Source organism: Streptomyces sp. NPDC111744 (assembly GCF_055634995.1).
This window is the reverse complement of sequence record NZ_JBVKCG010000006.1, coordinates 448,856-498,382: the sequence shown is the minus strand read 5'-3', so window position 1 is coordinate 498,382 and position 49,527 is coordinate 448,856. Positions and strand designations below refer to the sequence as shown.

Genomic DNA, 49,527 nt, shown 5'->3' with positions numbered 1-49,527 from the left:
TAATCCCCACCGAAGTGGTTCATCGTTCGACTTGCATGTGTTAAGCACGCCGCCAGCGTTCGTCCTGAGCCAGGATCAAACTCTCCGTGAATGTTTTCCCGACAGTGCTTATTTAAAAGCGCGGGACGACACCACGAGAGCGGAACCACCGGAGGAATAATCCGATGGTTCACAGCGTCCTCGCTGTGTTTTACTTCAAAGGAACCACGTCCCGGCCATGATGACCGGAGACGGGGTATCAACATATCTGGCGTTGACTTTTGGCACGCTGTTGAGTTCTCAAGGAACGGCCGCTTCCTTTGTACTCACCCTCTCGGGCTTTCCTCCGGGCTTCCCTTCGGTGTTCCAAACTCTATCAGTGTTTTTCCGGCCCTCTGACCACCCTCCCGCAGACATGCGGAAGATGATCCCGAGTTAAGGATCTGACAAATTTGGGTGCTGCCGAGCAAGGGCGCTTTGCCGCGCCGCTTGGTCTCAAGCAGGGATACGACTGTACACGGAGCCTCGGAGGCCGCGCAAATCCATTAGGCTGGTGGTCTAGACCACTAGCTGGTAGCTTCCATGCGGAACCGCCACTTCATTTGACATACGCTGCTGCTCAGTGCCGTCCGGAACAGGCAGTGACGGCCCGTAAGCAGCTTCATCTCTGGGAGGCTTCCCATGACCACCGTGACGTCCCCTCTGGCCGGACGTGCCATCGGACTGGCCGCCGTGCCGGATCCGGTCTTCTCCGGGGCCATGGTCGGCCCGGGCACAGCGATCGACCCCGCGCGTGAGCCTTCCGAGGTCGTGGCGCCCGTGGACGGCGTCATCGTCTCCCTGCACCCGCACGCGTTCGTCGTCGTCGACGAGAACGGCCACGGCGTGCTCACCCACCTCGGTATCGACACGGTGCAGCTCAACGGCCAGGGCTTCGAACTGCTCGTCAACAAGGGCGACACCGTGACCCGCGGCCAGGGCGTCATCCGCTGGAACCCGGCCGAGGTCGAGGCCGCCGGCAAGTCCCCGGTCTGCCCCGTCGTGGCCCTGGAGGCCACGGCCGACTCCCTTTCCGACGTCCGTGACGACGGTGACGTGAAGGCCGGCGACAGCCTCTTCGTCTGGAACTGACGACCCGCCGTCCTCTCCGTCGTATGACAGCGAGGACGGTGACCAGGACAACCATCGCGGCGGCGGGACCCGCCGCAGTATCGGAGACGGGTGAGATGGAAACAACGCTGCGAGGCGTCGGCGTGAGCCACGGGGTGGCGATCGGCGAGGTTCGGCACATGGGAACGGCGGTACTGGAGCCGCCTGCCAAGCAGATCCCGGCGGAAGAGGCGGAGCGGGAGCCGGGGCGTGCCCGGCAGGCCGTGGAGGCTGTGGCCGCCGACCTGATGGCGCGCGGCAACCTGGCGGGCGGTGAGGCCCAGGCGGTGCTTGAGGCGCAGGCCATGATGGCCCAGGACCCGGAGCTGATGGCCGACGTGGAGCGCCGGATCGCCGTCGGCAGCACCGCGGAGCGTGCCGTCTACGACGCGTTCGCCGCGTACCGCGAACTGCTGGCCGGAGCCGGCGAGTACCTGGCCGGCCGCGTGGCCGACCTGGACGACGTGCGGAATCGTATCGTCGCCCGGCTGCTGGGGGTTCCGATGCCGGGTGTCCCGGACAGCGACGAGCCGTATGTGCTGGTCGCGAGGGATCTGGCTCCGGCGGACACCGCGCTGCTCGACCCGACTCTGGTGCTCGGTTTCGTGACCGAGGAGGGCGGGCCGACGAGTCACAGCGCGATCCTGGCGCGGGCGCTCGGGGTACCGGCCGTCGTGGCGCTGCCGGGCGCGGGTGAGCTCGTCGAGGGCACGATGATCGCCGTCGACGGCAGCACCGGCGACATCTTCGTGAACCCGAGTGCGGAGAAGAAGGCGGAGCTGGAGGCCGCGGCCGCCGAGCGCAAGGCCGCACTGACCGCCTCGACCGGCCCGGGTGTCACCGCGGACGGGCACAAGGTGCCGCTGTTGGCCAACGTGGGCGGGCCCGCGGATGTGCCGGCGGCCGTGGAGGCCGGTGCGGAGGGTGTTGGTCTGTTCCGTACCGAGTTCCTGTTCCTGGACGACAGCAAGAACGCGCCGTCCGAGGAGAAGCAGGTCGAGGCCTATCGTCAGGTATTGGAGGCGTTCCCGGAGGGCCGGGTCGTCGTGCGGGTACTGGACGCGGGTGCGGACAAGCCGCTGGACTTCCTGACCCCGGCGGATGAGCCCAACCCGGCGCTGGGCGTGCGCGGTCTGCGGACGCTCCTGGACCACCCCGAGGTGCTGCGCACGCAGCTGACCGCGCTGGCGAAGGCGGCCGAGGGACTGCCCGTCTACCTCGAGGTCATGGCGCCCATGGTGGCGGACCGTACCGACGCCAAGGCGTTCGCGGACGCCTGCCGTGCGGCGGGGCTGCGGGCCAAGTTCGGCGCGATGGTGGAGATTCCGTCGGCCGCGCTGCGGGCGCGCTCGATCCTCCAGGAGGTCGAGTTCCTGTCGCTGGGCACGAATGACCTGGCGCAGTACACGTTCGCCGCTGACCGTCAGGTCGGTGCGGTGTCCCGGCTGCAGGACCCGTGGCAGCCCGCGCTGCTCGACCTGGTCGCGCTGTCCGCGGAGGCGGCGAAGGCCGAGGGCAAGAGCTGTGGTGTCTGCGGCGAGGCCGCGTCCGATCCGCTGCTGGCGTGTGTGCTGACGGGTCTGGGTGTCACCTCCCTCTCCATGGGTGCGGCGTCGATCCCCTATGTCCGGTCGACACTGGCCAAGTACACGCTGGCCCAGTGCGAGCGGGCCGCTTCCGCGGCGCGTGCCGCCGACAGCGCGGACGAGGCCCGCGCGGCGGCTCAGGCGGTGCTGTCCGGCGAATAGCCGGGCGAGGCCGTGAGCGGCTGTCCTCCTGGGGCGCTCCACCTGCGGGTGGGGCGCCCCAGGTGCGTTTCAGTGGTGGTGGCCCGGTGGCGTCTCCTGGTCGCCCAGGTCGGGCGGGGCGCAGTAGTCGACGTCGGATTCCGGGGAGATGAGGTCGCCGGACTCGACGTCGGTGCAGTAGGCGTCGAAGACCTCGGCCGCTGTGAGGGGGGCGAGGCTGTCGCCGCGCAGTCGCCAGCCGTAGATGCGGTCGGGGGCGCCGGGGGCGCTGGTGCGCATGACGAGTCCGCCGGGGCTGCGGGTGGCGAGGCCGAGGGCCAGGACGCTGGTGAATTCGAGGACTTCTGCTTCGTCCAGGCGGGTGGTGCCCTCGCTGTCCTGGTCGGCGTGGAGGACGGTGATGAGGGTTTCGGGTGGTCCGGAGACGCTGCATACGAGGTGCCGGTCTCCTGGTGGGGCGGTGTCGAGGATGCGGGTGAGGAGGCGGGATGCGCGGGTGAAGGCGGCACGCCCGATGTCCTCGCCACAGGTGTGGCAGGGGCCGAGGCGGGCCAGGAGGGTGCTGGCGTACTCCCAGGTGGCCTGACGTACCGCTTCGTCGACCAGGTCGGGGACGAGGTCGGTGAGAGGTCGGCCGTCGTAGGGGATGGTGGCGCCGGTGGCCGCGAGTTCGGCGGTGAAGCGGGTGCGGCTGGCGGGGTTGTCCGGGTCGAGTCCGGTGTCCGTGCAGAACTCGGTGTACTCCTCGGGGTCGAAGAGGGCGAGTGTGGTGTGGGTGCCTTCTGCGGCGCGGGTCCTCAGGAGGGCTTCGATCTGCCGCAGGTAGGTGGGGTGGTCCTCGAAGGTGAAGGTGCGGTAGCGCCGCATGGCGCGGAAGTCGTGTTCGTCCGTCAGCAGGCCGATGGTGCCGGCGATTTCGCGGCGCAGGACGCGTCGCATGGTCCGGTGGTCGGTGTGCGCCATGTTTCCCCCTGTGAGCACTCGATCAATGCTCACTCACCGTAACCGGCGCCACTGACAGCGGGGGGTCGGGGAAGCCGGTCACGGACCAGGCGGTGCTGAATTCCGCAGGTCAGGGCGGTGGTGGCGCCGAACGCGGGGCGGCCGAGCGGGCCGGTAGCGATAGCGGCGGTGACGGCGAGTGGGCCGGTGCTGCCCCGGGCGGACTGGGCGCGTCCTTGGACTCCGAGGTAGGTGCCCAGGGCGGTGTCGGGGGCCAGGGCTACGGAGACTTCCCAGGAGATGGTGGCGTTGAGCGCATGGGATGAATCTGTGGGTGCCCGTGCGTGACGAGTCGGTTGTGGCCCTGGGGGGCGGATCTCGGCCGCTGGGCTGAAGCCGGCCGACGCGGTGCGGCCGGCCCCGGACTTCGCCGCTGTGCTGGGCGAGTCCGAGGCCGCCTGTGGGAGGGTCAGGCGCGCTTGCGGGCCAGGTCCTCGTAGAAGCTCAGCAGGTCGAGGTTGTCGATGGAGCCGGGGTTGACGGCCTTCTCCAGGGGCGCCCCTTGGAGGAGGCGCTTGACGGGAACCTCGATGCGCTTGCCGGTGAGGGTGTGCGGGACGCCGGGGACCTCGATGATCTCGTCGGGGACGTGGCGCGGCGAGAGCTGTTCGCGGATGGCCTGCTTGACGCGGTTCAGCAGGGTCTCGTCGAGGACGGCGCCCGGGGCCAGGTGGACGAACAGGGGCATCCAGTAGCCGCCGTCGGGCTGTTCGATGCCGATGACGAGGGATTCCCTGATCTCGGGGAGGCGCTCGACGACCTCGTAGATGTCGGCCGAGCCCATCCGTACGCCCTGGCGGTTGAGTGTGGAGTCGGAGCGGCCGTGGATGATCACCGAGCCGCGGGAGGTGAGGGTGATCCAGTCGCCGTGCCGCCAGACGCCGGGATACATGTCGAAGTAGCTGTTGTGGTAGCGGCTGCCGTCGGGGTCGTTCCAGAAGCGGATCGGCATCGAGGGCATGGGGTTGGCGACGACCAGTTCACCGACCTCGTCGACGACGGGGTTGCCGTTCGGGTCCCAGGCCTGGAGATCGGTCCCGAGGCCGGGTGCCTGCAGTTCGCCGGTGTAGACCGGCAGGGTGGGTACGGCGCCCGCGAAGCAGGAGCACACGTCGGTGCCGCCGCTGACAGAGGCGATCCAGAGGTCGTCGCGGACCTCGTCGTGCAGCCAGCGGAAGCCGTCGGGGGGCAGCGGCGAGCCGGTGGTGGCGACGCACTGCACACGGGAGAGGTCGTAGTCGCTGGAGGGTTGCACGACCGCCTTGCGGCAGGCCATCACATAGGCGGCGGAGGTGCCGTAGAGGGTGGCCCCGGTGCGCTCGGCGACGCGCCACTGGGCGCCGGTGTCGGGGTAGCCGGGGCTGCCGTCGTACAGGACGATCGTGGTGCCCGTCAGGAGGCCGGAGACGAGGAAGTTCCACATCATCCAGCCGGTCGAGGTGTACCAGAAGAAACGGTCCTCGGGGCCCAGGTCGCAGTGGAGGCCGAGCTGTTTGAGATGTTCGACCAGGATGCCGCCCTGGGACTGGACGATGGCCTTGGGCAGGCCCGTGGTGCCGGAGGAGTACAGCACCCACAGGGGATGGCCGAAGGGGACCTGTTCGAATTCTGGCTCGGTGTCGGCGGAGGTCAGCGCCGACCACTCCAGGGCGCCTTCGGGGGCCGGGGTGCCGAGCAGCGGGATGTGGACGACGGCGCGCAGGGTGGGCAGTTCGCGGCGGAGTTCGGCGACGATCTCGCGGCGGTCGTGTTCCTTGCCGCCGTAGCGGTAGCCGTCGACGGTGAACAGGACGACGGGTTCGACCTGCTGGAAGCGGTCCAGGACGCTGCGGGCGCCGAAGTCGGGGGCGCAGGAGGTCCACACGGCGCCCACGGCGGCGGTGGCGAGGAGGGCGACCACGGCCTGCGGGATGTTCGGGAGATAGCCGCTGACGCGGTCGCCGGGGCGGACCCCGAGGGCGCGGAGTTCGGCGGCCAGGGAGCCCACCTGGCGGCGCAGTTCGGCCCAGGTGACCGGGAGGGGTTCGTGGGTCTCGTCGACGTACAGGAGTGCGGGTTCGTCCGCGCGGCCGGCGGCGGCGCGCAGGGCGTGCTCGGCATAGTTCAGCCTCGCGCCGGGGAACCATTCGGCGCCGGGCATCGCGCGGTCGCCGAGCACGCGCGCGTAGGGCGTCGTGAACCGGACGTCGAACCACTCCGTGACGGCTTTCCAGAAGGTGTCCAGCTGGTCGACGGACCAGCGGTGCAGTGCCGGGTATCCACCCTCGGCGGGGGCTCCGTGGTGTTCCGCCGCCCAGGACTGGAACCTGGTGATGCGTGCCTGGGCGATCCGTCGCGGATCGGGTTGCCAGAGCGGCTGGGGGTTCGCGGTCGACATGGGGCGGCTCCCGGGCTTCTGCGCTGGTGTGCGTCGGACGCGCACGGGCTGGGGTGTGCGCGTACGCGGCTGACAGGGACGATGCCATGTGATCGACTTCTGCACCAGGGTGCGCTCCACATAGTCCGTGTCGTGAAGATGTGGTCCCGGCACGGGTGAACGGCAGTTGAACGGCCCGCGCGTGTGGAGCGCTGAGTGGCAGGGTGAGCAGCATGGACGGTCGTGACCTGGTGCGTTCGGTGAGAGTGGTCGGTTCGATGAAGGCGGCTCAGGGGTTGCGTACCGTACGGGCGGCGTGGCGCAGGAGGCGGATCGACGCCGCCGGGTTGCCCGCGCGGGGGGCCGAGCGCGCCCGGGTGCCGGGTCCGGTTCGGGAGGCGGAGCCGGGGCCGGGAGGCGGTGTGATCCGCTTCAGCCGGTCGGAGCTGCGCATCACGGTCGCCGTGAACGGGGCGGTCTTCTGGGGCTGGGACGGGGCCGGTCCCGAGCCGTCGTACGCGCTCGCGGGGCGCTGTCCCGAACCTGATCCGCGGGCGGTCCTCGAACCGGACACGGACGGCGGCTGGCGGGTTGTGGCGGAGCGGGTGACGGTGAGTGTCTCGCGGCACGGCGCGGTGGAGGTGTGCACGCCCGGAGGCATGATGCTTCGGCGGGATCTGCCGCCCCGCTGGTGGGAGCCGGTGGAGGGGGGTCCGGCTCGCTGGGTGCAGCGGTCGGAGGTCGCCGCGGACGCGCGGTTCTTCGGTCTCGGCGGGCGTGCCTCGGGACCGCGGCTGCGCGACGGCACCTACCGGCTGTGGAACACCGACCCCGGCCGTGCCTTCGGGCCCGGTGACGATCCGCTGTACGTCACCATGCCGGTGCAGCTGGTGGTGGCGGACGCGGCCGCGCATCTGGTGTTCCACGACACCTCGTGGGACGGCACGGTGACTCTCCGGGAGGGCGAGGAGGGTGCGGGTTCCGGCCATGACCGGGCCGGGCGGTGCGAGCTGCGGATGGACGGCGGGCCGCTGCGCTGCTGGGTGATGGTGGGCACGCCCGCGCGCGTACTGCACACATGGGCCTCGCTCACGGGCGCGCCCGCGCTGCCGCCGGCGTGGGCGCTGGGTCATCACCACGCGCGCTGGGGGCTCGGCAGCGAGCAGGAGGTTCGGCGGATCGTCGCCGGTTACCAGGAGCGCGGTCTGCCGCTGGACGCCGTCCATCTGGACATCGACCACTACGACGCGCATCAGGTGTTCACCGTCGATCACGAGCACTTCCCGAAGCTGCCGACGCTGGCCGAGGAGCTGCGGCGGGACGGGGTCCGGCTGGTGTCGATCGTGGACCCGGCGGTGAAGGCGGCGCCGGGCAACGCGGTCTACGACAGCGGGACGGGGGTGGACGCCTTTGTGCGGGATCCGTCGGGGCGGTTGGTGGAGGGCGTGGTGTGGCCCGGCGAGGTGGTCTATCCCGACTTCACGCACGCGCGCGTGCGCAAGTGGTGGGGCGGGCTGTACGAGGAGCGGCTCGCGCTGGGCTTCGCCGGGTTCTGGCACGACATGAACGAGCCGACGTCCTTCAACGCCTTCGGTGAGTCCACGCTGCCGCGCGCGTCGCGGCACGCCCTGGAGGGGCGCGGCGGCGACCACCGGGAGGCGCACAACGTCTACGCGCTCTGTATGGCGCGGGCTGCCTACGAGGGGCTGCGCGAACTGGCGCCCAAGGAGCGGCCGTTCCTGTTCTCCCGCTCCGGCTGGGCCGGTATGCAGCGTTACGGGGGCGCGTGGTCCGGTGACGTCGCGACCGGCTGGCCGGGGCTGCGCGCGTCCCTGTCGCTGGTACTGGGTCTCGGGTTGTGCGGGGTGCCGTACTCCGGGCCGGATGTGGGCGGTTTCGACGGGAGCCCGTCGCCGGAGCTGTTTCTGCGCTGGTTCCAGCTGGGCGCCTATCTGCCGCTGTTCCGTACGCACGCGAGCATGCGGGCGGGGCGCAGGGAGCCGTGGGAGTTCGGGGCCGAGGTACTGGAGCACGCGCGCGTGGCGCTCCTCGAACGGCGACGTCTGCTGCCGTACTTCACGACGCTGGCGCACCTGGCCCGGCGGACCGGCGCGCCCTACGTGCGGCCCCTGTGGTGGAGTGCGCCGGAGGACCGTGCCCTGCGCGACTGCGAGGACGCGTTCCTCCTGGGCGACGGTCTGCTGGTGGCTCCGGTGCTGGATCCGGGCGCCGACCGGCGTGCGGTTCAGCTGCCTCGGGGGCGCTGGTACGACACGGTGACGGAGCGGGCTTACGAGGGGCCTGGGCAGGTGCTCATCGACGCCCCGCTGTCACGGATCCCGGTGCTCGCGCGCGCGGGTGCCGTCCTCCCCGTGCGGGACGAGGACGGCGGCGTGCGGCTGGAGGTGTGGGCGCCCGCCCGGGGACGGACCGGGGGCGGGCTGGTGGTGCCGGACGCGGGCGACGGCTGGGACGAGCCCGAGATCGAGCGTTACGTCGCCCGCTGGGAGGGCCGCCGGGTCGTGGTCGGACGGGAGGGGGAGAAAGGCACGAGCGAGCCGTCCCGCCCCGTGCGCGTCAGGGGGCTGGGATGAGCCGGAGGGCTCAGTAGCGGCCCTCGAACCACGCCCGTACGGCCACGCTGTGCAGCGGGAAGGCGAGCTCCTCGGGCCTGCGCAGCAGATGCCAACCCTCCGTCTCGTCCGTCCCACGGGACGGCGGGAGTCCTTCGACCGGGCGTGCCGGGAGGAGTCCGAACAGCAGCAGGTGCCCGTCGGGTGCGCTCATGGCGTCGACGAGCCGTACGTCCCGCGCGGCCGCGTCGATGCCGGTCTCCTCCTTGAGTTCACGCACGACGGCGTGCCGCCAGTCCTCGCGGTCGTCGACGTAGCCGCCGGGCAGCGCCGTTCCTCCGCGCGCGGGGGCGACGGTCCGGGTGATGACGACCAGGGCGGTGCCCTTCGTGTCGTACACGGGCTGGAGGGCGATCGCCACCGGCAGCGGGTTGCGGTAGGCGGTATGGGCGCAGGCCGGGCAGGTGCGCGGCCAGCCGGAGACTCCTGCTCCGTAGGGCGCTCCGCAGCTCGAACAGTGCGAGTCCGGAGCGGAGTTGGCAATAGGGTGCTGATTTTCGGACACGCGCGGACTTTATCCGATCACGAGAGCGACGTCTTACGGTCAAGGGAACGCCTCGTTCCGGAAGTGGACAGACGCCCGCGACCAGGAATCGGACAGCGGGATGCGGCCCGGGCTCGGCCTGCCCAATTGCGGCGACCCGTGGCACACTTCTGACGTTCCGTCAGATACCTTGCTCTGGAGGAGCTATGTCGCGTACACGCACGCCAGCGGTCGAGGGCTGGTTCACCGGCGAGGGGGACGGGTTCCGGCTCCTGGGCACCCGTTGTGCGGCCTGCGCCTCGGTCTTCTTCCCGCGCGAGGACGTCCACTGCCGCAATCCCGGGTGCGCGGGTGGCGATCTGGAAGAGATTCCGCTCTCTCGGCGCGGGCGGATCTGGTCGTACACCGACAGCGGATACCGGCCGCCGTCACCCTATGTGAGCGATCCGGAACTTCCTTGGGAACCGTACGCGTTGCTCGCTGTGGAGCTGGAGTCCGAGCGGATGGTGGTGCTGGGACAGGCGGTTCCCGGGATCACCGTCGCCGATCTGGCGGTGGGCATGGAGGTCGAGGTCATCCCCGGTGTGCTGAGCGAGGACGCGGAGACGGCCTGGACGACCTGGCACTGGAGGCCGACGGGGGTGACGGCATGACGGCGGACGTGGCGGTGCTCGGCGTGGGCATGCACCCCTGGGGCAAGTGGGGGCGCAGCTTCGTCGAGTACGGGACGGTGGCAGCCCGCGCGGCCCTTGACGACGCGGGGCTCCAATGGCGGGACATCGGCTCGGTCGTGGGCGCGGACACGGTGCGTGGCGGGTATCCCGGCTATGTCGCGGGCGCGACCTTCGCCAGGGCGCTGGGCTGGCAGGGGGTGCGCGTGACGAGCGTGTACGCGGCGTGCGCGTCCGGGGCGCAGGCGGTGGCCGCGGCGCGGGCGCAGATCCTGGCGGGGCTCGCAGACGTGGTGCTCGTGGTGGGCGCGGACGCGGCACCCAAGGGCTTCTTCCGGCCCGCCGGAGGAGACCGCCCCGACGATCCCGACTGGCTGCGCTTCCGGCTGCTGGGCGCGACGAATCCCACGTACTTCGGGCTGTACGCGCGCCGGCGGATGGCGGTGTTCGGGGACACTCCGGAGGACTTCGCGCTGGTCAAGGTGAAGAACGCGGCCCTGGGCGCGCTCAATCCGTACGCCCGCTACCGCACGCGGGTCACCGCCGAGCAGGTCGCCGCCTCCCAGACGGTCGCCGACCCGCTGCGGCTGCTGGACATCTGCGCGACCTCCGACGGCGGGGCCGCTCTGGTGCTGTCCAGCCTTCCGTTCGCGCGTCGGCACGGGGTGGCCCGGCCGGTGCGGATCCGCGCGGTGTCCACGGTCACACCGCGCTATCCGAGCACGGTGCTGGACCTGCCGGACATCGCCACGGACTCCGCGGCGGCGGTCGAGCCCCCGGCGGAGCCCTTCCGGGCGTCGATCGCGCGGGCCGCCTACGAGGAGGCGGGCGTCGGCCCCGAGGAGCTCTCCCTCGCGGAGGTGTACGACCTTTCCACCGCGCTGGAGTTGCAGTGGTACGAGGATCTGGGGCTGTGTGCCGAGGGCGAGGCGGCGAAGCTGCTGCGCGAGGGAGCGACGGCTCCGGGCGGCCGGATACCCGTCAACACCAGCGGTGGGCTCGCCTCCTTCGGGGAGGCGGTGCCGGCCCAGGCGATCGCCCAGGTCTGCGAGCTGACCTGGCAGTTGAGAGAGGCTGCGGGCGACCGGCAGGTGGCACGCGCGCGCGTGGGGATCACGGCCAACCAGGGGCTGTTCGGGCACGGCTCGTCCGTGATAGCGGTGCGCTGAGGGGACGGGTGTGACAGCAGGGGCTGCACACCGTGCGTGACCACCCCGGAATGATGCGTGAACGTCTTATGAACTGCCCCTGGGCGTACACCGATGACGTCATCATGCTCCCGTGCGCTCCTGGACGGATGCTCTCCGTTTCGCCTTCCAGCCGGTGGTCAATCTGACGACCGGTGGGATCGCCGCACTGGAGATCCTGGCCCGCCCCGAAACCGGTGACATCCTCGCCGAAGCCCGCCGCAACCCCGAACTCGACGGCAGGCTGGCCGTGTTGGCCCTCCGCGCGGCGGCCCGCCAGGAGGCGCTGCTGCCGCTGCACATCAACGTGTTCGCGGCCACGCTCGCCGACCTGGGCGGCATCGGCCCGCTGCCCGGCGCCATTCGCGAAGCCGGTCGGATGCCCTGGGAGGTGACCCTGGACATCGTGCCGCCGTACACGCACGTGCCGCACCGGGCCCTGCTGGAAGCCGTGGCGACGCTGCGCGGCCAGGGCTTCCGGATCAGCGCCGACGGCATCGGCGACGGGGACGTGCCCCTGCGGCTGCTCACCGACCTCTCCCCCGACCTGATCAAGCTGGACGCCTCGCTGCTCGGCCGGCCTGCCGCGGTTCGGGCGATGCGGACCCTGTGCGAGGAGCTGGGCGCCCTGCTGGCCGTCGAGGGCGTGGAGACCGAACTCCAGTACGGGGCGGCGCTGTCGGCCGGAGCCCAGCTGGCCCAGGGCGAGCTGTTCGCGCCCCCGGCCCGGATCCCGGTGGCGGACGTGTACGTTCCGCCGCGTTCGGCCGCCGCCGTGCCCGCGCCGCGTTCCGGGCCGTTCGTGCGGGACTTCATCCGGCCCGCCGCCCTGCTGCCGGTCACCGCGTCCGCGTTGCAGGTGCGGGCCCTGCTGACCGGCTCCCCGGACGTCTCCGGGGTCCTCCTGGTGGACCAGACGGGCGCCCCGGTCCGCTCGGTGCACCGCTCCCGCTTCCTGCTGTCGATGTCCGGCCGCTACGGACACGCCCTGTACGCCGACCGCCCGGCCTTCAAGCTGGGCGACGCACCGCGCACGGTCGGCGTCGACGCGACCGCCTGGGAGGTGCTGGACGTGGTGGCCGTCGGCGGCCGGGACCGCACCTCGGACGACGTGGCGGTGGTCGACCGGCTCGGGCGCTGCGTGGGCGTCGTTCGCCTCGCCGACCTCGTACGCGCCCTTGCCGAGACCCGCGTCGAGGAGGCGGCCGGGCTCAATCCGCTGACCCGGCTGCCCGGTTCGGACGCGATCACGGGCGAGGCGGACCGGTGGATCGCGGAGGGCCGCGTCTTTGCCCTCAGCTGGCTGGACATCGACCACTTCAAGCAGGTCAACGACGGCGCCGGGTTCGCCGCGGGCGACGAGCTGATCCGTGCGGTGGGACAGGCATTGCAGCAGGCCGTGGCCGGGCACGCGCGCGTGGGGCACATCGGCGGGGACGACTTCCTGGTTCTCGCCGACGAGGAGGGGCTGGACCGGCTGGTGACCGGCGTGCTCGACGCGCCCTGGTCCGCCGGCGGCCGTCCCGTCACGCTGTCCCTGGCCACCGTCGTGTGCGGCCCCGGCAGCGTGGCGGACCACCGGGAGGCGGCCGCGTGTCTCGCGCCGCTCAAGAAGGCGGCCAAGGCGCTGCACGGGGCGAGTTGGGTGCTGGGTCGGGCGGGACTGCCCGGGCACGAGATCCGGCGCGGCTCGGGCGCGTATCCGGCCCAGGCCGGCTACGCGACGGTGGAGCCGTGAAAGCCGTCTCCTGGCGAGTTGCCTGTCATCGTTGCCGTCGGCGACCTTGACGCTCCCTGAGTGCCGGTGAAAACTTCCGGTGTCGGTCGACATCGCCGTACATTCTCGGCGTAATCAGGCGCTGTGCCATGGGTCTCTCCTGTCCTGAGGCCCGCTCTCCCATGGGCGATTCGGCTGCCACGGCACGCTCGTCACTGACGCCGGGCGGGGCGCGGGACCTTCCCTGCCTTCGGCTGACGTCGCCAAGGGAACCGTTCCTGCTCAAGCGCCGGGGTCGATCCTCCGGCCAGCGCCCTAGGAGCCGCCATGAGCAACGGAGACATATTCGTCGGCGAAGTCATCGGCACGGCCATCCTGATCCTGTTCGGCGCAGGCGTCTGCGCCGCGGTCACTCTCAGACACTCCAAGGCGAGAGCGGCGGGGTGGGTGGTGATCGCGTTCGGCTGGGGATTCGGCGTCCTCGCCGGCGCCTACACCGCCGCTCCCCTCTCCGGCGGCCAGCTCAACCCCGCCGTCACCATCGGCATCGCCGTCGACACCGGCGAGTGGGGCAAGGTCTGGGTCTATCTCCTCGGCCAGTTCGTCGGCGCGATCCTCGGCGCCGTTCTGACGTATCTGGTCTACCTGGCCCAGTTCCAGGCCAACGTGGCCGAGGAGGGCACCGGGGAGGAGCCGACACCGACGCTCGGCATCTTCTCCACCATCCCGGAGATCCGGAACCCCGTCGCCAACCTGATCACCGAGATCATCGCGACGATCGCGCTGGTCCTGCCCATCCTCGCGTTCGGACTGACCAAGGGCCTCGGCGAGTCCGGCACCACCGTGCTGATCGTCTCGCTGCTCGTCGTCGGTATCGGACTGTCCCTGGGCGGCCCCACGGGCTATGCCATCAACCCGGCGCGCGACCTCGGCCCCCGGATCGTGCACACCTTCCTGCCGATCCCCAACAAGGGCACCTCCGACTGGGGCTACGCCTGGATCCCGGTCGTCGGCCCCCTGGTCGGAGGAGCGCTCGCGGGCCTCATCTACAACGTGGCCTTCTGAACGCGGCCTTCCGATCCCACGCAGCCTTCCGACCCAGCGACCAAGGGGCAGCCATGCCGGACACCGCCGAGAAGTACGTCGCCGCAATCGACCAGGGCACCACGTCGAGCCGCTGCATCATCTTCGACCACGGCGGCGCCGTCGTCGCCGTCGACCAGCGGGAGCACCGCCAGATCTTCCCCAAGCCGGGCTGGGTGGAGCACGACGCCACCGAGATCTGGTCCAAGGTGCAGGCCGTGGTCGCCGGGGCGCTCGCCAACGCGGGGCTGCGCGCCGACCAGTTGAGCGCGCTCGGCATCACCAACCAGCGCGAGACGACGGTCCTGTGGGACCGCGCCACCGGCAAGCCCGTGCACAACGCGATCGTCTGGCAGGACACCCGCACCGCGGTCCTGTGCAACGAACTCGGCGGCAGCGACGGCCAGGACCGGTTCCGCGAGCAGACCGGACTGCCTCTGGCCAGCTACTTCTCCGGGCCCAAGGCGGCCTGGCTGCTGGACAACGTGCCCGGGCTCCGGGACCGGGCCGAACGCGGTGAGATCGCCTTCGGGACCATCGACTCCTGGCTGATCTGGAACCTCACCGGCGGCATCGACGGCGGCCGGCACGTCACCGACGTCACCAACGCCGGGCGCACCATGCTGATGAACCTGGAGACCCTCCAGTGGGACACCTCCATCCTGTCCGCGATGAACGTCCCCGCGGCGGTCCTGCCCGAGATCCGGTCCTCCGCCGAGGTGTACGGCACCGCCGTCGGCCAGCTCGCCGGTGTGCCGGTGGCCTCCGCGCTGGGCGACCAGCAGGCGGCGGTCTTCGGGCAGGCCTGCTACGACGTCGGGACGGCGAAGAACACCTACGGGACGGGCAGTTTCCTGCTGCTCAACACCGGCGACCGGCCGGTGCCGTCCAAGAGCGGGCTGCTGACGACGATGGGCTACAAGATCGGCGGTGAGGCGCCGGTGTACTGCCTGGAGGGGTCGATCGCCATAACGGGCGCGCTGGTCCAGTGGTTCCGGGACCAGCTCGGCATCATCCGCACCGCCGACGAGATCGAGACACTCGCCGCGAGCGTCGACGACAACGGCGGCGCCTACATCGTGCCCGCCTTCTCCGGCCTGTTCGCGCCCTATTGGCGCTCGGACGCGCGCGGGGTCGTCACCGGGCTCACCCGCTACGTCACGAAGGCACATCTCGCCCGCGCGGTCCTCGAGGCGACCAGCTGGCAGACGCGGGAGGTCGTGGACGCCATGTACCAGGACTCCGGGGTGCAGATCACGACCCTGAAGGTGGACGGCGGCATGACCAAGAACAACCTCCTGATGCAGCACCAGGCCGACGTCCTCGGGGTTCCGGTGATCCGGCCCCGGGTCTCAGAGACGACCTGCCTGGGCGCCGCCTACGCGGCCGGCCTCGCGACCGGCGTGTGGAACGACCTCGACGAACTCAAGTCGCACTGGCAGAAGGACGTGGAGTGGACGCCCGCCATGGAGGCGTCGGTGCGCGACAGGGAGTACGCGAACTGGCGCAAGGCGGTGGAGAAGAGCTTCGGCTGGCTGGAGGACGGCGAGTAGCCGTCCGCCCCGGGACCACGGCCCGTACCCCGGTCGGCGGGGGTACGGGCCGTGCCGGCGCGTCAGGTGGTGACGGTCTGGCGGTGGCCCGCCGCGTATGCCATCGCGTGCTGGACGACGCCGATGAGCACCTCCTTGACCGACTCGCGGTCCCGGGCGTCGCACAGCAGGACCGGTACGTCCGGGTCGAGGTCGAGGGCCTTGCGGATGTCCTCGGCCGGGTAACGGTCCGCGCCCTCGAAGCAGTTGACACCGACGAGGAACGGTATGGAGCGCCGCTCGAAGTAGTCGACGGCGGCGAAGCAGTCCTCCAGCCGGCGCGTGTCGGCGAGCACGACAGCGCCCAGTGCGCCCTCGGACAGCTCGTCCCACATGAACCAGAACCGCTCCTGCCCCGGTGTGCCGAACAGGTACAGCACCAGGTCCTCGCGCAAGGTGATGCGGCCGAAGTCCATGGCGACGGTGGTGGTGTGTTTGCCCTCGACGCCGCTGGTGTCGTCGACCGGTCGCCCGGCCTCGGTAAGCACCTCCTCGGTGCGCAGCGGCCTGATCTCGCTCACCGCGCCGACCAGGGTCGTCTTGCCCACGCCGAAGCCGCCGGCCACGAGGATCTTGAGCGTGACGGGCTCGACCGGGGGCTTGCCACGCTCAGATCGCCCGAAGATCATCGATCTCTTCTCCTGCTTGATGGGTGTCGGGTGACGGCCGTCCGTATCCGCCGCCGCCTGGGGTCTCGATGACTAGTACGTCGTCGGCGCCGACGTCCGCGCTGTCGCTGCCGCCGAGTTCGGTGACCGTGCCGTCGGCCCGCTCCACCCGGTTGACGCCGAGCGCGCCGGGTGCGCCGCCCGCCATGCCGTACGGCGGGACGCGGCGGTGCTGGGACAGGGTGGAGACGGTCATGGGTTCGAGGAAGCGGATGCGGCGCACCGCGCCGTCCCCGCCGTGCCAGCGGCCCGTGCCGCCACTGCCCCGCCGTACGGCGAACTCGTCGAGGCGGACGGGCAGTCGCCACTCCAGGACTTCCGGATCGGTGAGCCGGGAGTTGGTCATATGGGTCTGTACGACGCTCGCGCCGGGGAAGCCGTCGCCGGCTCCGGATCCGGAGGCGACGGTCTCGTAGTACTGGTGACGCTCGTTGCCGAAGGTGACGTTGTTCATGGTGCCTGAGCCCTCGGCCTGCACGCCGAGCGCCGCGTAGAGGGCGCCGGTGATGGACTGGGAGGTCTCGACGTTGCCCGCGACGACGGCGGCCGGCGGCTCGGGGGCGAGCATCGATGCGGGCGGTACGACGATGTCCAGGGGGCGCAGGCAGCCGTCGTTGAGCGGGATGTCGTCGGCGACCAGGGTACGGAAGACGTACAGCACGGCGGCGTTGACCACGGAGAACGGCGCGTTGAAGTTGGTGTCCAGCTGCGCCGAGGTGCCCGTGAAGTCGATGGTCGCGCGCCGGTTGTCGCGGTCCACGCGCACGCGTACGCGGATGACTGCGCCGGAGTCGGTCTCGTAGGCGTACTCGCCGTCGTCCAGGGCGTCGATGACGCGGCGGACCGCTTCCTCCGCGTTGTCCTGGACGTGGCGCATATAGGCCTGGACGACGTCGAGGCCGAACTCCTCGATCATGCGGCCGACTTCGTCGACGCCCTTGCGGTTGGCGGCGATCTGGGCACGCAGGTCGGCGAGGTTGGTGCGGATGTTGCGGGAGGGGTAGCGGGCCTCGGCGAGCAGCCGGCGGGTCTCGGCCTCGCGGAACCGGCCGTTCTCGGCGAGGAGCCAGTTGTCGAAGAGGACGCCCTCCTCGTCGATGGTGCGGCTGTCGGCGGGCATCGAGCCGGGGGCGATGCCACCGATCTCGGCGTGGTGGCCGCGGGAGGCGACGTAGAAGAGGATCCGGTCACCCTGCGTGCCGAAGACCGGGGTGATCACGGTGACGTCGGGCAGATGGGTGCCGCCGTGGTACGGGTCGTTGACGGCGTAGGTGTCGCCGGGGCGCATCGAGGTGCCGCGGCGGCGGATGACCTCTTTGACGCTGGTGCCCATGGAACCGAGGTGGACGGGGATGTGCGGGGCGTTGGCCACCAGGTTCCCGTCCGGGTCGAACAGGGCGCAGGAGAAGTCCAGGCGTTCCTTGATGTTGACGGACTGTGCCGTCGACTCCAGCCGGGCGCCCATCTGTTCGGCGATCGACATGAAGAGGTTGTTGAAGACCTCAAGCAGAACCGGATCGGCTTTCGTGTCGAGTTCGGAACTCTGCGTAATCGTCGCGCGTTCCATGATCAGATGCCCGTGGTCGGTCGCCGCGGCCCGCCAGCCGTCGTCGACGACGGTCGTGGCGCTGGCCTCGGTGATGATCGCCGGGCCGGTGACCGATTCGCCGGGAGGCAGGTCCTCACGGCGGTGGAGGGGTACGTCGCGCCAGGCGCCGCCGGTGTGGAGCCGGACGGTTTCCGGGGCGGCGGGACGGCCTTCGTACGGGGCGAGGGCGGAGAGATCGGGGGGTTGGGTGATGCCGGTGGCTTCCACGGAGAGGGCTTCGACGACGACCGGGCGGTCGAGTGTGAAGGAGTACGTGGCGCGATGACGTTCTTCGAAGGCGTGTTTCATCGCGTCGGGCTCGGTGAGTTCGACGGTGAGGGTGGTGTCGGTGCCGTCGTAGCGGAGCTGGGCGCGGCGGGTGACTTCGATGCGGTCCTCGGGGACGTCCTCGGCGAGGAGTTCGGCGCGGGCCGCGGCTTCCAGGTCGTCGGCGGTCTTGCGGACGCCGGGCATGGCGGCGGGCTCCAGGGGAGCCTCGACGGACTGTTCGCGCATGGCGGTGGTGTCGGCGAGGCCGATGCCGAGCGCGGACAGGACACCCGCCATGGGCGGAACCAGGACGGTCCGGATGCCGAGCGAGTCGGCGACCATGCACGCGTGCTGTCCGCCGGCCCCGCCGAAGGTGGTGAGGGCGTAGCGGGTGACGTCGTGGCCCTTCTGGACGGAGATCCGCTTCACGGCGTTGGCGATGTTGGCCACGGCGATGTTCAGGTAGCCCTCGGCGACCTGTTCCGGGGTGCGGTCGTCGCCGGTCTGTTCGCGGATCTCCCGCGCGAGGCCGGTGAAGCGGTCGCGGACGAGGTCGGCGTCGAGGGGCTGGTCGCCGTCGGGTCCGAACACAGGGGGGAAGTGGGCGGGCTGGATCCGGCCGAGCATGATGTTGGCGTCGGTCACCGCGAGCGGGCCGCCGCCCCGGTAGCAGGCCGGGCCGGGGTCGGCGCCTGCCGAGTCGGGCCCGACGCGGTAGCGGGAGCCGTCGAAGTGCAGCACCGAGCCGCCGCCCGCGGCGACGGTGTGGATGTCCAGCATGGGGGCGCGCAGTCTGACGCCCGCGATCTGGGTGGTGAAGACCCGTTCGTACTCGCCCGCGAAGTGGGAGACGTCGGTGGAGGTGCCGCCCATGTCGAAGCCGATGACCCGGTCGAAGCCGGCGAGCTGCGACATCCGGGCCATGCCGACGATCCCTCCGGCCGGTCCGGAGAGGATGGCGTCCTTGCCGCGGAACTGCCCGGCCTCGGCGAGCCCGCCGTTGGACTGCATGAACATCAGCCGTACGCCTTCGAGTTCGTCGGCGACATGGCGGACGTAGCGCCGCAGTACGGGCGACAGGTAGGCGTCGACGACGGCGGTGTCACCGCGCGGGACGAGCTTCATCAGCGGGCTGACCTCGCTGGACAGCGAGATCTGCGGGAAGCCGGTGGCTGCGGCCAGCTCGCCGATCGCCTGCTCGTGGGCGGGGTGGAGATGGCTGTGCATACAGACGACGGCGACGGCCCGGATCCCGTCGTCGTACGCCTCCTGGAGCGGGCCGGCCAGGGCGTCCAGGTCGGGGGCGCGCAGGACGGTGCCGTCGGCGGCGATGCGCTCGTCGGCCTCGACGACCCGTTCGTACAGCAGCTCGGGCAGCTCGATGCGGCGGGCGAAGATGCGGGGGCGGTTCTGGTAGGCGATGCGCAGGGCGTCGCCGAAGCCGCGCGTGATGACGAGAAGGGTGCGCTCGCCCTTGCGTTCCAGCAGCGCGTTGGTGGCGACCGTGGTGCCCATGCGGACGGCGTCGACCTGGTCGCCGGAGCCGTCGAGCAGCTCGCGCACGCCTGCCACCGCGGCGTCGGTGTATCGCGCGGGGTTGTCGGAGAGCAGTTTGTGGGTGAGCAGCCGGCCGTCCGGGCGCCGAGCGACGACGTCGGTGAACGTACCGCCGCGGTCGACCCAGAACTGCCAGCCTGTCACGTCACTACTCCGCTCCCGCGCCGGTCACAGCGCCCGGAGGCCGTTGATCACGTCGCGCAGAATACTCTCGTCGACCAGCTCGGCCGGGGGGACCGGTCGGTTGACATGGACGAGTTCCCCGTCGACGAGGTCGCCGATGAGGACCCGGACCACTCCGACGGGCAGATCGAGTCCGGAAGCCAGCTCGGCGACCGACTGCGGGGTGTCACGGCAGAGCTCGACGATGTCCACGTGCTCCGGGGACAGCGTCCCGTCGTCCTCCGGGTCGTCCGCGTGGGGCTCCGTGACGACCACCGCGATCAGATCGAGGCGGTGCTGGGCCGCACTGGTGGTGCGGCCCCGCGTCATGGCGTACGGACGGACGACCGGTCCGGCCTCGTCGTCGAACCAGTGACTTCTTCCCTGACCGTCTCCGCTCATGTCATCCCACTACCCGCCCGAGGGCAGATCGGTGCGTGGTGCGGCGGCCAGATGTGCGCCGACCCGCTTGACCAGGAGTGTCATCTCGTAAGCGACCTGGCCGACGTCGGAGTCGGCGTCGGAGAGGACGGCGAGGCAGCTGCCGTCGCCGGCGGCGGTGACGAACAGGAAGGCGTCGTCGAGCTCCACGACGGTCTGCCGGACGCTCCCCGCCTCGAAGTGGCGGCCCACGCCCTTGGCGAGGCTGTGGAAGCCGGAGGCCACGGCCGCCAGGTGCTCGCCGTCCTCTCTGGTGAGGTCCTTGGAGACACCGGTGGCCAGGCCGTCGCCGGAGAGCACGACGGCCTTGCGAATGCTGGCGACCCGGTCCACCAGGTCGTCCAGGAGCCAGTTCAGCTCACCCTTGTTCGTCGCCGTGCGGCCGGTCGCCTTCGGATCGGTCATCGACCGTCCCCCTTAGTCGTTCCTTGTGCTGTGCCGTTTCGGGACCCGTCGCCCGCGGTGTTCTCCGCCCGGCCGCGTTGCCAGCCGCGCTGGAGCGAGGCCATGCGGCTGCGGACCTCGTCGGCGTCGCGCTCGACGGGTTCTGTCTCGTGCCCGGCGGGTGGGGCGGGGTCCTGTCGCAGCTGTGGGGCCAGGTTGGCCTGCCGTACCCGCCTGGGCAGTGGCCGGGTGCCGGATGCGGCCTCCAGGGGTGTGCTGCCGAGGGGCGGGACGGAGTCGTCGGTGCCGCTGCCGGAGGTGATCGCGGAGTGGCGGCTGCGCCGGGGCAGGCCGGGGGGCTCGGAGGGGTCGCCCGGGCCGCCGACCGGGGGCGCCGGGCGTTCCTCGCCGCGGTCGGCCGGGCCGACGGCGCGCTGCGGGGACGGCTCGGTGCGGCGGCGGGAGGGCAGCGGGGCGAGACCACCCGGTTCGGGCCGGCCCGTGCCCGCAGGGTCCCGGTCGTCCGGCTCGGCGCGGCGGGAGCGTTGCTCGGTGACGGGCTTGCCGTGGGAGCTGACCAGCTTGGGCGTACGTCGTCTGGGCAGCGGGAGGGGGCCGTTGGGACGCTCGTCGCGGAAACCGTCCGTGGGGTCGGGGGCCGGCTGATGCAGCTCGCTCACGATGGGCGCGGTGTCGTCGTCGGGGTGGGCGAGGGAGCGGCGGGGTCGGAACAGACCGCCGCGCTCGCTGTCCTCTTCGGCGAGGGCGCCCGGGAAGTCGTCCAGCGCGTCCAGGTCGACGGGTGCCTCCAGCTCGACCGGTCCGCCCAGGAGCGCGGCCGACAGCCCGGGTCGCTGCGCCGGCACCTGGGTCAGGGAGGTGGCGCGGCGCTCCTCGGGTTCGGCCTTCGTGGCGGGCCGGTCGCGGTCGAGGCGGAAACCGATGCCGTTGGTGTCGGGAACGTCGTCGGTCAGCAGTACGTCGGGGATGAAGACGACGGCGGTGGTGCCTCCGTAGGGGGACGGCTGGAGCGAGACGCGGACGTTCTGGCGCTGGGCGAGGCGGCTGACCACGAACAGGCCCAGCCGGTCGGTGTCGGAGAGCTCGAACTCCGGGGTCTCGGCGAGCCGCAGGTTGGCGTCGAGGAGTGCCTCGGCAGCCATGCCGAGGCCCCGGTCGTGGATCTCCAGGGTGAAGCCGTTGGCGACGCGTTCGCCGAGGACCTGGACGGCGGTGTGCGGCGGCGAGAACACCGTGGAGTTCTCGAGGAGTTCGGCCACGAGATGGGTGAGGTCGGCGACGGCGGGGCCGGTGACGGCGACGCGGGGCAGCCGGCGAACCTCGATGCGCTCGTAGTCCTCGACCTCGGCCACGGCGGCACGCACCACGTCCATCAGCTGGACGGGGCGGCGCCACTGCCGCGAGGGGGCGGCACCGGAGAGGATCACCAGGCCCTCGGCGTGCCGGCGCATCCGGGTGGTGAGGTGGTCGAGGCGGAAGAGGTCGGCGAGTTCGTCGGTGTCCTCGGTCCTGCGCTCCATGGTGTCGAGCAGGGTGAGCTGCTTGTGCAGCAGGACCTGGCTGCGGCGGGCGAGGTTGACGAAGACCTCGGAGACACCGGAGCGCAGTTCGGCCTGCTTGACGGCGGCCTCGACGGCGGCGCGCTGCAGGGTGTTGAGGGCCTGGCCGACCTCGCCGATTTCGTTCTTGTCGTACTCCAGGCGCGGTACCTCGGTCTCCACGTCGACCTGTTCGCCCGCGGACAGCCGGCGCATCACGCTCGGCAGCCGGACCCCGGAGGCTTCGTGCGCCTCCTGGCGCAGCAGCCGCAGATCGCGGATGAGGCCTCGGCCGACCCGGACCGACACGACCAGCGAGAAGAGCACGGCGACAAGGCCGAGGACACCGACGACGGTTGCCTGGACGATCACGGTGACGGCGGCGGGCCGGACGCGGGCCTGGTAACGGTCGCCGACCTGGTCGTCGAGGGTGCGCAGTTCGTCGAGCACAGTGCCGGCGGCGGTGTCCCAGCTCTTGGCGCTGACGTCGTTCGGCACACCGGATCCGGCGTCGATCACGGACTGCTCGGCGGTCCGCAGCGGGGCGGTCGTGGCGTTCTTCCACAAGCGGTCGAAGCGGTCGCGTTCCGACGACGGCAGCAGCGGCAGGCTGACGTCGTACAGGAGGGTGCGCTGGGCGGCGAGGCCGGAGATCTCGCGGGTCTCGTCGCGGGAGATCTTCCCGACCACGAGGGCGGAGCCCAGCAGGGCGTCCTCGCGGGAGAGGAGTTCGCGGGCGCGGGCGATGTTGACGAGGGCCTGGGCCTGCTGGTTCAACTCGACGTCGTCGATCCCGTGGAGAGAGGCGAGCAGCGTGTAGCAGGGTTCGACGACGCGGTTGTAGAGGTCGAGGGCCTGGGTGCGGCTGACGGTGCCCTGCTCGACGCTTCGGCGCAGGGCGTCGATGCCCTCGAACGCGTCGAGCACGGCGGTGAGGTGCTCACCGTCGTCGGTGTCCAAGCCGTCGCGGACGCTCTGCCTCCCAGCGTTCTTCCGGAGATCGGCGACGGCGCTGTCGGTGGCGGCGCGTGTGCGGTGCAGGGCGGCGAGCGCGTCCGCGGCGCGCGGGTCGGCGAGATAGACGAGGGTCTGCCGGCGTTCCTGCTGGAGGACCCGGGCGGTGTCCTCGGTGGGGTAGCCGATGTCCTCGACGATGTTCGACACCTGGAACAGCTGGTTGACCTCGCGCCCCGTGAGCACGGCCGCGAAACCCCAGACGGCCGTCAGGGACACCAGCGGCACGAGAAGCAGCGCCACGATCTTCCGGCGGATCGACTTCCCGCGAAAGCGCATGGCCTCCCCCAGCTCGACCCCCGCCGGGCGGGAGTACACAAGTACGTCAACAAACGGCGCGAGCCTACTACCGCCACATGGATAACTCGAAGACGTGTCCGGACGATGAACCTCCGCCTGGGTGCCGAGACATGGGAACGGACGGGGAGAGATGTCCGGCCATTGCGGGAGATTGCCGCCGCGATCACGCCGCCTTCGCACCCGTGAGGGCGGGAACGACACGAAGGATCAGTTGGCCGGAATTTTTCACTGGTTGGGAATCATCGGGCGACTTCGTTCGTCCTTGTTGATGGGCGATGGGTGCGAAACCGGCCACAGGAGCCGCGTCTCGCGTCCGGGCGGCGTAAAACAGCGCAAGCCGGGCAGCCACTGGGGAGCCGGGGTCGTCGGACACCGGTGGGAGGGGGTCTGTCGGCGGTGGGGAGTGACACCTTGATGGGGACGGCTCAGCGGCGCTTGGCGCCCGAGGACGGCACAGCGGCACGCTCGACGGTGCGTCAGGGGCCCGAGGCGCCGGACGGCGGCCTTTCGCCACGCGGCGAAGGAGAGCTCTCCGGTGCGCGGGCGCGCACGCAACAGCAGGCGCAGTACCGGCCGTTGTGGGTCGAGGAGCCCGCCAAGCGGTACCGGATGCCGGATCCGGTGCGTACGTCGGCGGTGCGGGCGCTGATCATCATCTCGGTCACGCTGATCCAGGCCATGGTGGCGTTCTTCTGCACGATGGCGGAGTCCTGGCTGGCGTTCCCGATGGTGATCAGCAGCGTGGCGAGCACGGTGGTGGCCACCTGGAGCGCGGTCGACGTCCTGGTGACCCGCCAGGTGTGGAACCAGCGCAACGGTGTGGTCTCGGAGCCGAGCAGCACGGCACGCTCACTTCGCCGTGAGCGGCGCGCGGCCCGGCGGCGAGGCGGCGGCGCCGGTCAGTTGTCCCACTCCTGAGGCCGCCACGGCCGGTGGAGGACGTGCTTCAGGCTGACGGCCTCCTGAACATGCGGGTCGCCGTGATCTCGCTGTGCCCGGCCTCCTCCGCCTGTGGCTGCTGCGGCAGCCCGGGCCGCAGGTGCTCCTCCACCCTGATGTACTTGAGCCCGGCCCTGAGGTCTGCGTCGTTCCGCAATCGGATGACCAGTGGAAACTCGGCCAGCGCGGTGGTGTCGAACAGTCCGGTCGTGTAGAGCAGTTGCACGCCCAACGCGTCCGACACGGCCCGCTGAAGTTCCAGCAGATAGGTCGCGTTGGCGCGTCCGATGGGGTTGTCGAGGAACAGCGTCCCCGCGTGCCGGTGCTTGTCGCGTCCACGGTCGTTGGACCTGAGCGCGGCCATGGTGCAGTACAGGGCGATGGCCGCCGTGAGCAGCTGCCCACCGGAGAACACATCCCCCATCTGCCCCACGGGCACCCGCTCGGCGCGCAGCACCGCGTCGGGCTTGAGGATCTCGACGGCCACCCCCTTGGGCTGCAGGGCCGCCCCCACTCCCCTCAGCAGCAGGGACATTCCGTCCCGCCGTAGGTCGGAGTTCTTCTTCACAGCGGCCCGGGTCGCCTCGTCGACGACCTCGCCCAGCCGCTCGGTGAGCGTGGCCTGGTCGGGCTCCTCGAAGCGGATGCGGAGGAACTCCTGCCCGGACCACTCGCCGAGCCCCTCGGGCAGCCGGGACAGCCGCTGGGCGGACCGCAGGGTCGCGAGGGCCGACTCCACGAGCCCGCGCAGCCGGTCCACGATCGAATCGCGGTTGCGCTCCAGCTGGGCCAGCTCGTCGGTCAGTACCCGTAGTCGGGGTGCGAAGGCGTCCGCCCACTTCTGGGCGTGCTCGGGCAGTGCGGAGGCGGGCAGTTCACGGATCTGCTGCCGTGCGGGCGTACGCACCGCTTCGTAACGGGTGGAGTTGGCATGCCGTACGAGCACATCGCTCGCCTCGCGTACGGCGGACTCGGCGGTGGAGAGATCGCCGGCGCAGCCGCGCAGCGACCGGCGGGCCTCGGCGGCGGACTGCCGGGCCTCCTCCAGGTTGCCTGGGTAGGGCTCGGGCTCTTCCGGCTCCTCCTCGGCGGAGTGTTCGCGCAGCAGGTCGCGGAGCATTGCGGCGATCTCGTCGAAGCCGCCGGCCGCGTCCTCGGCCGCGCGGTGGGCGTCGAGCAGTTCGGTGTGTGCCTCGCGCGCGTGGGTCAAGGCCTCCGTGCGGGAGGCGAGTTCGGCGGTCGCCGTACGTAGCAGGGCCTGCGCGTGGTCGGCGTCGCGCGGCTGGAGCTCCTCGGGCAGCTCGGTATGCGCCTCGCCGTCCTCGGGGGCATGCCGTTCGGCCTCGCCGCGCAGCCGTCCGAGTTGCTCGCTCGCGGTGGACATCCGGGTCTCCAGGAGCTGCACCAGCTCCTCCGCGCGGGCGGCGGCGGCCTGCCGGGAGGGCCCGTCGGATCCGTCGGGCGACTGCAGGAGCTGCTCCGCGCGGGTGCGGACCTTGTTGGTCAGCCGCTCAAGGTCCGCGAGCGCGGCGCTCTCGTCGCTCTCCGAACGGGCCTGTTCGGCGCGGAGGTCGGCGCCGACGCCGACCTTCTCGTACAGCTGTGAGGCGGCGCGGTAGGCCTCGCGCAGGGCGGGCAGCGAGGACTTGGGGGCGTCCTCGTCGGCTTCCGGTACGTCGTCGGGGGCGCCGGCGATCTCGGCGCGTTCGGCCCGCAGCGCGCGGGCGGTGCGGCGGGCGTCGTCCGCGGCGCGCTGGGCGGCGCGCCGATCCTCGTCGGCGGCGCGGGCGCGCTCCAGACAGGTCTGGGCGCGGGCCTCCGACTCGGTGGCCTCGTCGGCGAGTTCGCGCAGCTTGACCTGCCAGCCGGCCCGCTCGCGCAACCGGAACGCGAGTCCGGCGAGGGCGTCGGCGGCGCGCCGGGCCCTCTGTGCGGCCTCCTGCCGTTCGTCGCGCACCTGTGCGGTCTCGGCGGCGGCCTCCTCGGTCTCGGCCCGCACGATCCGCGCCTCGCCCAGTTCGGCCTCGGACTCCTCGGCGAACGCACGTGCCTCCCATGCGGCCTGCGCCAGCTCCACGAGCCGCCCGGACGGACAGGTGGTGCGCCAGGAGGCGAGCCGCGCGGCCAGCTCGCGGTCCTTGCCGAGCCGGGCGGCGAGGGTGCGGATCTCCTCGTCCCGCTCGGTGGCCCGGGCGCGCAGCGCCTGCCGTTCCTCGTCGGCGGCGTGCTCGTCGTGCATGGCCGGGTTCGGCGGTACGAGGAACACGTCGCCCGGGGTGGCGTCGGCACCGGGGGTCGGCGCCAGCAGGGCGGCTGCCGTGCCGACGGCCACGGCGGAGCGCGGCAGCAGGGCGGCCTCGCCGAGCGTCTCGCGGGCGCGGGCGTGGGTGTCCGGGTCGGTGATGATCACGCCGTCGACGAGTTCGGGGCGGGCGGCGAGCACGCGCGCGTGGTCCGTCGGGTCGACGGCCTGGGCGAGGTAGCGCCAGCCGGGCAGCGCCGGAATGCCGTGCTCGCCGAGGTACTCGACGGTGGCGAGCACATCGGGTCCGGGCGGCAGCAGCCCGCCGTCGCCCAGGGCGCCGAGGATCCGGGAGTCGTCGGCGGCCGCGGTGCGCAACTCGAACAGATGCCGTTCGGCGGAACCGACGGCGTCGTCGAGGAGCTCGCGCAACTCGTCGGCGAACCGGTCGAGTTCCTCGGCGCTGAAGGCCTCCTCAGCCTCCCCCGCGCTCTCGCCCCGGGGCCGGGGAATGGCCGTACGCGAACCGGTGAGGCCCAGCAGCTCGGTGAGCCGCTCCTCCGCCGCCAGGGCCTCTGCCAGGCGTTTCTCGGCGTCGTAGGTCCGCTCGGCGGCCGTCGCCGCGTCTGCCGCGCGGGCGGCCGTGAGCTCCGCGCGGGCCTCGGCGGAGGCCGCCTCGCGCGCGTGCTCGGCCGCCTTGCGGGAGGCCTCGCGGGCGGTGTCCCAGGCGGCGACGGCCGTCTTCTCGGCGTCGCTGGCCGCGAGGGCGGCGCGGGCCGGGTCGGCGTCCGGGGCACTGTCGTCGAGCCAGCCCGCGCGGACGGCCTCGGCGGTCTCCTGCTCGACCTCGCTGAGGCGCTGGCGAAGATGGCCGACCTCGCTGCGGGCGCGCTGTGCCTCGGTGGCGGCGGATGTCGAGTCCCGGTAGGCGGAGTCGCTGACCTCCTGGAGGGCGGCGGACCGCTCCTCCTCCTCGTTGGCGAGGTGCTCCGCGCTCTGGGCGGCCGCGTGCAGGGCCCGTACGAGATCGACGGCGGCCTTGGCGCGGGCGGCGAGCGCGGGGGCCGCGTCCCGTTCTGCCTCCTGGATGGCGGCGGCCACGCGCGCGACGCGGTCGGCGGCGGCGCGGTGGCGCAGCACGGCTTCGGCGGCCTGCCAGGCGGAGTGCAGGGTGCGTGCGTCGGCCAGCTCGCGCTTCTGCGCGGCGGCGGACTTCTCACCGGCGGCCAGTGCCAGCGAGGCGTGCCGGTAGGCGAGTTCGGCGGCGATCAGCGCGCTGCGCTCGCGGGCGCCCTCGGATTGCGTGACGGCGTGGGCGGCGGCCGTGACGCGCTGGGCGAGGTCGGCTGCGCGCACCCGCTCCTGCGCGCCCCGTGCGGACAACCTGCGCGCGAGCGTGCGGGTACGGCGCTCGGCGCCCGCGTGGATGTCACGCGCGCGTGCCCGTGCCTCGGCCGCCTCGACGATCCGCCCCAGCAGATCCACCGACCCGGCGGTGAAGTCCCGTTCGGCGATCAGCTCGGCGCGTCGCCCCAGCTTGTGGCCGAAGCCGCCGACCAGGTCGGCGAGCCCGTCCGTGTCCCGGGTGTCGGTGACGGCCCGCAGCAGCAGGTCGGTGAAGTCGGAGTCCTTCTTGACCGCGAACAGACCGGCGGCCTCACCCTCGTCGGCGTTCATCTCCCGCTGGTAGCGGAAGAGTTCCGGGTCCAGGCCGAGGTCGCCGAGGTGCTCGATCCAGCGGTCGTGGATCTCCTCCCAGTGCACCTCCAGATGCGGATACGCCTTGCCCGCCTCCGTGATGGCGTCCCGGAAGCCCTTCATGGTGCGGCGCCGCCCCTGCGCCCCTGAGGCGCCCTCCACGGGCGGTCGTACGGCGGTGGACTCTGCGACCGGCAGACTGTCCAGGGCGAGCCCGGGCCCCGGCCGGAACGAGTACCAGGCCTCGGCGAACTTCCGCGGGTCGTTGGAGACCTGCCGTCCCCGCCATTCGCTCACCTTGCCCACGACCACGCACTCGCCGGTGAGGGTGTGCTGCCACTCCAGGGCGACATGCCCGCAGTCGTCGGCGAGCAGGAACTTGCGCAGCACGCCCGAGCTGGCGCCGCCGAGGGTGTTGCGGTGGCCCGGCAGCATCACCGAGAAGATCAGCTTGAGCAGCACCGACTTGCCGCCGCCGTTCTCCAGGAAGAGCACACCGGCGGGCGCGGGCCGGCGCGGCGGGCCGACGGGCTCCTCCTCGAAGAACTCCGCCTGGGTGGGGGCCGGGTCGGGCACGGGCTCACCGACGCCCCGCAGGTCCAGCACGGTGTCGGCGTAGCGCGCACCGGCGGGCCCGATGGAGTAGAGGCGGACCCGGGACAGCTCGTACATGGCGGACTCTCGTAAGTCTGGGGAAAAGTGCGGTGGTTCTGGACGGTCAGGAGTGGAACGGCAGTCCGGCGTCGGCGGCCAGGTCGTCGCTGTCGTCGGCGGGCAGCAGGCTGGCCGTGCCGTCGGTGACCGGGACGACGCCGAGTTCCAGCAGCTCGGCCATGGCTGCGCTGCCGGCCATGTCCCGCACCTGGAGCTGGTAGCGGGCCGTCGTGCGGTAGGTGCCGCCCTGGTCGTCGCCGGTGCGCTGGAGGAACCCCGAGTCGGTGAGGAAGACGACCGCCTTGCCGATGATGCCGGTGGTGGAACCGGCCAGCCGGCGGGCGTCCTTGGTGGCGCCGGTCGCGCTGCGTCTGGCCCAGATCCGCCAGGCGGCCTCCAGGCCGGGCGTGTCGGTGGCCGGGTCGGTGTTCTCCCCCAGCGCCTCGGCCCGCTCCTCCAGGCGGCGGCAGGCCTGCCGGACGAAGGCGTCGACGCCGTTGACCGTGATCCGCCCGATGTAGCCGTCGTCGGCCAGGTCCTCGGGACGCGGGAACGCCAGCGCTGCGACGGCGAGATGGGCGAGCCCGTGCAGGAACCGGTCGCTGCCGTCCGCGGACGTACGACGCGCGTAGTCGCCCATGCGAACGGCGAACACCGAGTCCTCGGCAGCGGTCACGGCCATCCCTGCGCGGGCCGACACCTCCAGCACCACCAGGCCGAGCCCGGCGGCCACGGCATCCGCGAGGCGCGCGAACGCCGGGTCCTCCCGGTAGCGCCGCAGCAGCTCGGTGTACTCCTGATCACGCGCGGGCTGCAGCTTGGGTTGCAGCCCGAACGCGACGAGCCGGGCCGCGTCGGCGGCGTCGGCGGGCGTGACGGCAGCGTTGGCCTGCGCGGCAGACGCGTCAGCCTCAACGTACTCGTTCACGGGGACAACTCCTTGATCTTGAAAAAAGGGAGGAGGGACACCCCTCAGGGGCGCACAACGTCACGCCGCCTCCGTCCGGTCCGCCGCCATCCCCACCGCGTCCAACAAAGCAGTCCCCACGATCAGATCCGCCCCGCCGAACTCGGGATCGTCAAGCTCGGTCCCGTCATCCACGGCGAACAACAGCTTCTCCTCGCCCTGTCGATACGCGGTACCGACCGCCGGACTGGCCGCATGCACAGCCAGCAAAGCAACCAGATAAGGCAGCTCGGCATCCCGCTTGCGCGCCTCCGCCAACAACCCGGACAACCTGCGCGGCGCGTCCGCCGGAAGGTCCAGCAGCGCCATCGCCGCGGCCAGCTGCTCCTCGCTGAAACGGCTGTCGTCCGGCGTCGCGATGAGGTCCGGCTCGGGCATCTCGGCGCCCAGATGCTCCCGTTCCACCGGCGGCGTCAGCAGTATGTCGACGAGGTCGCCCACCCGCACCGACACCGGCGTCCGCAGCCCGGTCCCGCGTGCGAAGAACGCCCCCGTGACCCGGCTCGCCTGCTCCAGCGGCAACGGCAGCAGTGGGGCGAGGAGGTGCCCGTACAGGTCTGTCCCCGACGTCGTCATGGGCGTCGCGAACGCCTGCCGGTCCTGCTCCGCGCGGAACAGCGGCCCGGCCTCCAGCAGTCGCGACTGCAACTGCGTGTGGCGTCGGATGCAGTCCTTGACGATGTCGACGAGTTCGGCGGCACGCCGCTTGTTCTCCGGCTCCTCGGTCTCGTCGCGGGCCTTGCGGATGTTGGTGAGGATCGCGTTCTCGTGCCGGTAGCGGTCGGCGACGTGGTCCAGAGCCTCGGCGATCAGGTCGGGGACGGCGTTGAGCCAGTCCACCGCGCGGACGTTGCGCCGGGTGGCATCCAGGGCGCGGCGCAGGGTCTCCGAGTACTGCACGGTCCGGTAGCGGGCCTGCTCGGCGGCGAGCTGGGCGTCGGCGAGGCGGCCGCGGTTGATCAGCACCTCCAGCTTGACCTCGGCGGCGATCTGGGCGCTGGTGACGTCCGTGTCGAGAGCGCCGACCAGGACGTTGACCGCCTCGTCGGTCGTCCGGAGGTACACCGTGCCGCCGGGGCCCGGCACCTCCTCGATCAGCTTGAAGTCGTAGTCCCGGCGGACATACGACCCGTCGGGCGCGAAGGTGCCGTACACCGCGCGGAAGCCGCGGTCGACGCTGCCGACGTTGATCAGGTTCTCCAGGACCCAGCGGGCCACGCGCTCGTGCTCGGCGACCGGACGCCGCGGGGTCTGCGCGGAGATGCGCGGGATCAGCCGGGCGACGATCTGCTCGTGGTCGGCGCCGGTGTCGAAGTCCATGTTCAGTGTGACCAGGTCGATGGCGGCGAGGGCCACCTCGGCCATGCCGTACACCGAGTACTCGCCCGCGAGGTTCGCCTTGCGCATGTCCAGGTCGTGCAGCGGTGCGGTGCAGGCGAGCGCGCGCAGGCGCCGCGCCAGCCCCTCGTCGGCGGCCGGGCCCGGCGCGGGGCGCGGCCCCGCGCTGAGCTGGGGCGGAACGCTGTCCGTCGTCACAGGCGAAGTCACGGTGCACAGACTAGGTCCTAGGTCTGACATCGACCCAAACGCTCCGTCCGGGGCGCCGGGGGCACCGCGGGCTGTCCATGGGCTGGGTGCGGGCTACAGGGGGCCCTCGTCGCCGACCCTGCGCCGGTAGACCTCCACCACTCGTTCCAGTGAGTCCGTGAGGTACGTCTCCAGCAGTCGCTCCGCGCCGCGCCTGTCGCCCCGCTCCAGCGCCTGGAGGAGCTCCCGGTTCCGGGACAGGTAGGGCTCGTGCAGGGTGTGGGGGTCGTCGACCGTGTGGAACGCGAGGCGGAGTTCGGCGAAGACGCTGCGCATCAGTTCGTCGGTGCGTTCGCTGCCGGCCAGGGCGACCAGTTCCCGGTGGAAGTGGATATTGGCCGTACCCACTGCTTTCCAGTCATCTCCGGCCGCCGCCCGCTGCCCTTCCGTGACCGCCGCCGACAGTCCGTCCAGGGCGTAGGGCGGGTCACCGAGGCCGCGTACGACGGCGCACTCGACCAGGGACCGGGTGCGGTAGATGTCCTCGACGTCCTCGACGGTCAGGACCCTGACGAAGACACCGCGGTTGAGTTCGTGGACCAGCAGGCGTTCGTGGGTGAGCAGCCGGAACGCCTCGCGCAGGGTGTTGCGGGAGACGCCGAGCGCACCGCCGATGCCGTCTTCCGACAGGCGGGTGCCTGGCGGGAAATACCCGTCCGCGATACGGCTCCTGAGGATGTCGGAGACCCGTTCGGCGGTGCTGGTGCGCCCGAGGAGGGAACGGTCGTCGGCCAGTCCCGTCAGCTGCTCTGCCATGCCCGGAATTCAACCGCAGACACAGGAACGAAACAACGTGGGTATTGAAGGATCGTTGAACGATCCTCTACGGTGCTCAGCACGCTCACCTTGGCACGGCACCGCACGGCTCAGTCCCCGCACCCTTCGTCCCCTCTTCTGCGAGGTGCCCATGAGCACGACTCCTCCACCGCAGGCCCTTACCTCCGACGCGAACCCGGGCAGGGACGAACGCACCGCCGAAGGCGGCGCGTTCGGCTGGCTGCGCGCCCTCGGTCCGCGCGGCCGGCACGCGTTCGCCGGTGCGTTCGGCGGATACGCCCTGGATTCGTACGACTACTTCACCCTGCCGCTGAGTATGGTCGCGCTCGCGACGTACTTCGGACTGGACAGTGGCCAGACCGGCCTGTTCACCACCGTCACCCTGGTGGTCTCCGCGGTCGGCGGCGCCGCGGCGGGCGTCTTCGCGGACCGGGTCGGCCGGGTCCGCGCCCTGATGATCACGGTCGTCACCTACGCCGTCTTCACGGTGGCCTGCGGCTTCGCGCCCGACTACGAGACGCTGCTGGTGTTCCGAGCCCTCCAGGGCCTGGGCTTCGGCGGCGAGTGGGCGGTCGGCGCGATCCTGGTCGCCGAGTACGCAAGCGCCCGGCACCGCGGCCGCACGCTCGGCGCGGTCCAGAGCGCCTGGGCCGCCGGCTGGGCGCTCGCCGTGATCGTCTACACGCTGGTCTTCTCGTTCGTCGGCGACGACCTGGCCTGGCGGGTCATGTTCTGGACCGGTGCCCTGCCCGCACTGCTCGTGGTGTGGCTGCGCCGCCGGGTGCACGACGCCCCGCAGGCGGTCGCGGTACGTGAACGGAGCCCGCGGCGCGGCTCGTTCGTCGCGATCTTCCGTCCGGGCACGGCCGAGGCGCCGGGTCTGCTGCGCACCACGGTCTTCGCGGGCCTGCTGTCCACGGGTGTCCAGGGCGGCTACTACACGCTGGCGACCTGGATCCCGACGTATCTGAAGTCCGAGCGCGGTCTGTCGGTCGTCGGCACCGGTGGCTATCTGACCTTCCTGATCTCGGGGGCCTTCCTCGGCTATCTGACCGGCGGTTACCTCACCGACCGGCTGGGCCGTCGCCGCAACATCTGGCTGTTCGCGCTCCTCTCGGCGCTCTGTGTGCTGGCGTACGCGAACATCCCGGACGGCGCCAACACCACGCTCCTGGTGCTCGGTTTCCCGCTCGGCTTCTGTATGTCGGCGATCTTCAGCGGATTCGGTTCGTATCTGAGCGAGCTGTACCCGACGGCGGTGCGCGGCACCGGGCAGGGTTTCACGTACAACGCGGGCCGGGCGGTGGGCGCGGTCTTCCCCACCCTGGTGGGCTTCCTGGCCGACAGCTGGGGCGTGGGCGGCGCTCTTGTCTTCGGCGCGGCCGGGTACGGGCTCGCCGCCCTGGCCCTGTTCGGACTACCGGAGACGCGCGGGAAGGAACTGGCGTGAACCGTACGGAAGACCGTCCTGTCACCCTCGTCGACGAGCACGCGCACGCGTGGAGCCCGACAACCGCCCGGGCCCGCTTCCGGGAGGGCCTCACGGGCGCCACGGCCGGGGTCGCGGCCGGTCACACCCAGGCCAACCTGATCTCGGTGCCCGCCGACTGGGCGTACGAGATGCTGCTGTTCTGCCAGCGCAACCCGAAGCCCTGCCCGGTGCTCGACGTCACCGACGCCGGCGCCACGGCCACCGTGCTGGCGGACGGCGCGGACCTGCGCACCGATCTGCCGCGCTACCGGGTCTGGCGGGACGGGGAGTTGACGGATGAGCCGACGGACGTGACAGCGTACTGGCGGGACGATCTGGTGTCGTTCCTGCTCGGGTGCAGCTTCACGTTCGAGTGGGCGCTGGCCGAGGCAGGTGTGCCGATCCGGCATGTCGAGCAGGGCCGGAACGTGCCGATGTACGTGACCGGCCGCCCGTGCCGTCCGGCGGGGCGGCTGAGGGGGCCGATGGTGGTGTCGATGCGCCCGGTCCCGCCGCAGCATCTGTCGGCCGCGATCCGGGAGAGCAGTCGGCTCCCGGCGGTGCACGGCGGCCCCGTGCACTGCGGTGATCCCTCGGCGCTCGGCGTCGCCGATCTCGGCCGGCCCGACTTCGGCGACCCGGTGGACGCCGGTCCCGACGACATCCCGGTGTTCTGGGCGTGCGGGGTGACCCCGCAGGCGGTGGTGATGGCCTCCCGGCCGCCGTTCGCCATCACGCACGCGCCGGGCCAGATGTTCATCAGCGACGCCCGCGACGAGCAGTACCGCGTCGCCTGACACGAGAGACAGCGGATCCATGACCTCGATCGACCTGAACGCCGACCTCGGCGAGGGCTTCGGCCGCTGGCGGCTGACCGACGACGAGCAGTTGCTGTCCGTCGTCACCAGCGCCAACGTGGCCTGCGGTTACCACGCGGGGGACGCGGCAACCATGCGGCGGGTGTGCGAGCTGGCGGCTGATCGCGGGGTGACGATCGGCGCCCAGGTGTCCTACCGGGACCTGGCGGGGTTCGGGCGGCGCGCGATGGACGTGCCGCCCGCCGAGCTGGCGGCCGAGGTGGCCTACCAGATCGGTGCCCTTGAGGTCTTCGCCCGCGCGGTCGGCTCGCGCGTGGCGTACGTGAAGCCGCACGGCGCGCTCTACAACCGGGTCGTGCACGACGAGGAGCAGGCCGCCGCGGTGGTCGACGGCGTGCTTCTCGCGGACGCCTCGCTGCCCGTGCTCGGGCTGCCCGGTTCACGATTGCTGGAGCTGGCCGGGAAGGCTGGGCTGCCGGCCGTCACGGAGGCGTTCGCGGACCGCGCGTACACCGACGAAGGGACACTGGTCCCGCGCGGGCGCGAGGGTGCGGTGGTGAGCGACCCGGAGGCAGTCGTGGAGCGTTCGGTGGAGCTGGCGCGCTCCGGCACGGTCACCGCTCACTCCGGCGCGCGCATCGTCGTACGCGCCCGCTCACTCTGCCTGCATGGCGACACCCCGGACGCCGTGGAGCTGGCACGCAGGGTGCGCACGCGGCTCGCGGAGTCGGGCGTGACCGTAGCGGCCTTCGCATGAGCACGACCACGAGCACGGACACAAGCCCCAGCCCGAACACGGACCCGAAGACCGAGACTGCCGCGCCCGTGACAACGCACCTCGTCGGTGACGACGCCGTCCTGGTCGAGGTCGGCTCCGGCGCGCAAGCCCAGGCCCTGCACGCCGAGTTGGTGCGCCGCCGCACGGAGGGCTCGCTGAGGGTCCGCGAGATCGTGCCGGCCGCCCGCACGGTCCTGCTCGACGGCCTCGACGACCCAGCCCGCTGGGCCGGCGAACTGGCCGCCGCCGAGATCCCGCCCGCTCCCCCACGCGCGCGTGCCGCGATCGAGCTGCCGGTGCGCTACGACGGCCCGGACCTGGCCGAGGTCGCCGCCCACTGGCGGGTGCCCGAGGGGGAGGTGGCCCGCATCCACGCGGGAACCGAGTTCACGGTCGCCTTCTGTGGTTTCGCGCCCGGCTTCGGCTACCTCACCGGGCTCCCCGCCCGCTACGACGTGCCGCGCCGGGCCACCCCGCGCACGGCGGTGCCCGCCGGCGCGGTGGCGCTGGCCGGGCCGTACACGGGCGTGTACCCGCGCTCCTCGCCGGGCGGCTGGCAGCTGATCGGGACGACGGAGGCGGTGCTGTGGGACCACGCGCGCGTGCCGGCCGCACTGCTGACGCCGGGTACTCGTGTGCGGTTCGTGCCGGTGGGGCCGGTGGGGGGCGTATGACCGACCGGGCGCTCGTCGTCGTACGGGCCGGGGCGCTGACCACCGTGCAGGACCGCGGACGCCCCGGGTACGCGCATCTCGGGGTGCCCCGCTCGGGAGCGCTGGACACGCCCGCCGCCGCGCTCGTCAACCGGCTGGTCGGCAATTCCCCCGATGCGGCCGTCCTGGAGACCACCGTCAATGGATGCGCCGTCCGGCCGCGGTCGACGGTGGTGGTCGCGGTCGGGGGTGCGCCGGGTCCGGTCGCGGTGGGCGGGCGCCCGGCGGCGTGGGGCGCGCCCGTGGTGGTTCCCGCCGGGGAAGTACTGGAAGTGGGAGCGGCTCTGTCCGGCGTACGGAGTTATGTGGCCATCTCCGGTGGGATCGCCGTCGAGCCGGTGATGGGCAGCCGGGCCACTGATCTGCTCTCCGGGCTCGGGCCGGCCCCGCTGGCGGACGGCACGGTGCTGCCGCTGGGCACTCCCACGCCCCCGCACGCGCGCGTGGACGTCGTACCGCAGCCGTCCCCGCCCACGGAACTCGTGCTGCGGGTGACGCTCGGCCCGCGCGCCGGCTGGTTCATGCCCGCGGCCGTCCGGGCGTTCACCTCGCGCGCGTACCGCGTGTCGTCGGCGAGCAACCGCGTCGGGCTGCGCACGGAAGGGGCCGCCCTGGAGCGAGCCCATCCCGGTGAACTCCCCAGCGAGGGCATGACCCTCGGCGCCGTCCAGGTGCCGCCGGACGGGTGCCCGGTGGTGTTCCTGGCCGACCATCCGACCACCGGCGGCTATCCGGTGATCGCGGTGGTCCGCGCCGCCGACCTCCCGGCGGCGGCCCAGGCCGTCCCCGGCATCCCGATCCGCTTCGTGGCCGTACGCCGTCGCTGAGCTGCCGTCGCTGAGCCGCCGTGGCGGTGTCATCCGGCGCCGTCGTCCGCGCGTGACGTCATCGTCCTCATGCGGCGTCGGCGGGCCGCTCCGGCAGCTGGAGGGCGGCCAGAGCGGCGGAGACGGCGGCGGACGCGCTCAGGTCCAGGCGGGCGCTGGTGCCCTTCCTGCGGTGCCGCATCTCGTCGAGGGCCAGCCGCAGCAGCTGGGGCAGCAGGTCGCTGCACCGCCTGATCACCCAGGCCGTGCCGGCCGTGGCCAGCCAGAACAGACTCGCCTTCTTGGTCGGCGGCGGGAACTCGGGCTCGGGGGACGGCGCCGTCCCCGTCGCCTTGCCCATCGGTGCGAGCAGGGCGTGGAAGCGGACGGCGAGCTGCCGGTGCCCGCGCTCGCACGGGTGCAGCCGGTCCGCGCTCCACATCGCCCGGTCGGTGAGCCAGGCACCCTCCGCCGCGTGCAGATGGACGGCCCCGTACCGCTCGGACAGCGCGTGCACCACCATGTTGACCGCACGCTGCCGGCGGGCCAGCGGGCGGGCCAGGGCGCCCGGGAGTCCGAGCATCGAGCCGGGGTCGGGCAGACACGCGGTGAGCAGGGTCGCGCCCGATGCGGTGAAGGCCGCGTAGACCTTGTCGAGCCGTTCGGCCACCGCGTGGATGTCGAAGGTGCAGCGCAGGGTGTCGTTGACGCCGATGACGACGGCGACTATGTCGGGGCGCAGATCCAGTGCGGCCGGGGTCTGACGTTCCAGCACGTCCCGGGTCTGCGCCCCGCTGACCGCGAGGTTGGTGAAGTTCACGTCCTTCGCGGCGAGTCCGCCGGCCAGCAGCGCGGCCCAGCCGCGCCACCCTTCGCCGGCGGGGTCGCCCACGCCCTCGGTCAGGGAGTCTCCCAGCGCCACGAACCGAACCGCTCTCATGCCACGCCCTCCGGCACGACACGACGGATCTGTTCCGTCGTTCCGTTCTCGTCACGACGGCACAGCACCGGTGCGTCGTGCGCGGCGAGGAAGGCCTCCACCGCCGTTCCCCACCCGAAGCACTCCGCACGCGCGCGTGCCGCTTCCCGGCGCTCGGGACCGGGCCGCTCCAGGAGCAGCTCCACAGCGTCGGCGAAGGCGTCGCCGCGGTCGGCCGCGGTGGCCCCCGAGGAGCCGATCACCTCGGGCAGCGCGGAGGAGGCGCTGGCGACCACGGGCGTGCCGCAGGCCATGGCCTCCAGGGCGGCGAGTCCGAAGGTCTCCGCGGGCCCGGGCGCCATGGCCACGTCGGCGGACGCCTGCAGCGCGCCCAGGGTGTCCCGGTCGGAGACGTGCCCCAGGAAGGTCACCGGCAGCCTGCGCTCCCGCGCGCGCTGTTCCAGACGCTCGCGCAGCGGCCCGTCGCCGGCGACGACCAGGATCACCCGGCGGCCGCGCCGGACCAGCGCCTCCACGGCGTCGAGGGCGGTGCCGGGCCGCTTCTCCACGGACAGCCGCGAGCACATGACGAGCAGTGCCTCGTCCTCGCTCGCGTACCGCGCCCGCAGGTCGAGGTCGCGCATCGAGGGGTGGCGGCCCATCAGGTCGACGCCCAGGGGGGCGCGTACGACGTTGCGCGCGCCGATGCGGATGAACTCGCGCTCGGCGAACTCGGTGGTGCACACCACCCGCGCGTACGTGTGCGCCGTCCGGATGTTGAGGGCGTCTGCGGTGCGCCGGGACATGTTCTCGGACATGCCCCAGGTGCGCAGGACGCCGTCGGCGGTCTCATGGGAGACCATCACAGCGGGGATCCGGGCGCGCCGGGCCCAGCGGCCGGTCCAGCGCAGGGTGGTGCGGTCGGACACCTCCAGGCGGTCCGGGGCGAGGTGCTCCAGGAGGGTCTGCACGCGTGTCTTGTCGACGAGGACGCGGTAGCCGCCGGTGCCGGGCAGCACCGGGCCGGGCAGGGTGATCACCCGGCCCTGCTCCTCGACCCGGTCCGAGAAGCGCTCGCCGGGCACGATCAGGACCGATTCGTGACCGGCGGCCACGAAGCCCTTGCCGAGTTCGCGCAGGGCGGTGCGCAGGCCGCCGGAGGAGGGCGCGACGAAGTTGGCGAGCCGGACGATGCGCAGGGATTCACCGCTCATGCCGCCACCACCGGCCGGCGTGCCGTGAGGACGTCCTCGTAGTGCTGGATCAGCTGGTCGCCGACCGCGGCCCAGGTGCGGCCCTCGACGGTCTCGCGCGCGGCGGCGCCGAAGCCGGCCCGCATCGCGGGGTCGGCCACCAGGGAGGCGACGGCCTCGCGGACGGCGCCCGCGTCGCGCGGCGGGACCAGGAACCCGGTGCGGCCGTGGTCGACCAGGTCGATCGGGCCGCCGGCGGCGGGCGCGACGACCGGGACGCCGCTGGCCATGGCCTCCTGGACGGTCTGGCAGAACGTCTCGAAGGGGCCGGTGTGCGCGAAGACGTCGAACGAGGCGAAGATCCGGGCGAGGTCGTTGCCGGTGCGGCGGCCGAGGAAGACCGCGCCTGGCAGCGCCTCGCTGAGGTGGGCCTGGCTGGGCCCGTCGCCCACGATCACGACCTTGACGCCTTCCAGGCCGCAGACCCCGGCGAGGAGTTCGATCTGCTTCTCCGGGGCCAGGCGGCCCACGTAGCCGACGATGACCTCGCCGTTCGGGGCGATCTCGCGGCGCAGCGCCTCGTCGCGGAACTCGGGGCGGAAGCGGACGGTGTCCACGCCCCGCTGCCACAGCTGGATCCGGGGAACCCCGTGCGACTCCAGGTCGCTGATCGAGGCGGTGGAAGGGGCGAGGGTGCGGTCGGCGGCGCCATGGACGGACCGTATCCGCCGCCAGGCGGCCGCCTCGCCGGCGCCCACGTAGGTCCGGGCATATCCGGCCAGGTCTGTCTGGTAGACGGCGACGGCCGGGATGCCGAGCCGGGCGGCGGCGGCCATGCCGCGAACGCCGAGGATGAAGGGGCTGGCCAGGTGCACCACGTCGGGGCGGTGCTCGATCAGCGCGGCGGCGAGCTTGCGGCTGGGGAGAGCCACGCGGACCTGGGGATAGCCCGGGAGCGGAAGGGAGGGGACGTGGACGACAGGGCACGGCGCGGCGGCCGCGGCGAGCCTGTTTCCGGGGGCGGGAGCCGGAGCGACGACAAGGGGAGCGTGACCGCGATCGACGAGGTGTCGGGCGGTCTGGAGCGCGCAGTGGGCCACGCCGTTCACATCGGGGGGAAAGGATTCGGTCACGATGACGACACGCATACCCGTGTTGTCGCCGCGCTGGACGTGGCCGCGTCAAAGTGGATCTTTCCGATTGTTAAACGTCCCATGAGCGTTGGCCTGCACACCCGATTGGTCCAACCGCTGTCCACACCCGGCTGTCCTGCCGGTCACCGGTTGTTCACTCAGTGGGCAGTTTTCCGCGAAGGGAACGGATGCGGGATCCCCCGTGGTTCCCGAGTTGAAGCCGTGGTCCCCCGTGGCGATGTCTCACACGGCGGGTGTGTCCGGTCCGATACGGCTGCGTACGGCCGTCTGGACCTCGGCCTCCTCGGCGGGGTCGGCGGCGAGCCGGCGGAGTTGTTCGACGACCCGGGCGTCACCGGTCTCGGCGTGCCGGGCGGCGATCTCGCGGGTGGTTTCCTCGCAGTCCCACAGGCATTCGACGGCGAAGCCGGTGGCGAAGGAGGGATCGGTGGCGGCCAGGGCGCGGGCGGCGCGGCCGCGGAGGTGGGACGAGGCGGTCTCGCGGTAGACGTGGCGCAGAACGGGCGCGGCACAGGCGATGCCGAGGCGTCCGGTGCCGTCCACGAGGGTCCACAGCGTCGGCGCGTCCGGGCCTTCGCCGCGTACGGCCTCCCGCAGTGCGGCGAGGACCAGTTCACTGTCCTGGGCGCCGCCCCGGCAGGCGAGCATCCGTCCGGCGGCGGCGCCGAGGGCGTCGGGCCGGTGGGCCCAGCCGCGGGCGCGGTCGACGGCGGCGATACTGCGCATGCGTTCGAAGGCGTCGACGGCGGCCTCCACGACGGCGGTGGTGCCGTCGATCACCGCGGCCTCGATCAGGTTGAGCGCGTCGGGGTCGTTGCTGTCGGCGAGGTAGCGCAACGCGGTGCAGCGGGCTCCGTCGGTGCCGTCCTTGGCCGCCTGGAGGATCTCCGGCCGGTCCTCGGGGCCGGCCACGGCGACGAGACAGCGGGCGGCCGGCACATGGAGGGCCGCGCCCCGCTCGACGCCCTGCTGGGCCCACTCGAAGACCGCACGCACGCTCCACCCCGGACGGGGCCCGGTAGGTCGCATCTGGCGCTGCCAGCGGTCGAAACAGCCGGTTTCCTGCGCGGCACGCACGCGCGTGGCGATCGATTCGCGGGGATCGTCGGCCCACAGCCGCCACGGCCGTGGCTCGAAGGCGTCCCGTACGGCGGCGGCCAGCTCGGCCTCGCCCTCGGCGTCCATGGTGAAGCGCGCGAGCACCGGGGCGGCGAGGGCGCACAGGCCCGCGTCGTCGTCGCGCAGCGCCAGTTCGTCAAGGGCCCAGGCCCAGTTGGTGCCAGTGGCGGCGTACCTGCGCAGCAGTGCGAGCGCGTCCCGCCTGCCGTAGGAGGCGAGGTGTCCGAGCACGGCCAGTGCGAGGCCGGTGCGGGACTCCTCGGTGTCGAGGACGTCGTCGGGGTCGAAGAGATGCGCCTCGATGGCGTCCAGCTCGCCGTTCAGGTCGAGATAGAGGCGGGCGTAGTAGAGGGAGCGGTTCTCCACCTGCCAGTCGTGGCGGGGGTCGCGGAGCACGCAGTGGTTCAGTGCCGCGAGCGCTTCGGCGCGCGGGGCGGTGAGCGCGTGCAGCGTGCCGTCGCCACGGCCCCGCTGGAGCAGGCCGAGCAGCGTACCGCTGGGCGCTATGACCGGATCGAACATGGGAAACAGCCTCACATCAAGCGTCGACGCAACCGGAGAACACGCACTACCTGGCCGCGTGACACAACGTCGGAGCGCCCGCCGTCTCTTGCTCGTTGTAGACCATTTCTCTCTGCCTCTCGTCAGTGGCCCATGCGGACCGCATCACGGTCCGCGTGGTGCGGCAACCCCTGCCCAGCCATCGCGTCCGTGAATCACGACGTCATGATGACTCGGCACTTCGACCTGCCGCGACCGAAATTTCGGCGGCCCTGTACCGCCTCCCCCGTTTTGTGTGTTTTCGCTGATCAGAACGGATGGCTCAGTGAGCGCCGAACAGTTCGAGAAGTTCTGCCTTGCCGAACATCCGCGCGGTGTCGGCGGCCGAAGGAGTGCCCGCCGCCGGGTCCGCGCCGGCCTCCATGAGCACCTTGATGACTTCCGTCTCGCCCTTGAAGACCGCTCCGGCGAGCGGGGTCTGACCTCTGTCGTTGACCCGGTCCGCCTCGCCACCCCGGGCCAGCAGTTCACGCACCGCCTCGGCGTGCCCGTGGTAAGCGGCGAGCATCACGAGGGAGTCACCTCGGTCGTTGGTGAGGTTGGCCGGAACGCCCGCGTCGAGATACGCCACGAGCGCCTCGGTCCGCCCCTGCCGGGCCAGATCGAAGATCTTGGTCGCCAGCTCCACGACCTCGGGGTCGGGGGCTTCGCTCATCGAACGGACCGCCTCTCCTGTGTGCTGCGGGACTTCCCTGGACGGTGGGAGCGTACGGCAACGGACGGGCCGTGCGGCCGTACGAGTGAATCGCCAGCGTACTGGCTTCAGGGGTGCACATGACCGGATCTGCCCGAGGTAAAGATCACCGCGGTTCCGCCGACCGATCACCCAGGCCGCACGGGACACAGTCCTGCCCGGCCGGCGCGAGTCAACGGGATGATCCGCCAAGCGGGTGAAATATACCGTAATTCACCCATTTGCACCTTTTATCGTATGGATACATGCTGTGATGCTGGAAGAACTCATGGTGACTGTCCCCCTTCGACACCAGGAGATCTCAAATGATCCTCTCCATGTCAGGCGTCGTCCTGCTCGGCATCATCGTCTTCCTCTTCTTCCGGAAGGACGGCCTCAAGGCATCGCACGCCTGTATCTCATCGCTGTTCGGCTTCTATCTCGCCAGCACGGCCATCGCACCGAGCATCAAGGCCGGCGGCGAGAGCCTGGCGAGCCTTCTCGGCGGCATCAAGTTCTGACGCCTCTCCCGTCCCTACGCACCGTCAGGAGACAGCAGTGGCCCGGCGCCCTCTCCCCCGCATTCTGAGCAACGGCACCGCGCAGCTCGCCCGGAGCCGGGAGCTGGCCCGGACGGCTGCCGACAACGCCACCGACGTCCTCCATCCGCTGATCACCGTCACCCGCGGACTGCGCCGGCTGGCCTCGGCCGGGGGGCGCAGATGGGCGGAGACGCCCAAGGACAAGCGCGGGCCGCTGCTGTTCCTGGTGGCCTCGGTCGTCCTGGTCGTGGCCCTGGTGCCGTACGGACCGCTGCTCGCCGTCATCACCCTGATGGCGGCGAGCGCCTGGTACGGCCGCGACCGCACCCCGCCCCCGTCGGAGGGCCCCGACGAGTCGCAGGCCCAGCGGCTCCAGTCCCTGTACGAGGCCCTGGTGCCGTACTTCTCGGCAGCCGAGGACCCGGCGCCGCTGTACGCGCACGGCGGGGAGTGGGAGAAAGCCTTCCTCGCCCACGAGTTCGACGACGCCGGCCGCGTCAGCCAGCTCATGATCCGCTACCCCGCGTACTTCCCGGACGGGGAGCCCGAGGCGCGGGCCCGGATCGAGTACCTGCTCACCGCGAAGTCCGGGCGCGGCCGCGAGTACCACTTCGCGTGGGACGAGGAGGGCAACCGGCTGGTGGTGACCGTCCTCGCCCCGCTGCCCACCGACATCGCCGCCCAGCGCTTCGTCACCGCGCCGGGCGAGACGGTCCTGGGCTTCACCGACCCCACCGAGGTCCAGCGCACGCTCCCGCTGGCGTACGGCGAGGAGCAGCGGGACGTCCCGCCGGTGGTCTGGCGCACCGGCGCCCGCTCCACCGAGCCCCATCTGCTGGTCCTGGGCCGCCCCGGCAGCGGCACCTCGACCCTGCTGCGCTCCGTCGCCCTGCAGGCCCTCCAGTACGGCGACGTGCTCATCGTCGAGGGCGGCGGCACGGGAGAGTACGCGTGCCTCTCCGGCCGGGACGGGGTCCTCGCCGTGGAGTGCGGTCTCGCCGGGGCGCTGGCCGGCCTCGAATGGGCCGCCCACGAGACGGAACGGCGGCTCGTCGCCCTCAACCGCGCACGGCAGGCCGGCCAGCCGCCGCCGGACGACTGCCGGCGCCCCCTGTGGATCCTGCTGGACCGCCCCAGCTCCTTCGTCCACCTGGCCTCGGCCAACGGCCAACAGGACCCGCGGAACCTCCTCCAGACCCCTCTCCGGCACGGCCGCGCGGCGAACGTCACCGTGGTGGTCGCCGAACACCTCGACAGCACGGATGCGCTGAGCGAGGCGGTACGACAGCACACGCGCGCGCGTGTCGTGCTCGGGCCCGCGCTGCCGGACGAGCTGGAGGCGGCGCTGGGGGCACCGCCGCACACGACGCCGCTGACCCAGATGCCGCCGGGTCGGGGCTATGCCCGGCTGGGCCACGGCCCGGTACTGCGACTCCAGGTGCCGGCCACGCCCGATCCGTACGACGACGCGACGAGCGACGCGGACCGGCAGGCCGTACTGGACCTGCTGCCGCCGCGGAACGAGCCCGCGGAGCAGCCGGTGGCCATGGAAGCGGCGGTCGCCGAGGGGTGAGGCAGGGTGGGCATCGGCCGCCCGCGCTTTCAGGCGCCCCTTCAGGGGGCGCCGCAGCCGAACGCCGAGCTGCACCTACGCCACAAACGTCCTCGGCGCCTCGCCCCCGCCGGACGCTCCCGCCTCCACCAACCGCGCCGCTGCGGCCAGTCGAGCCGCCGCCTCATCCGCCACCGCTCCCCCCACGGTGAACGGAAGCCGCACATAGCCCTCGAACGCGCCGTCCACCCCGAACCGCGGCCCGGAAGGGACCCGCACCCCCACCCGCTCCCCCGCCTCCGCCAGCCGCGAGCCGGACAGACCTCCCGCCCGGACCCACAGCGTGAGCCCGCCCCGCGGAACCTCGAACTCCCAGCCCGGCAGCTCACGCCGTACCGCGGTCAGCAGGTCGTCCCGGTTCTGGCGGGCCTGGGCGCGGCGCAGCTCGACCGCCTGCTCCCAGCCCTCGGTGCCGAACAGCCAGTTCACCGCCAGCTGCTCCACCACCGGCGTCCCCAGGTCGGCGTAGGCCCGCGCGGCGACGAGGCTGCGGATGACGTCGGGAGCCGCTCGCACCCACCCGATGCGCATGCCCGCCCAGAACGCCTTGCTGGCGGAGCCGACGGTGACGACGGTCGAACCCGCCGGGTCGAAGCCGCAGACCGGGCGGGGCATCTCCACCCCCTCGTCCAGCCACAGCTCGCTCATCGTCTCGTCGGCGACCAGCACCGTGCCCGCCGAGCGGGCCGCGTCGACCAGCCGGCGGCGCTGGTCCTCGTCGGCGAGCGCCCCGGTGGGGTTGTGGAAGTCGGCGACGACATAGGCGATTCTGGGCGCCGCCTCCCGCAGTACCTGCCGCCAGCGGTCCATGTCCCAGCCCTTGAGTCCCTCCGCCATCGCCACGGGGACGAGCCGGGCGCCCGCCTCCCGCATGAGCTGGAGGATGTTGGCGTACGAGGGTGACTCGACGGCGATGCGTTCGCCGCGCCCGCCGAAGAGATGGCAGATCGCGTCGATCGCGCCCATCGCACCGGTGGTGACCATGATCTGCTCGGGCATCGTGGGGATCCCGCGCGCGGTGTAGCGCTCCGCGATCATCGCGCGGAGGACCGGGAGCCCGGCCGGGTAGTCGCCGTGGGTGTGGGCGTACGGCGGGAGTTCCTCCAGGGCGCCCTGGACCGCGCGGGTCAGCCACGGTTCGGGCGCGGGCAGGGCGGCGCAGCCCAGGTCGATCAGCGATCCGAGGGCCTCGGGCGGCAGGGGTTCGAGGCCGCGGGCGGGCAGCGGGTTGCCCGCCGGGACGGCGGTCCAGCTGCCGGCGCCCCGCCGGGACTCCAGGAATCCCTCCGCGCGCAGCGCCTCGTACGCGGCCGCCACGGTCGTACGGCTGACGGACAGGGCGAGGGCCAGTTCGCGTTCGGCGGGCAGCCGGGCGGCGACCGGGACACGCCCTTCGAGGACCAGCAGCCGGATCCCGTCGGCGAGCGCACGGTAGGCGGGCGGTCGCCGGGTGCCGGGGCCGGCCGGGCGGTCCTGCTGCGAGTTGAGTAGCCGGGCGAGCTGCGCGGCACCCACCGCCGAGGTCCACTGCGCCATGAGAATCAGTCCACCTTCCCCGAATTGGCCATGGATGGCTTTTGCTTCCAAGCCACAGAGTGACATGAGCCAGTCCACCATCACCACCAGGGGGTACCTCTTGTCCACGCGAGGCCGGCTCGGGCGACGGCTGATCCAGCTCTACGCAGGGCTCACGTTGTACGGCGTGAGTTCCGCGCTTCTCGTCGAGGCGGGCCTCGGCCTGGAGCCCTGGGGCGTCCTCCACCAGGGTCTCGGCAAGCACACCGGACTGAGCATCGGCACGGTGTCGATCATCGTGGGCGCGGCCGTGCTCCTCCTGTGGATCCCGCTGCGCCAGCGCCCTGGCCTCGGCACGGTCTCCAATGTGTTCGTCGTCGGCCTGGCCATGAACGCCGCACTCGCCGTCGTCCCCGGCGCACACGCGTTCGCCCTGCGGATTCCGCTGATGGCGGCGGGGATCGTACTCAACGGAGTGGCGACCGGGCTGTACATCGCGGCGAGCTTCGGGCCGGGTCCCAGGGACGGTCTGATGACGGGGCTGCACCGGCGTACCGGGCGTTCGATCCGGCTGCTCAGGACGGCGATCGAGGTCGCGGTGGTCGTCACGGGATTCGCGCTCGGCGGGACCGTCGGCGTCGGGACCCTGCTCTACGCCTTGTCCATCGGGCCCCTCGCGCAGCTGTTCCTGAAGGTGTTCGCCGTTCCGGTGGCATCCCAAGGCAGCACGGTCGTTGCCAAGGGGTCATCGGAACAGGCCATACTTCGCCCGTGAGCACGCTGATACGCCACCCGTACCTGGACCACCCCGGCCCCATCGCCTTCGCCCACCGCGGCGGGGCCGCGGACGGCCTGGAGAACACCGTGGCGCAGTTCCGGCGCGCGGTCGAGCTCGGCTACCGGTACCTCGAGACCGATGTGCACGCCACGGCGGACGGCAGGCTCGTCGCCTTCCACGACGACACCCTGGACCGGGTCACCGACGGGGCGGGCCGGATCGGCGACCTGCCGTGGGAGGACGTACGGCAGGCGCGCGTGGCGGGCCGCGAGCCGCTCCCCCTCTTCGAGGACCTCCTCGAGGAATTCCCGGACGTCCGCTGGAACGTGGACGCCAAGGCGGAGCCGGCACTGCGGCCCCTGCTTGAGCTGATCGACCGGACGGACTCCTACGACCGGGTGTGCGTCGGGTCGTTCTCGGAGGCCCGGGTGCTGCGGGCGCAGCGCATCGCCGGGCCCCGGCTGGCCACCTCGTTCGGCACCCGCGGTGTGGTCGGACTTCGGCTGCGCTCCTGGGGGCTGCCGGCGTCGGTGCGCCGGTCGGCGGTCGCCGCACAGGTGCCCGAGTCGCAGTCGGGCGTCCCGGTCGTCGACCGCCGCTTCGTCCGTGCCGCCCACGCGCTCGGGCTGCACGTCCACGTGTGGACCATCAACGAACCCGAGCGGATGCACCGGCTCCTGGACCTGGGAGTCGATGGCATCATGACCGATCACATCGACACGTTGCGTGAGGTCATGCAGGACCGCGGCGTCTGGGTCTGAGGCGCGCGACAGCACCGCCTCGGGAAAGCGGGAAGGGCAAGGGCACGGGTGGGCACCGAAACCGTGCGGACGGGGGCCTCGGACGAGGTCACCGAGCTGCGCCGCGAACAGCGCGGCTGGTACTTCTACGACTGGGCGTGCTCGGTCTACTCGACGAGTGTCCTCACCGTGTTCCTCGGCCCTTACCTCACCTCGGTGGCCGACAACGCGGCCGACGCCGACGGCTATGTGCATCCGCTCGGCATCCCGGTCCGGGCGGGCTCCTTCTTCGCCTACTCGGTCTCCCTGTCGGTGATCCTGGCGGTCGTGCTGATGCCCCTGGTGGGCAGCTTGGCCGACCGCACCGGCCGCAAGAAGCAGCTGCTCGGCGCGGCCGCGTACACCGGGGCCGTGGCGACCACGGGCATGTTCTTCCTCGACGGCGACCGCTATCTGCTCGGCGGGGTGCTGCTGATCGTGGCGAACGCCGCCCAGTCCGTCGCCCTGATGCTGTACAACTCCTACCTCCCGCAGATCGCGCCGCCCGAGGAACGCGACACGATCTCCTCCCGGGGCTGGGCCTTCGGCTACGCGGCCGGTTCCCTGGTGCTGATAGCCAACCTGGTCCTGTACTCCGCGCACGACTCCTTCGGCCTGTCCGAGACGGAGGCGGTCCGCATCTGCCTGGCCGCGGCGGGTCTTTGGTGGGGCGCCTTCACCCTCGTACCGCTACGACGGCTGCGCGACCGGGCCGGCAGGGCCACCGAGGCGACGGTGCCCGGGCTGCGTCAACTCACGGCGACCGTCCAGGACATGCGCCGTCATCCGTTGACGCTGTCCTTCCTGCTGGCATACCTCGTCTACAACGACGGCATCCAGACCGTGATCTCCCAGGCGTCCGTCTACGGCTCCGAGGAGCTCGGGCTCGGTCAGTCGACGCTCATCGGGGCCGTCCTGCTGGTGCAGGTGCTGGCGGTGGCCGGCGCGCTGACGATGGGGCGGCTGGCGAGGACGTACGGGGCGAAGCGCACGATCCTCGGGTCGCTGGTGGCGTGGACGGTGACCCTGGCGGCCGGGTACTTCCTGCCGGCGAAGGCACCGGTGTGGTTCTTCGTCCTCGCGGCGGGTATCGGTCTCGTCCTGGGCGGCAGCCAGGCGCTGTCCCGCTCCCTGTTCTCGCATCTCGTACCGCCCGGGAAAGAAGCCGAGTACTTCGCGGCGTACGAGATGAGCGATCGGGGGATGAGCTGGCTGGGACCTCTGTTGTTCGGGATCACCTTCCAGCTGTCCGGAAGCTACCGCTCGGCGATCATCTCGCTGGTGGCCTTCTTCGTCATCGGGTTCGCGCTGCTCGCGCGGGTTCCGGTGCGGCAGGCGATCGGCGAGGCCGGCAACCCGGTTCCACAGAAGATCTAGCGGGAGATTTAGCGTTCAACGCCAAAGGGCGGTAGTGTACGCGTTTGGCCTGCCAGGCGTACCGTTACTGCGCGCCAAAGATGCAGAAACGCTGGGTGACATCTGCTAGCAGATGTGACAAACCGGGCGCCGGTGGGTACAACAAGGGGCGGCTACGACGGCGACGCATGACCCTGAACGGGAATCTTTACCGCCGACCGGACGTTGACCGGATGACGACGACAGCGACACCTGTCCTGTGGGCGACAAGCCCGGGAGGCACGATTCATGAGTGAGCGAGCTCTTCGCGGTACGCGCCTCGTAGTGACCAG

38 protein-coding genes and 1 rRNA gene (1 of these 39 running past the window's edge) are annotated in these 49,527 nt (G+C 71.8%); 20 read left to right on the top strand and 19 right to left on the bottom strand.

Annotated elements, in window-relative coordinates:
- Positions 1–91, bottom strand: a 16S ribosomal RNA gene (locus tag ACZ7OO_RS17385); the annotation flags it as partial.
- 569 nt (positions 92–660) lie between these two features.
- On the opposite strand from ACZ7OO_RS17385, the gene ACZ7OO_RS17380 reads away from it, so the two are divergent.
- Both ACZ7OO_RS17380 and ptsP read left to right on the top strand, forming a co-directional pair.
- Positions 661–1,110 carry a PTS sugar transporter subunit IIA gene (locus ACZ7OO_RS17380; protein WP_471505546.1) on the top strand — a complete coding sequence of 150 codons (450 nt, stop codon included), beginning with the start codon at positions 661–663 and terminating at the stop codon, positions 1,108–1,110.
- 95 nt (positions 1,111–1,205) lie between these two features.
- Positions 1,206–2,876, top strand: a complete 1,671-nt coding sequence (gene ptsP, locus ACZ7OO_RS17375) for a phosphoenolpyruvate--protein phosphotransferase (RefSeq protein ID WP_471505545.1) — start codon at positions 1,206–1,208, stop codon at positions 2,874–2,876.
- Between the two features lie 69 nt (positions 2,877–2,945).
- On the opposite strand, the gene ACZ7OO_RS17370 is transcribed toward ptsP, so the two are convergent.
- The gene (locus ACZ7OO_RS17370) at positions 2,946–3,839 is read right to left on the bottom strand and encodes a hypothetical protein (RefSeq protein ID WP_471505543.1); all 894 of its coding nucleotides are present in this window, start codon (positions 3,837–3,839) and stop codon (positions 2,946–2,948) included.
- A 448-nt stretch (positions 3,840–4,287) separates the two neighbouring features.
- A complete protein-coding gene (locus ACZ7OO_RS17365; RefSeq protein ID WP_471505541.1) occupies positions 4,288–6,255 on the bottom strand; it encodes an acetoacetate--CoA ligase in 1,968 nt (655 codons plus the stop codon).
- Between the two features lie 212 nt (positions 6,256–6,467).
- Here ACZ7OO_RS17365 and ACZ7OO_RS17360 point away from each other — a divergent pair, with 212 nt between their 5' ends.
- Positions 6,468–8,828: a glycoside hydrolase family 31 protein gene (locus ACZ7OO_RS17360; protein ID WP_471505539.1), complete on the top strand. Its 2,361-nt coding sequence runs from the start codon at positions 6,468–6,470 to the stop codon at positions 8,826–8,828.
- A gap of 10 nt (positions 8,829–8,838) precedes the next feature.
- Here the strand turns inward: ACZ7OO_RS17360 and ACZ7OO_RS17355 are convergent, their stop codons facing one another.
- On the bottom strand, positions 8,839–9,372 hold the full coding sequence (locus tag ACZ7OO_RS17355) for an NUDIX domain-containing protein (protein ID WP_471505537.1): 534 nt from the start codon (positions 9,370–9,372) through the stop codon (positions 8,839–8,841).
- 185 nt (positions 9,373–9,557) lie between these two features.
- Here ACZ7OO_RS17355 and ACZ7OO_RS17350 point away from each other — a divergent pair, with 185 nt between their 5' ends.
- From ACZ7OO_RS17350 to glpK, 5 genes are all read left to right on the top strand, one after another.
- Entirely contained in the window at positions 9,558–10,004 is a 447-nt protein-coding gene (locus ACZ7OO_RS17350) for a Zn-ribbon domain-containing OB-fold protein (RefSeq protein ID WP_471505535.1), read from the top strand.
- Entirely contained in the window at positions 10,001–11,191 is a 1,191-nt protein-coding gene (locus ACZ7OO_RS17345) for a lipid-transfer protein (protein WP_471505534.1), read from the top strand. The genes ACZ7OO_RS17350 and ACZ7OO_RS17345 overlap by 4 nt, the downstream gene beginning before the upstream one ends.
- Before the next feature lie 112 nt (positions 11,192–11,303).
- The gene (locus ACZ7OO_RS17340; RefSeq protein WP_471505533.1) at positions 11,304–12,947 is read left to right on the top strand and encodes an EAL domain-containing protein; all 1,644 of its coding nucleotides are present in this window, start codon (positions 11,304–11,306) and stop codon (positions 12,945–12,947) included.
- Positions 12,948–13,253: 306 nt separating this feature from the next.
- Positions 13,254–13,991 (top strand): MIP/aquaporin family protein, encoded by a 738-nt coding sequence (locus tag ACZ7OO_RS17335; RefSeq protein ID WP_471505532.1) that lies wholly within the window; start codon positions 13,254–13,256, stop codon positions 13,989–13,991.
- A 53-nt stretch (positions 13,992–14,044) separates the two neighbouring features.
- On the top strand, positions 14,045–15,562 hold the full coding sequence (glpK, locus tag ACZ7OO_RS17330) for a glycerol kinase GlpK (protein ID WP_471505530.1): 1,518 nt from the start codon (positions 14,045–14,047) through the stop codon (positions 15,560–15,562).
- A gap of 62 nt (positions 15,563–15,624) precedes the next feature.
- On the opposite strand, the gene ACZ7OO_RS17325 is transcribed toward glpK, so the two are convergent.
- From ACZ7OO_RS17325 to ACZ7OO_RS17305, 5 genes are read right to left on the bottom strand one after another with little or no spacing between them, the layout of a single operon-like run.
- Complete coding sequence (locus ACZ7OO_RS17325) at positions 15,625–16,230, bottom strand: GTP-binding protein (protein ID WP_471505528.1); 606 nt, start codon at positions 16,228–16,230, stop codon at positions 15,625–15,627.
- A complete protein-coding gene (locus ACZ7OO_RS17320; RefSeq protein WP_471505527.1) occupies positions 16,211–19,828 on the bottom strand; it encodes a hydantoinase B/oxoprolinase family protein in 3,618 nt (1,205 codons plus the stop codon). Before ACZ7OO_RS17320 ends, ACZ7OO_RS17325 begins: the two co-directional genes overlap by 20 nt.
- Before the next feature lie 24 nt (positions 19,829–19,852).
- Complete coding sequence (locus ACZ7OO_RS17315; RefSeq protein ID WP_471505526.1) at positions 19,853–20,248, bottom strand: DUF742 domain-containing protein; 396 nt, start codon at positions 20,246–20,248, stop codon at positions 19,853–19,855.
- A 9-nt stretch (positions 20,249–20,257) separates the two neighbouring features.
- Complete coding sequence (locus tag ACZ7OO_RS17310; RefSeq protein ID WP_352223608.1) at positions 20,258–20,692, bottom strand: roadblock/LC7 domain-containing protein; 435 nt, start codon at positions 20,690–20,692, stop codon at positions 20,258–20,260.
- Positions 20,689–23,523 carry a nitrate- and nitrite sensing domain-containing protein gene (locus ACZ7OO_RS17305; protein ID WP_471505524.1) on the bottom strand — a complete coding sequence of 945 codons (2,835 nt, stop codon included), beginning with the start codon at positions 23,521–23,523 and terminating at the stop codon, positions 20,689–20,691. Before ACZ7OO_RS17305 ends, ACZ7OO_RS17310 begins: the two co-directional genes overlap by 4 nt.
- Positions 23,524–23,958: 435 nt before the next feature.
- On the opposite strand from ACZ7OO_RS17305, the gene ACZ7OO_RS17300 reads away from it, so the two are divergent.
- Positions 23,959–24,462 (top strand): hypothetical protein, encoded by a 504-nt coding sequence (locus tag ACZ7OO_RS17300; RefSeq protein WP_471505522.1) that lies wholly within the window; start codon positions 23,959–23,961, stop codon positions 24,460–24,462.
- Positions 24,463–24,490: 28 nt separating this feature from the next.
- On the opposite strand, the gene ACZ7OO_RS17295 is transcribed toward ACZ7OO_RS17300, so the two are convergent.
- The 4 genes from ACZ7OO_RS17295 to ACZ7OO_RS17280 form a co-directional block, all read right to left on the bottom strand.
- Positions 24,491–29,095 (bottom strand): hypothetical protein, encoded by a 4,605-nt coding sequence (locus tag ACZ7OO_RS17295; protein WP_471505520.1) that lies wholly within the window; start codon positions 29,093–29,095, stop codon positions 24,491–24,493.
- 46 nt (positions 29,096–29,141) lie between these two features.
- Positions 29,142–30,005, bottom strand: coding sequence for a hypothetical protein (locus ACZ7OO_RS17290; protein WP_352223612.1), 864 nt, complete (start codon positions 30,003–30,005; stop codon positions 29,142–29,144).
- 60 nt (positions 30,006–30,065) lie between these two features.
- Positions 30,066–31,592 carry a hypothetical protein gene (locus ACZ7OO_RS17285; RefSeq protein ID WP_471505518.1) on the bottom strand — a complete coding sequence of 509 codons (1,527 nt, stop codon included), beginning with the start codon at positions 31,590–31,592 and terminating at the stop codon, positions 30,066–30,068.
- A gap of 93 nt (positions 31,593–31,685) precedes the next feature.
- On the bottom strand, positions 31,686–32,387 hold the full coding sequence (locus tag ACZ7OO_RS17280) for a GntR family transcriptional regulator (RefSeq protein ID WP_471505516.1): 702 nt from the start codon (positions 32,385–32,387) through the stop codon (positions 31,686–31,688).
- A gap of 151 nt (positions 32,388–32,538) precedes the next feature.
- On the opposite strand from ACZ7OO_RS17280, the gene ACZ7OO_RS17275 reads away from it, so the two are divergent.
- The 5 genes from ACZ7OO_RS17275 to ACZ7OO_RS17255 are packed head-to-tail and all read left to right on the top strand — an operon-like array spanning position 32,539 to position 37,015.
- Positions 32,539–33,858, top strand: a complete 1,320-nt coding sequence (locus tag ACZ7OO_RS17275; RefSeq protein ID WP_471505515.1) for an MFS transporter — start codon at positions 32,539–32,541, stop codon at positions 33,856–33,858.
- Positions 33,855–34,676: a putative hydro-lyase gene (locus tag ACZ7OO_RS17270; protein WP_471505513.1), complete on the top strand. Its 822-nt coding sequence runs from the start codon at positions 33,855–33,857 to the stop codon at positions 34,674–34,676. The genes ACZ7OO_RS17275 and ACZ7OO_RS17270 overlap by 4 nt, the downstream gene beginning before the upstream one ends.
- Before the next feature lie 19 nt (positions 34,677–34,695).
- A complete protein-coding gene (locus ACZ7OO_RS17265; protein WP_471505512.1) occupies positions 34,696–35,454 on the top strand; it encodes a LamB/YcsF family protein in 759 nt (252 codons plus the stop codon).
- A complete protein-coding gene (locus tag ACZ7OO_RS17260; protein WP_471505510.1) occupies positions 35,451–36,149 on the top strand; it encodes a 5-oxoprolinase subunit B family protein in 699 nt (232 codons plus the stop codon). Before ACZ7OO_RS17265 ends, ACZ7OO_RS17260 begins: the two co-directional genes overlap by 4 nt.
- On the top strand, positions 36,146–37,015 hold the full coding sequence (locus ACZ7OO_RS17255) for a 5-oxoprolinase subunit C family protein (protein ID WP_471505508.1): 870 nt from the start codon (positions 36,146–36,148) through the stop codon (positions 37,013–37,015). The genes ACZ7OO_RS17260 and ACZ7OO_RS17255 overlap by 4 nt, the downstream gene beginning before the upstream one ends.
- Before the next feature lie 67 nt (positions 37,016–37,082).
- Here ACZ7OO_RS17255 and ACZ7OO_RS17250 read toward each other — a convergent pair whose 3' ends face one another.
- The 5 genes from ACZ7OO_RS17250 to ACZ7OO_RS17230 form a co-directional block, all read right to left on the bottom strand.
- A complete protein-coding gene (locus ACZ7OO_RS17250; protein ID WP_471505506.1) occupies positions 37,083–37,934 on the bottom strand; it encodes an SGNH/GDSL hydrolase family protein in 852 nt (283 codons plus the stop codon).
- Positions 37,931–39,127: a glycosyltransferase gene (locus ACZ7OO_RS17245; RefSeq protein ID WP_471505504.1), complete on the bottom strand. Its 1,197-nt coding sequence runs from the start codon at positions 39,125–39,127 to the stop codon at positions 37,931–37,933. Before ACZ7OO_RS17245 ends, ACZ7OO_RS17250 begins: the two co-directional genes overlap by 4 nt.
- Positions 39,124–40,254 (bottom strand): glycosyltransferase family 4 protein, encoded by a 1,131-nt coding sequence (locus tag ACZ7OO_RS17240; RefSeq protein ID WP_471505502.1) that lies wholly within the window; start codon positions 40,252–40,254, stop codon positions 39,124–39,126. The genes ACZ7OO_RS17245 and ACZ7OO_RS17240 overlap by 4 nt, the downstream gene beginning before the upstream one ends.
- A 228-nt stretch (positions 40,255–40,482) precedes the next feature.
- Positions 40,483–41,901, bottom strand: coding sequence for a HEAT repeat domain-containing protein (locus ACZ7OO_RS17235; RefSeq protein WP_471505500.1), 1,419 nt, complete (start codon positions 41,899–41,901; stop codon positions 40,483–40,485).
- 301 nt (positions 41,902–42,202) lie between these two features.
- Positions 42,203–42,595 (bottom strand): ankyrin repeat domain-containing protein, encoded by a 393-nt coding sequence (locus tag ACZ7OO_RS17230; RefSeq protein ID WP_352223624.1) that lies wholly within the window; start codon positions 42,593–42,595, stop codon positions 42,203–42,205.
- 344 nt (positions 42,596–42,939) lie between these two features.
- On the opposite strand from ACZ7OO_RS17230, the gene ACZ7OO_RS17225 reads away from it, so the two are divergent.
- Both ACZ7OO_RS17225 and ACZ7OO_RS17220 read left to right on the top strand, forming a co-directional pair.
- Positions 42,940–43,134: a hypothetical protein gene (locus ACZ7OO_RS17225; protein WP_471505499.1), complete on the top strand. Its 195-nt coding sequence runs from the start codon at positions 42,940–42,942 to the stop codon at positions 43,132–43,134.
- Positions 43,135–43,171: 37 nt separating this feature from the next.
- Positions 43,172–44,728, top strand: a complete 1,557-nt coding sequence (locus ACZ7OO_RS17220) for an ATP-binding cassette domain-containing protein (RefSeq protein ID WP_471505497.1) — start codon at positions 43,172–43,174, stop codon at positions 44,726–44,728.
- A 75-nt stretch (positions 44,729–44,803) separates the two neighbouring features.
- Here the strand turns inward: ACZ7OO_RS17220 and ACZ7OO_RS17215 are convergent, their stop codons facing one another.
- Entirely contained in the window at positions 44,804–46,303 is a 1,500-nt protein-coding gene (locus ACZ7OO_RS17215; RefSeq protein ID WP_471505496.1) for an SCO1417 family PLP biosynthesis transcription factor, read from the bottom strand.
- Between the two features lie 64 nt (positions 46,304–46,367).
- On the opposite strand from ACZ7OO_RS17215, the gene yczE reads away from it, so the two are divergent.
- The 4 genes from yczE to ACZ7OO_RS17195 form a co-directional block, all read left to right on the top strand.
- Complete coding sequence (yczE, locus tag ACZ7OO_RS17210; protein ID WP_471505494.1) at positions 46,368–47,057, top strand: membrane protein YczE; 690 nt, start codon at positions 46,368–46,370, stop codon at positions 47,055–47,057.
- Complete coding sequence (locus ACZ7OO_RS17205; protein ID WP_471505492.1) at positions 47,054–47,821, top strand: glycerophosphodiester phosphodiesterase; 768 nt, start codon at positions 47,054–47,056, stop codon at positions 47,819–47,821. The genes yczE and ACZ7OO_RS17205 overlap by 4 nt, the downstream gene beginning before the upstream one ends.
- Positions 47,822–47,869: 48 nt before the next feature.
- Complete coding sequence (locus ACZ7OO_RS17200; RefSeq protein WP_471505490.1) at positions 47,870–49,216, top strand: MFS transporter; 1,347 nt, start codon at positions 47,870–47,872, stop codon at positions 49,214–49,216.
- 267 nt (positions 49,217–49,483) lie between these two features.
- Positions 49,484–49,527, top strand: partial view of an RNA polymerase-binding protein RbpA gene (locus tag ACZ7OO_RS17195; RefSeq protein WP_010046329.1) — the start only. Its footprint extends 331 nt past the window's final position; 44 of the gene's 375 nt are visible here — the first part of the coding sequence; it begins with the start codon at positions 49,484–49,486; its stop codon lies off the right edge, out of view.

What these genes read in the sequence shown, in the direction of transcription:
- ACZ7OO_RS17380 (WP_471505546.1), top strand. Translation starts at nt 661, where the DNA reads ATGACCACCGTGACGTCCCCTCTGGCCGGACGTGCCATCGGACTGGCC.
- ptsP (WP_471505545.1), top strand. Translation starts at nt 1,206, where the DNA reads ATGGAAACAACGCTGCGAGGCGTCGGCGTGAGCCACGGGGTGGCGATC.
- ACZ7OO_RS17370 (WP_471505543.1), bottom strand. Translation starts at nt 3,839, where the DNA reads ATGGCGCACACCGACCACCGGACCATGCGACGCGTCCTGCGCCGCGAA.
- ACZ7OO_RS17365 (WP_471505541.1), bottom strand. Translation starts at nt 6,255, where the DNA reads ATGTCGACCGCGAACCCCCAGCCGCTCTGGCAACCCGATCCGCGACGG.
- ACZ7OO_RS17360 (WP_471505539.1), top strand. Translation starts at nt 6,468, where the DNA reads ATGGACGGTCGTGACCTGGTGCGTTCGGTGAGAGTGGTCGGTTCGATG.
- ACZ7OO_RS17350 (WP_471505535.1), top strand. Translation starts at nt 9,558, where the DNA reads ATGTCGCGTACACGCACGCCAGCGGTCGAGGGCTGGTTCACCGGCGAG.
- ACZ7OO_RS17345 (WP_471505534.1), top strand. Translation starts at nt 10,001, where the DNA reads ATGACGGCGGACGTGGCGGTGCTCGGCGTGGGCATGCACCCCTGGGGC.
- ACZ7OO_RS17335 (WP_471505532.1), top strand. Translation starts at nt 13,254, where the DNA reads ATGAGCAACGGAGACATATTCGTCGGCGAAGTCATCGGCACGGCCATC.
- glpK (WP_471505530.1), top strand. Translation starts at nt 14,045, where the DNA reads ATGCCGGACACCGCCGAGAAGTACGTCGCCGCAATCGACCAGGGCACC.
- ACZ7OO_RS17325 (WP_471505528.1), bottom strand. Translation starts at nt 16,230, where the DNA reads ATGATCTTCGGGCGATCTGAGCGTGGCAAGCCCCCGGTCGAGCCCGTC.
- ACZ7OO_RS17315 (WP_471505526.1), bottom strand. Translation starts at nt 20,248, where the DNA reads ATGAGCGGAGACGGTCAGGGAAGAAGTCACTGGTTCGACGACGAGGCC.
- ACZ7OO_RS17310 (WP_352223608.1), bottom strand. Translation starts at nt 20,692, where the DNA reads ATGACCGATCCGAAGGCGACCGGCCGCACGGCGACGAACAAGGGTGAG.
- ACZ7OO_RS17305 (WP_471505524.1), bottom strand. Translation starts at nt 23,523, where the DNA reads ATGCGCTTTCGCGGGAAGTCGATCCGCCGGAAGATCGTGGCGCTGCTT.
- ACZ7OO_RS17300 (WP_471505522.1), top strand. Translation starts at nt 23,959, where the DNA reads ATGGGGACGGCTCAGCGGCGCTTGGCGCCCGAGGACGGCACAGCGGCA.
- ACZ7OO_RS17295 (WP_471505520.1), bottom strand. Translation starts at nt 29,095, where the DNA reads ATGTACGAGCTGTCCCGGGTCCGCCTCTACTCCATCGGGCCCGCCGGT.
- ACZ7OO_RS17280 (WP_471505516.1), bottom strand. Translation starts at nt 32,387, where the DNA reads ATGGCAGAGCAGCTGACGGGACTGGCCGACGACCGTTCCCTCCTCGGG.
- ACZ7OO_RS17275 (WP_471505515.1), top strand. Translation starts at nt 32,539, where the DNA reads ATGAGCACGACTCCTCCACCGCAGGCCCTTACCTCCGACGCGAACCCG.
- ACZ7OO_RS17265 (WP_471505512.1), top strand. Translation starts at nt 34,696, where the DNA reads ATGACCTCGATCGACCTGAACGCCGACCTCGGCGAGGGCTTCGGCCGC.
- ACZ7OO_RS17260 (WP_471505510.1), top strand. Translation starts at nt 35,451, where the DNA reads ATGAGCACGACCACGAGCACGGACACAAGCCCCAGCCCGAACACGGAC.
- ACZ7OO_RS17255 (WP_471505508.1), top strand. Translation starts at nt 36,146, where the DNA reads ATGACCGACCGGGCGCTCGTCGTCGTACGGGCCGGGGCGCTGACCACC.
- ACZ7OO_RS17250 (WP_471505506.1), bottom strand. Translation starts at nt 37,934, where the DNA reads ATGAGAGCGGTTCGGTTCGTGGCGCTGGGAGACTCCCTGACCGAGGGC.
- ACZ7OO_RS17245 (WP_471505504.1), bottom strand. Translation starts at nt 39,127, where the DNA reads ATGAGCGGTGAATCCCTGCGCATCGTCCGGCTCGCCAACTTCGTCGCG.
- ACZ7OO_RS17240 (WP_471505502.1), bottom strand. Translation starts at nt 40,254, where the DNA reads ATGCGTGTCGTCATCGTGACCGAATCCTTTCCCCCCGATGTGAACGGC.
- ACZ7OO_RS17235 (WP_471505500.1), bottom strand. Translation starts at nt 41,901, where the DNA reads ATGTTCGATCCGGTCATAGCGCCCAGCGGTACGCTGCTCGGCCTGCTC.
- ACZ7OO_RS17230 (WP_352223624.1), bottom strand. Translation starts at nt 42,595, where the DNA reads ATGAGCGAAGCCCCCGACCCCGAGGTCGTGGAGCTGGCGACCAAGATC.
- ACZ7OO_RS17225 (WP_471505499.1), top strand. Translation starts at nt 42,940, where the DNA reads ATGATCCTCTCCATGTCAGGCGTCGTCCTGCTCGGCATCATCGTCTTC.
- ACZ7OO_RS17215 (WP_471505496.1), bottom strand. Translation starts at nt 46,303, where the DNA reads ATGGCGCAGTGGACCTCGGCGGTGGGTGCCGCGCAGCTCGCCCGGCTA.
- yczE (WP_471505494.1), top strand. Translation starts at nt 46,368, where the DNA reads ATGAGCCAGTCCACCATCACCACCAGGGGGTACCTCTTGTCCACGCGA.